This is a genomic window from Sphingobium jiangsuense (genome assembly GCF_014196495.1).
GTDB classification, from domain to species: domain Bacteria; phylum Pseudomonadota; class Alphaproteobacteria; order Sphingomonadales; family Sphingomonadaceae; genus Sphingobium; species Sphingobium jiangsuense.
Genome location: NZ_JACIDT010000009.1, coordinates 1 through 55,954 on the forward strand (window position 1 = coordinate 1; position 55,954 = coordinate 55,954).

A 55,954-nucleotide genomic window follows, 5' to 3' on the forward strand; every position below is an offset into this window, starting at 1 on the left:
AATCGATGGGATCTGAATACGGCGGCAATGGAGCCGGAAGCCTCACGGGAAAGGATACACAGAATGTGTTCTTGACAACCGTTTCCTCATACAAGTCGATCTTCCAGTTCACCCAGCCGGGCGCGTCCCAATGCCCGCCGAAATCGGGCAGCTCATAATCCGGCTCCAGCCCTTCGGGATCGTGCCACATCCAGATCGTGCCCGCGCGCTCGACCACCGGGAAGGTCTTGAGCTTCGCCGCCCTGGGGATGAAGTCGGAATAGGGGATATGGTCGCACTGCCCGTCCGGCCCGTAGCGCCAGCCGTGGAACGGGCAGCGGATCGATTCCCCCTGCACCTGCTCGCCGTCGCGCACGATATAGGAGGTGGTGTTCTTCGCCAGATGCGCGCCCATGTGCGGGCAATAGGCCTCCACCACATAGGCCTGCCCGCTTTCCCCGCGATACATCACCAGATCCTGGCCGAAATAGCGGATCGCCCTGGGGGTGGAGGTCGCCTCGCCGCTTTCGCCGATCATGAACCAGCCGCGCGGAAAATCAAACTCACCCAGACGATAATCCGAAGACCTAGCCATGTTCCATCCTCTCGTCATGCCCGGCAGCGCTGTCGCATCCTCTAGCATGGATGGACGGGCAGTGCCATAGGGGCAGCCATTAGCCGCATCATAAAACGCGCTTCATTTTACGCAAATAAATATGATTTTTGCAAGTTCCTTGTTTATTGCGTTTATAAATGGCAAAAAATTCCGCGCAAAGGGAAGAACGGGACAAGGAGGACAGGGTGCTGCTGAAGGACAAGGTGATACTCGTCAGCGGGGTCGGACCCGGCATGGGGCAGGCGCTCGCCCGAATCGCCGCGCGCGAAGGCGCCAGCGTGGTGCTGGGCGCGCGCAACGAGACCTTTCTGGCGCAGGTGCGGGACGAGATCGTCGGCGAAGGCGGCAAGGCGATCGCCTGCCCCTGCGACATATCGGATGCCGCCCAATGCGAGGCGATGGCGCACGCCGCCGCCGACGCCTTCGGGGGACGCATCCACGGGCTGGTGAACAGCGCCTATCATCATGGCGACTGGACGTTCGTGGAGAACAGCGACCCTGTGGATTTCGCGCGGGCGTTCGACGTCAACTGCCTCGGCGCACTGCGGCTGACGCAGGCCTGCATCCCCTATCTGCGCGACGGCGGCGCGGTGGTGAACATATCCACCATGGCGACGGTGCGGCCCTTCGGCACGCCGCACGGCATGGAAATGGGCTATGCGGTCGCCAAGGCCGGACTCAACACGCTGGGCAAATATATGGCGGCGGATCTGGGCCGTCACGGCATCCGCGTCAACACCTGCCGCATGGGGTGGATCCACGGCGCGCCGGTGGAGGGGCATATCCAGTCGCAGGTCGATGCCGGGCTCGACCGCGACGAGGTGGTGCGGGCGATCACCGCCGACATCCCGATCGGCATCATCCCGCCGGAGGACGACTGCGCCCGCGCCGTGCTGATGCTGCTGTCCGATTACAGCCGCGTGGTGAGCGGGGCGACGCTGGACATAAACGGCGGCCACTGGATGACCCCCTAGGGTGGGTCGAGGTTCCGCTCATGCGGGCCTGCGAAGCGCGCTCTTCTGCGCTTCGGTGCTCACGGACCTTAAGTCCGCTGCGCTCCGATGCTCGAAGAGCACGCCTCTCGGCTCCACCTGAACGAAACCTCGACCCACCCTACGCCTTTTTCAGACCCCCGGCGCGCCGGGCATGCCGGTGTAATAATGGCCGGTCAGCATGCCGCCATCGACCGCGATTTCCGCGCCGGCGAGGTAGGAGGCCTCGTCGCTCGCCAGGAACAGCGTGGCGCGCGCGACCTCTTCCGGGCCGCCCACGCGTTGCAGCGGAATGTTGCCGAAGCGCTCGTTCACCTTTTCACGCGCCGCGCCTTCATAATTGGTCATTACCGTATCCACGCCGCCGGGGTGGACCGAATTGACGCGGATGCCGCGATGCCCCAGTTCCAGCGCGGCGACGCGCGTCAGCCCGCGCACGCCCCATTTGCTGGAGGAATAGGCGGCGAGGCCGTTGGCGCCCTTCATCCCGTCGACGGACGAGATGTTGACGATCGACCCCTTGCCCCGCGCGATCATCCCCGGCGCCACCGCCTTGATGCCGAGGAACTCGCCGGTCAGGTTGACGTCCAGCACGCGCCGATATTCTTCAAGCGAGGTGTCGAGCAGCGTGCGGAACAGCAGGATGCCCGCATTGTTCACCAATATGTCGACCGGGCCGAGATCGGCCTCGACCGCGCCGACGACCGCCGCCCAATCCGCCTCGCTCGACACGTCGTGGCGATAGAAGCGCGCGGCCTCGCCCAGCTCCGCCGCCAGCGCCGCGCCCGCATCCTCCAGCAGGTCGGTGATCGCGACCTTCGCGCCTTCCGCCGCGAACAGGCGGCTGGTCGCCGCCCCCATGCCGCGCGCGCCGCCCGTGATGATCGCCACCTTGCCCTTCAGCCTGTCCATATAGTCTCTTCCCGATGAATTGAATGCAGATTTTTTCCGATATAAGTACGCATTTATAGCATATAAATTATCTTATTGCCTTTTATGCGTAGTTATATGAGATATGAGGCATAGGCAATCGAAAAGGGAAAGAGCGGATGCGTTTTGCGGGCAAATGCGCGGTCGTCACCGGCGCGGCTTCGGGCATCGGCCTCGCGGTCGCGCGACGGCTCGCCGCCGAGGGCGCGCTGCTGGTGCTGGGCGACCGCAACGAGGACGGCGTGCGCGAGGCCGCGCTGTGCGATCCCGAGGACATTGCCGCCGCCTTCGCCGTGGACGGCGGCCAGACCGCGGGCTGACCGCCCGCATCCCCAATCGCACCGGAGGAATTCGAAGATGACGACCGCGACCGCCCAGCCCCTGCTTCTCGACCGCGAAGCGCTGCTCCATCAGGCGCGCGAGCGGGCGGGCCTGGAGGATTTCGGCGACCTGTGGTTCCTCGAACCGATGGATCGCCTGCTGGAGGAGTCCAATCGCGAGGGGCGGCTGACCGCGGCGGGCCATGCCGCGCAGACGGATAGCATCGTCCGGGGCCTCGTCAACCGGCTGCGCATGGTCGAGGATATCAAACGCCATCCCGAAATCCTCGAAGAGAGGGTGGACGTCGCGGGCATTATCCTCGGCCTGCCGCGCACCGGCAGCACCATCTTCCAGCGCCTGCTCGCCAGCGCGCCGGGGATGACCGGTCTGCGCTGGTACGAGGCGCAGAATTTCGCGCCCTTTCCCGGCGAGCGGCGCGGCGACCCGGCGGAGCGGCGCGCTCACGCCCGGCGGACGATCGACGGCTGGCTGGCCCTCGCGCCCGAACTCGCGTCCATCCATCCGCTCGACCCCGACGCGCCGGATGAGGAGGTGATCGTGCTGGGGCAGATGTTCGTCAGCACCATGGTCGAGGCGATGAACTTCGTGCCGGGCTTCGCGCGCTGGCTCAACGATTATGACCAGAGCCGGGGGCATGAGGATCTCAAGACCATCCTGCGCTACCTGCAATGGCAGGATCCGTCGCGGCGGGGGCGGAAATGGATCCTCAAGAGCCCGTCCAACCTGCCCTATGCCGAGGTCGCGGCCAACGCCTTTCCCGACGCGCTGCTGATCATGACGCATCGCGACCCGGTGCAGACGGTGCCCTCTTACGTCTCGATGCAGGCCGCGCTCTACAAGCTGAGCGCGAGCGTGGACGACCGGGAGGTGGGCGGCTTCTGGTTCCCCCGGCTGGTCGACTGGATGCACAGGTTCGAGGCCGCGCGTGCGCGGATCGGCGAGGATCGCTTCATCGACATCGACTATCGCGAGGTCGGCCGAGCGCCGCTGGCGCAGGCGGAGCGGGTGCTGGCGCGCTTCGGCATTCCGGTCGATGGCGCGGTGGAGGAGGTGCTGAAGGAATTTCTCGCCGGCAACAAGCGCGAGCAGCGCCCGATGCACGACTATTCGCCGGAGCGCTTCGGCCTGAGCGAGGAAGCGATCCGCCGCGACTTCGCCACCTATCGCGCGCGTTATATCAGGGAATGAGGGGGACGCTTCAGGGACCCGTGTGGCGCCATCAATCCTCCCTCCCCTTCAGGGGAGGGGACCGAGGGGTGGGGTATATGCCGCTGGGCGCGAATGCCGATTTCCAGGGCGAGACCCCACCCCAACCCCTCCCCTGAAGGGGAGGGGCTTGATGTCGCATACTTCCCTCAGCCATTCCCGCCCGTCATCTCCCGCGCCGCGATATAGCCGAAGGTCATCGCCGGGCCGATCGTCACCCCAGCGCCGGGGTAGCTTTCCCCCATAGCCGAAGCCGCATTGTTGCCGACCGCATAGAGGCCGGGAAGCACGTTGCCTGCATCGTCCAGCACCTGCGCCCGCGCATTGGTGCGCAGGCCGCCATTGGTGCCGATATCGCCCGGATAGATCGGCATCGCGTAGAAAGGCCCCTCGGTCAGCGGGCGCAGGCAGGGGTTGGGGCCGTGGCGCGGGTCGCCGTACATCTTGTCATAGGCCGCCTCGCCGCGATGGAAATCCGGGTCCTCGCCCCGCACCGCATGATCGTTGAAGCGCGCCACCGTGGCGACGAGGCGGGCGGGATCGACGCCGATGCGCTCCGCCAGTTCGCCGATCGTGCGCCCTTTCCTCACTATGCCGCGCACCGCGCGCCGGTGCAGCGCGTCGGGGATCAACGGATAGAGCGGCCCCATCGGGAACTGGCGGCGATAGCGACGGTCGAAGATCATCCAGCTGGGGCTGGCGTCCCCCTCCGCCTGCTGGCGCCGGGCCATTTGCTGGCCGACGATATGGTAGGAGGCCGCCTCGTTCAAATAGCGCTCTCCCCCGCCGTTGACCATGATGCAGCCGGGCAGCGCGCGCTCGATCGTGCACAGCCGCCCGCGATCCTCGCCGGGCACGTGAAAGACCGGCGCGGCCCAGGCGGACTGCATGTTCATCACGCCCGCGCCGATCGCCTGCCCCGCCCGGATGCTGTCGCCGGTGTTGCTGGTGACGCCGCCCGAACAGGGCGCACTCGGATAGAGCGGCGCATGCGCGTCGCGCATCGCCTGATTCTTGTCGAAGCCCCCGGCGGCGAGCACCACGCCCTTGCGCGCGCCGATGCGGCAGGGGCGGCCGTCCTTTTCCACCACCGCGCCGACGACCCGGCCATCCTCCCGCACCAGTTCCCGCAGCGGCGCGTTCAGCCAGAGCGGCACCTGCGCCTCGTTGAGCGCCATGCGCAACCCGCCGGTCAGCGCATTGCCCAGCGTCAGCCTCCGGTCCTTGCGCGAGGTGAAGCGGAACGGCCAGTCGAACCAGTAGCGCGCCATGTTGACGGCCAGGCTCTTCATCCAGCCCTTCGAGCGGTAAAGCAACTGATAGGTTTCGGTGAAATGCCAGTTGAGATAGCCGAACAGGCTCGCCGCCGGGGACGGGAAGCGCTGGGTGCGGATGTCCGCGCCCAGCGGCCTGCCGTCGAGCGGCAGCGGCAGGTGGGTGCGGAAGCCCTGCGCCGACCCGCCGGGATTTTCCGCGTGATAATCGGGATAGGGAAAGGCCATGTAGCTGACCGGCGTGTTCGCCATCAGCCAGCGCAGCATCGGCGCGGCATTGTCGACATAGGCGCGGATATTCTCGTCCGGCACATTGTCCGCCGACAGCGCGCGCAAATAGGTGAAGGCGGCGTCCAGATCGTCCTCGAACCCGGCGGCTTTCGCCACGTCGCTGCCCGGTATCCATATGCCCGCGCCCGATGTGGCGGAGGTGCCTCCCCACAAGTCCGCCTTTTCCACGATCAGCACATCGGCCCGGTTGCGCGCGGCCACCAGCGCGGAAAGCATGCCGCCCGCGCCCGACCCCACCACGAGGATATCGACTTCCTTGTCCCACTTGTCGCCCATGCTGATCCGCCGCCTCGTATAAATTAACGCATATTGCGATATATATTGCGCTTAAGTCAACTTCTTGCGTAGCATATAATCAATTATTCTACGATTAATCGCAAAGGATGGGAAATGGCCGAGCTGAGGGGAAAGACCGCGCTGATCACCGGGGCCGGGCAAGGGGTCGGCAAGGGCATCGCGCTGGCGCTGGCGAGCGAGGGGGTGAATCTGGCGTTGGCGGGCCGCACGCTCGAAAAGGTCGAACGGACCGCGCAGCTGGCCGAAGGGCGCGGCGTGCGCGCGCTGGCGCTGGCCTGCAATGTCCGCGCCGCCGACGATCTGGAGGACGTTGCGGAAATCACCGCGCGGGAATTCGGCGGCATCGACATCCTCGTCAACAATGCGCAGGAGGTGCCGCTGGGCCTGCTCGATGAGGTGAGCGACGAGGCCTTCCTCGCCGGGTTCGAATCCGGGCCGCTCGCCACCTTCCGGCTGATGAAGCTGGTGCGTCCGCATATGGCGGCGCGCGGCGGCGGCACGATCGTCAACCTCGCTTCCTCGGCGGGGATACGCTGGGACATGGCGACCTATGGCTGTTACGGCGCGGTCAAGCAGGCGACGCGCGCGCTCACCCGCGCCGCCGCGTCGGAATGGGGGCGGGAGAATATCCGCGTGCTGGCCATCGCGCCACATGCGGAATCGCCGGGCCTCAAATGGTGGATCGAGAACAACCCGGAGGAGGCGGATGCCTTTTTCCGCACCATCCCGCTGGGCCGCATCGGGCGGCTGGAGGAGGATATCGGCCGCGCCGTCGTCGCGCTGTGCGGATCGGACCTGAGCTACCTGACCGGCGCGACGATCCCGCTCGACGGCGGGCAGGCGAATTTCGACTGAGGAGGAGCGGGCAATGGAAAAGCTGGTCTATGCGCTTTGGGCGCCGGAGGGCGAGAGCCGCGCCGATTTCGGCGTGCGCCTCGTCGCGCAGTTGCCGGCTGCATTGAAGGCGGCGGGCGCGCGCGGCATCCGCCTCAACGTCCGCGACGCGGCGGTGGATGCGGCGGCGGGTCTCGTCCAGCACTGGCAGGCTCCGCAACAGGATGCGGTCGCGCAATTCTGGCTGCCGTCCGCCAATGCGCATTTCCGCGGGCCGGTCGACGCGCTCTTTACCGATCTGGGCGGACGGTTCGCGGCATGGCTGGTCGCGGAATCGACGATCCTCCCCAATCGCGACCACCCGCCCCGGCGCGGCGAGCGCACATGGGGCTGGTCGCAGGCGAGCTTCCTCTCCTTCCGTCCGGACCTGCCTTGGGACGAAGCCGTCGCCCATTGGCACGGCCATCACACGAAAGTCGCGATCGAGACGCAGCGCAATTTCGAATATGTGCAGAATATCGTCGTGCGCGCGCTGACGCCGGACGCGCCGGATTATGACGCCTTCGTCGAGGAATGCTTCCCGGCCGGGGCGATGACCGACCCGCATGTCTTTTTCGACGCGGTGGGGGACGAGGCGAAGTTCGCCGCCAATCTGGGCCGGATGATGGAAAGCTGCACCGCCTTCCTCGACATGGGGCGGATCGACATCATCCCGACCAGCCAGTTCGATTTCGCCTGTCTCGGCTAGACCCGCGCCGCCGCCCGCCCGGTCAGATCGCCGTCGCCGCGCGCCATGGCCGCATCGATCTGGTGATGAAGCTCGCCCCGTCGGAGCACAGCCAGACCACCGCCTCGGCGATCTCCTCCGGCCTGCCCATGCGGCCCATCGGCGTCATATTCTCGATCACCGAGCGGATCTTCGGATCGGCGGCGAGCGGCGCGGTCATCGCGGTTTCGATCACGCCGGGGCAGATCGCGTTGACGCGGATGCCCGCCGTCGCCCAGCGCAGCGCGCCATGGCGGGTCAGGCCGATGACGCCGTGCTTGGACGCGGTATAGGCGGGCTGCGACGGATTGCCGACGATGCCGTTGATCGACGCGGTGTTGACGATCGCGCCGCCGCCCTGCTTCAGCATCACCTCGGCTTCCTCGCGCATGCACAGCATCACGCCGGTCAGGTTGATGCCGATCGCCCGATCCCAGTTCGCATCCTCATATTCGTCCGCGCCCAGGCTGTTGATGCCCGCATTGTTGAACGCATGATCGAGCCGCCCGAAATGCGCGACGGCGGCGGCGACCATCGCCTTGACCTGATCGCCATCGCTGACGTCGCAATGCTGGTAGACGGCCTTGCCACCCGCCCGCTCGATCAGCGCGACGGTTTCCGCGCCGCCCGCATCGTTGACGTCGCTGACCAGCACCGCCGCGCCGGAGCGGGCGAAGGCGATCGCCGCCGCGCGGCCGATGCCGCTGCCCGCTCCCGTCACCAGCGCGGCCTTGCCGTCCAGACCATAATGGATCATCGAAACTCCTTCCCTGTGATGCCCTGTGATGCGTGTGAAAGCGGTGGCGTCGGCCGTCATGCCGCCGGGGCGGCGGCGGGCATCTCGCCCCACAGGCCATAGCGCGCCGACCCGTCCTCGCCGATCTCCTCGCTCAGGATCGAGCCGATGCGGCTGACCGATTCGGCGATCCACCAGCGGCCGTCCTGCCGGCGATAGACATCCTCATATTCGACGACGAGCTGCGTCACCGTCCGGCTCGCGAGCAGGATGGTGCGGAAATTCAGCGTCCAGCGCCCATGCGCCTCATCCGGTCCGGTCAGCTCGATATCGGCATTGCCCGCATGATGCAGGTCGTAGACCCCGCCCTGACAGGCCATCTGGCGATAGACCGCGATGAAATCCTCGCGCCGGGTGAACAGCGGGAAATTCTGGTAATCGAGCCGGACGCCCTGCGGCAGCAGCGTGTCGCGCAGCTCGTCCACCCGCTTCAGGTCGCAGGCGCGCAGATAGCGCGCCTTGAGCTGGCGTATCGCGTTGATATCCTCCAGCGCCGCCACGCGCGCGGCGAGATCCTCCAGACTGATCGACATATTCCCTCTTCCCTCAACCGACCGCGCCGGCATTTTCCTTGACGATTTCGAGGAACAGCGGCCGTTCCCCGCCGCCATGCACCTCCAGCCGCGCGCCGCTGATATAGGCGGCGGCGGGCGAGGCGAGGAACGCCACCGCCTCGGCGACATCCTCGCCCCGCCCCATGCGGCGCAAGGGCAGCGAGGCGGCGATGCGCTGCTGCGCCTGCCCGGTGCCGTAGGTCATCTCCGCCGTCTCGGTCTCGATCAGGCCGACGATGATCGCGTTGACGCGCACCTGCGGCCCCCATTCCTGCGCGAGGCTGGTGGTCAGGCTGACGAGGCCCGCCTTGGCCGCGCCATAGACGGCGGTGCCCGGCGACGGGCGGACGGCCGAGACGCTGGCGATGTTGACGATGGAGCCGCCCACCGCGCGCAGATGCGGCAGCGCCGCCTGCGACACATGGAGCGGCGCGAGCAGGTTGAGGTGCAGGATGCGCTCCGAAAAGCGGGGGCTGGCGGTGGCGGCGTCGGCAGGCGGCGAGCCTCCGGCATTGTTCACCACCAGATCGATGCGGCCATGGCGCGCGGCGACGGCGGCGATCCAGCGCCCGACCGCCTCGGCATCGCGAATGTCGCACGCGTCGAAATCCGCCTCGCGTCCATCGGCGGCGATCGGGGCTTCGGGCGCGGAGCGGCCGCAGGTGGCGACGCGATAGCCCTGCCCCAGCAGATGCCGCACGATCGCCGCGCCGATGCCGCGCGTGCCGCCGGTGACGACCGCAACCCTGTCCCGCCCTTCAACCACTCTCGTCCCTCCGTTCCGCTATCGTCGCCCGCCACAGTCGGCATTGCAATCATCGTATCATATTTCTATTATAGATACGCATTTAAATCATATCATGCAAAAAAATATGCGCTTTGCGTTAATATATGGAGGAAGGGATGGCCTATACCCTGCAACAGCTCAGCGACATGGAGGATATCCGCGCGCTGAAGCATCGCTATTTCCGGGGCATCGACACGGCGGACATGGCGCTGCTGGCCACCCTCTTCACCGCCGATGTCGGCGTCGAATATCGCGGCGGCACCTATCGCGTGCGCCTGTCCGGCCGCGACGCGATGGTGGAGTTCCTCGCCAACAGCTTCCATTCCGGCGCGGTCGCGATGCATCACGGACATATGCCGGAAATCACCCTGACCGGCCCCGACGAGGCCGAGGGCATCTGGTATCTGGAGGACATCTTCATCAATCTGGAAGAGCGGTTCCGCACCGTCGGCACCGCCATCTACCGCGACCGCTACCGCCGCGAGGACGGCGTGTGGCGCATCGCCCGCACCGAATATGACCGGGTGATGGAGATCGTCTCGCCGATCGACCCCGACGCTCGCCTAACCGCCCATCTGCTCGGCCGGACAGGTCGCAAGCCGGAGGAGCGCAGCGACATCGGCCATCTGATCGAATGGGAAACCGCCTGAACGGCACCAGCATGCACAAGGGGAGGATATATGAGGAAAGCGCTTTTCGGCATCACCGCATTGGGGACGCTGTGCCTGCCCGCGATGGCGGCGGCCCGGCAGGACGACGGCCCGGCGGAGGCGGGCCTGCAATCCGCCGGCGATATCGTCGTCACCGCCCGGCGGCGGGAGGAGAAATTGCAGGACGTGCCGATCGCGGTCAGCGCCGTCGACGCCTCCGGCCTCGACAGCCGCGGCCTCGGCACTGTGACGCAGATCGGGCAGATCGCGCCCAATATCCAGTTCACGCCGGGGCAGGGCGGCAATAGCGGCGCGATCGCGCCCTTCATTCGCGGCGTGGGGGAGAATGACTTCATCATCACCTCCGACCCGGCGGTCGGCGTCTATATCGACGGCGTCTATGTCGCCCGCACCTTCGGCGCGATGACGGAATTGCTGGGCATCGATCGGGTGGAGGTGCTGCGCGGGCCGCAGGGCACGCTGTTCGGCAAGAACACGGCCGGCGGCGCGATCAACATCGTTTCCGCCGTGCCGGGGCAGCAGCGGAAGATCGAGGCGGACCTGCGCTACGGATCGTTCAACACGGTGCGCGCGCGCCTCTATGCCGAAACGCCGCTGTCGGGCGACTGGTCGCTGGGCGTGGCCGCGCTCGGCGAGTTCGGCGAAGGCTGGCAGAAGGTCCCGTCCGGCAAGAATCTGGGCAACCGCAATGTCGTCGGCGGCAAGGCGGCGCTGCACCATGACGGCGCTACGCTCGACGCGCTGCTCCAGATCGACGGCCTGCGCCGCCGCCAGCACGCCGCGCCGCACAGCATGATCGCCTTCACCCCGACCTTCCTGTCGGACCTCCAGTCGGCCTTCCTCGCGCCCTGCTGTGCCGTGCCGGACCATATCGACCGGACGGACGGCTCGCCCGCGCTCAACCGGGATGAAACCGACGCCTTCAACGCGGCGCTGACGCTGACCGCCGACCTCGGCGGCGCGACGCTGAAGTCGATCACCGCCTATCGCCATGTCGAGGCGCTGTTCGGCCGCGACGGCGACGCATCCGCCGCGATCGACTATGCGGGCGACGTTCATGACGAAAAGGCGCGGCAGATCAGCCAGGAGGTGCAACTGGCGCTCGACCTGGGCAATCGCGGCACGCTGCTGCTCGGCGCCTTCGTCTATCGCGAAAAGACGCGCGACGACACCCGGCTGGTGGTGGCGGACGGACTCTATCCGGCGCTGATCGCCGCCGGTTTCGACCCCGCGCTGGCGACCGCGCTCGACCTCAACATCGATTTCCGCAACCGCCAGCGCACCGACAATCTCGCGCTGTTCGCCAACGGCAATTACGAGCTGGCCGACGGCCTGTCGCTGGAGCTGGGCGCGCGCTACACCTGGGAGAAGAAGAAATTCAGCCAGTCGGCCATGCGCCTCTATTCGGGCCAGCCGCTGCTGGCGGGAACGCCCTATTACGAGCTGGAAAAGAGCTGGGACGCCTTCACTCCGCGCGCCTCGCTGTCCTACAAGATGCAGCCCGGCCTGATGGCCTATGCCTCCTTCTCGCGCGGCTTCCGCTCCGGCGGGTTCAACGGCCGCCCGACCTCGCTGGAGGAGGTCGGCTCCTACGACCCGGAATATCTGACCGCCTATGAAGCGGGGATCAAGGCGAGCTTCGGGCGGATCGCGACGGTCAACCTCGCGGTCTTCCGCAACAGCTACAAGGACCAGCAGATACTGGTGTCGACCGTCAGCCCGGACAGCGGGCTGCTGATCGTGCGCAACGAGAATGCGGGCCGTTCGCGCATTCAGGGCTTGGAGCTGGAGGGCATGGTCCGCGTGTCGCCCGGCTTCACGCTGAGCGGCGCGCTGGGTCTGCTCGATGCGAAATATCTGGACTATGTGTCGGTCATCAACGGTGTGCCCACCGACGTCAGCGACCGCAAGCCGAAGCAGGCGCCGGACATCACCGCCAATCTGGGCGCGGCCTACGAGACCCCGCTGGGCGATGCGCTGGACGGCCTGTTCCGCGTCGATATCGCCTATAAGAGCGAGGTCCATGTCGATACCGAGAACACCGCGCTGCTGCGCCAGCCCGATCATGCGATCGTCAATGCGAGCGCGGAGTTCCGGTTGACCGGCACCGGGCTGTCGCTGCGCGCGGGCGTGGACAACATCACCGACAAGCGCATCATCACGGCGGGCTACGACGCGAGCACCAGCTTCGGCTTTACCGAAGCCTATTATTCGCCGCCGCGCCGCTACAGCCTGACCCTCGCCTACCGGCACTGACCGATGGGCCGCAGGATGGGAAAGCGCGGGCCGCCGCGCGCGCCTTCCCCGCCTTTATTCCTTGCGCACGGGCCGGGCGCATGGCTCTATGGCGGGAAGATGGACGACCCGCACACTCCCGACGCGCCGCCGGCCGACGAAGCGGCCCTGCTGCCGTTGCTGGAGGCCCTTTATGGCGGGCTGACGCAGGACCCGCCGTGGGAAAGCTTCCTGCGCGCGCTGGCGGAGGCGACGGACGCGCCGTTCGCCTCGCTGCTGGTCGCGACCGGCAGCAGCGGCATCGCCTCGCATGTCACGCCCGGCGTCGATCCCGACCGCGCGGACGAATATGAGCAGCTGTCCGACGCCGACCCCTTCGTCGATCTGCCGGAAGGGCAGGTGGTGATCTTCAGCGATTTCGTGCGCCATGTGCCGCCGCGCTTCCGCGAATGGCTGGACAAGGCGCGCGCCGGGCAGATCATGGGCGTCGACCTGCACGCCCCCTCCGGCGCTTCGGTGCGGCTGCGGGTGACGCGGGACATGAGCTGGCCCGATTTCGGCGACAAGGAAATGGCGCTGACCGCCCGCCTCGTGCCCCATTTGCGGATCGCGCTGGACCTGCACGCCCGGCTCACCTCGACGCAGGCGGAGCGGCAGGTCTTTTCCACCGCAATGGAGGGGCTTGCGGTCGCCACCTTCATCCTGGCGCGCGACGGGCGCATCCTGCGGCGCAACGCGGTGGCCGATCGCATGCTGCACGAGGCGGGCGCGCTGCGGGAACGGAACGGGCGGCTGGAACCCGGCGTCGGCGCCGCGCCGATGCTCGACCGCCTGCTGCGCGCGCCGCCGCCGCCGGGCGAGGAGAAAAGGCTGGAAATCGCGGTGCCCGACGGCCCGCCCTTGCGCGGCGTGGCGCGCGCGCTGCCGCCCAACGCCTATGGCGACGGCGCGAGCCTGGCGCTGTTCCTCGCCGATCCGGCGCGCAGCGGCGGGCCGGACCCCGATTCGCTGCGCGACCGCTTCCAGCTTACCCCGGCCGAGGCCGCGCTCGCGATCCAGCTGGCGGAGGGGGCGGCGCTGGTCGATGCGGCGCGGGCGCTCGACATCGCGCACAACACCGCGCGGGCGCATCTGCGTGCGATCTTCGCCAAGACCGGCACCCACAGGCAGGTGCAGCTGGTCCATCTGCTGCGGACCAGCACCGGCGGCTTCACGGTCTGAACGCGCCTTCCCCAACGGGAAGCGGACGGGATCAATCCGGCGCGCCGCCGCGCGTGATCTTGGCGATGCCCGCCTCATATTTGAGGTTGTGCACCGATACCGAGGTTTCCACCCGCTGCACGCCGGGCAGCGGCCGGATGCGGTGGAGGATCAGGTCGTTCAATCGCTCCAGGCTGGTGAACAGCCCCATCGCCAGCAGGCTGTAGCGGCCGAGCAGCACCACGACGCAGGTGATTTCCGGCATGTCCGACAGCGCGCGCGCCAGATCCTCGACATGGGAGGGATCGGCGTCGATCCCCATCATGCAGAGGTTGGGCGAACCGGCCATGCGGAAATCGGTGACGACGGTGAACTGGATCAGCCCTTCATTCTGCAACCGCTTGATGCGGGTGCGGATCGTGCCCTCGGTCACCCCCAGCTCGGCGGCGATCGCGCGGTTGGAGATGCGGGCGTCGCGCGACAGCTTCTCGACGATGCCCCGGTCCAGCTTGTCCAGACGGGTCGGATGGGCGGATTCGGTCATAGCGGCACCACGTTGAATTCGAATTTCACGATATCGACGGCGATCCCCGGCGTGATGTGCGACACGCCCTCGACCTCCGCGATATGCTCGAACAGCAATTGCTGGACTTCGGAAAAGTCGTGCAGCGCGACGAGCAATTCTATGTCGTGGCCGCCGTTCATGATGTTGACGCTGAGCACCTGGCGCAGGCGGGCGAGATCGCGGCCGACCGCCTCTATGTCCCGCCCGTGCACCTGCACGCCCAGCGCGATGATGACGTTGTAGTTGTGCGCGGAAAAATCGGTGACGGCCACCACCCGCATCACGCGGGCGTCCTCCATCTTCTGGAGACGGGCGGAAACGGTCGCGGCGGTGACGGAAAGCCGCTCGGCGATTTCCTGGTTGGTGGCCCGCCCGTTGGTGCGCAGTATTTCGATGATGTTGGTGTCGAGACTGTCGAGCGACGGCGGCGTCATCGTCTGCCCGTTCCTGATCTGCATTATCGCCTGCCTTCCCTGTTGGACCCTGCCTCCATAACCCGCGCCCATGGGGAGTTCCAGAGGCCGCGCCGGCGCGATCGGGCCGGGCGGGAGCGGGTTTTCCTCGATCCTGACATCGCCCTCTATCGCATGCGATTACGAAAGCAACCGAAACCTCTTTTGCTGTTTTCCCGTAATGCGCAACAAAAATCGGGATTATCGACGTGAAATGCAAAGCGGCGCGGGACGGGACGACCCTTCCCGCCATGCCCTGCCCCGCCCGCTCAGGCCGCCTCGCCCGGATGCAGCGCCCGGCGCAGCGCGGCCACCGCGTCGCGCTTCATTCGCCGGACCGGCGGCGCGTCGGGCACCACGTCGAAGCCGTGATAGGCGCCGGGGTAGACATGCAGCTCGACCGGCACGCCCGTCTCGATCAGGCGGCGGGCATGGTCCAGATCCTCGATCACGAACAGGTCGAGCGCGCCCACGGCGATGAAGGCGGGCGGCAGGCCCGCCAGATCCCCGGCCCGCGCCGCCGCCTCATAGGGCGAGACATCGGCCGCACCCGGCTCGCGGCCGAGCAGCGAGCGCCAGCCGAAGGCGTTGCCCTGCGGCGTCCACACCAGCGCGCCGAGATGCGGGGCATGGGCGGCGGCGCAGGTGCGGTCGTCCAGCATCGGATAGATGAGGTTCTGGTGCGCGATCGCCGGGCCGCCCCGGTCGCGGGCGAGCAGCGCCAGCGCCGCGGCGAGGCCGCCGCCCGCGCTTTCGCCGCGGACGGCGATGCGGGCGGGGTCGATATCCAGCGCCGCCGCGCGGTCGCGCAGCCAGCACAGCGCGGCGTAGCAATCCTCGACCGCCCCAAGCCCCTGCGTTTCGGGCGCGAGGCGATAGTCGACCGAAACGACGACCGCGCCCGCCCTCGCCGCCAGTTCGATATTGGCCAGATGATTGGTGGCGACCGAGCCCAGCACGAAGCCGCCGCCATGGATGTGGAGGATCGCGGGCAGCGTGCCCGCCGCCGCCTCCGGCCGATAGACCCGGACCAGCAGCTCATGCCCGGCGGGCGCGGTGAAGCGCTCCTCCCGCCAGGCGACGCCATGGCCCTCCGGTTCGGGGATCATCGCCGACATCTGCGCCAGACCTTCGCGGATCGCCGGCAGGGCTTCCTCGGTCAGATCGAGGGCGGGCATGATATCCAGCCCCGGCAGCAGGGTGGGGTCCACCAGATCGCGCATTTTCAAAAACCTCTCTCGTTCGTCTTGTGCTTCGTTTCGTCAGCCCCGGAGGAAAGCGACCGCATGGCGGTTGAACTCGTCCGCCTTTTCCACCTGCACCCAATGGCCGGTGCCGTTGAAGGTGATGCAGCGCACATCGTCGCACGAGTCGAAGAAATAATCGATTCCCGACAGGGGCATGAACCGCTCGTTGCGGCCCCAGAACAGCAGGATCGGCATCTTCAGCTCGCCCAGGCGCGGGCGCAGATTGGGCGTGCGCATCCGCACGATCACATCCTTGGGCTGCGTCCGCGCGACGGCGAAGCGCTCCTTCACCAGCGCGTCTTTCACATGCACCGGATCATGGACAAGGTTGGTGATCAGGCGGCGCTGCTCCTCCTCGTTGAAATCGGGGCCGCCGAAGGAGCTGACCATGCCGGCGATGCCGGGCATTTTGAAATACTCCTCCCGCTCCTCGATGCAGCCGGGCGCCATCAGGATCAGCCGCTCGACGAATTCCGGATGGTCGAGCGCCATCTGGATCGCGATGCCGCCGCCCAGCGAATTGCCGACCAGCACCACCTTGTCGAGGCCATGGGCGACCAGCGCCTCGTGCAGCGTATCGGTGAACAGCTCCAGCGTATAGTCGATTCCCTCCGGCTTGGAGGAACCGCCATAGCCGATCAGGTCGGGCAGGACGACGCGGAAGCCGTTGTCGGCGAAATAGCCCGCATTCTGCCGGAAATTGGAAAGGCCCGACGCGCCGGGACCGCTGCCGTGGATGAACACGACGGCCGGGCCGCCGCCCGTTTCCGCGATCACGATCTCATGGCCGCCGGAAACGCGATAGCTGCTGTGCCTGATGTCCTTCGTCATGTCGGATCGCCTCTCGGATGAAGGTCAGATGAAGGTGAAGCCCGGCTGCGCGCCCTGCATCGTGCCGATCACGTCGCTGGTGCGGTTCGCCGGATCGTTGGCGACATGCGCGCGCGCGGCCTGGAGGTCTAGCCAGGGCTGGACGACCGGGCTGGACATGTAGATCGCCCGCCCGCCGAGCAGCTTCATCATCTCGTCGGCCAGCTCGGCGAGGCGCCGCACCACGCTGGCGGACTGATAGGCGAAGAGGCCGCGCCGGTCCATCGGCACCGGCTCGCCCCGCTCGGCATAGCCCATCATCTCGTCGAAGGTCGCGCGCTGCGTCATTTCCATCTCGTTGCATTCGGCGATCGCGCGGGCGATCGCGGCATGCAGGAACGGATCATGCTTCGCCGCCTTGCCGGTATTGGTCGATACGCGGCTTTCCATGATCCCGATCGCCGCGCCGATGGCGTTGCGCAGCCCGCCAAAGGCCGAGGTGGAAACAGAGCGCATGAAGATCTGCGCCCAGGGCAGGCGATAGAGCGGTCCGTCATTTTCGCGCTGGCCCGGATTGGTGCAGGAAAAGCCGTCGACGGAGCGGTGGGTGCGATGCTCCGGCACGAACACCCGCTCGACCACGATGTCGAAGCTGCCGGTGCCCTGAAGGCCGAACGTGTCCCACGTTCCCTCGATCACCTGATAGTCGGTGCGCGGCAGTAGGAAGGTGCGCATGTCCGGCGGGCCGCCGTCGGTGTCGAAATTGATCGCGCCCAGCAGCACCCAGCCGCAATGGCTGGAGCCGGAGGAAAAGCCCCAGCGGCCGGACAGGTAGAAGCCGCCGTCCGCCTTCTCCACCTTGCCGACGGGCTGGTAGGTGGAGGATATCAGCATGTCGGGCGTATCGCCCCACACCTCGCGCTGCGCCTCGTCGGGGAACAGCGCCAGCTCATAGGGGTGGCAGCCGAGCACGCCATAGATCCAGCCGGTCGACATGCAGCCTTCGGCCAGCGCCTTCTGCACCTCGAAGAACACGTTGGGGTGCATTTCATAGCCGCCCCAGCGCCGGGGCTGGAGGATGCGGAACAGGCCCGCCTCGCGAATCTCCGCGACGCTCTGCGCCGGGACGTCATGGGCCAGCGTGCAGGCGCGCGCGCGCTCCCGCAGCGCGGGGATCATGTCCCGCGCGCGCCGGATCAGGGTTTCCGCCGACGGCGCCCCTTCCCCCAATTCGCTCTCCGCCCGATTTGCTGCTGCGCCGGTCATCGCCTTCTCCACTTGAATCCCAATAGCGAGATTTGCTATATGCGTAGCTCATATAATCAGTTATTACGCAAACAGTCAACAAAAAGAGCTATTGCACATTCCACTCGATGCTTATAGGCGCTTTGTGAACGAATTGCCATTATACCGTTGATGATCGCGGCACGGCGCGCCAGATTTGCAAAAGAATCATCGGCATGATGGCTGGAAATGCGTAGCATATGTCCATGACGGCAGCGATAACGGACATTCGGCACCGAATGGAAAAGGGAAGAAAGGCGAGACAGCGCATATGGCAGTAAAATCGCTAGGCTATCTGGTTATCAGCGCGCGGAATCTGGACGCATGGCGCGATTTCGCCTGCAATTTCGCGGGGCTGATGGAGGCCGCTTCGGACCGCGACGATGTCGCGCTGTTCCGCATCGACGACCGCCCCTTCCGCCTCTGGGTCGAAAAGGCCGACCGGGATGCGCTGGTCGCGCCGGGTTGGGAATGCGCGGATCGCGACGATTTCGAATCGGCGCTGGCGAAACTCGCAGCCGCAGGGCGGCCGGTCGAGCGGGCGGACGTGATGGAGGCGCGCGCGCGCAAGGTCTATGAGTTGGCGCGCTCGTCCGACCCGGCGGGCAATCCGATGGAACTGTTCTATGGCCGCTTCGTCGATTATGCGCCCTTCGTCTCGCCCGCCGGGGTGAGCGGCTTCGTCACCGGCGACAATGGCGACATGGGCCTCGGCCATATCGTGCTGACCGCCCCCGATTTCGACGAGACGCACCGCTTCTACAAGGAGGTGCTGGGCTTCGGCGACACCGATCTCGGCCGCTTCTATCTGGCGGGCGGCGGGCCGGACGATGCGGGGGTGGGCTTCGCCTTCCTCCATTGCAATGGCCGCCACCACAGCCTCGCGCTCGGCCAGATGCCCGAAAATCCCAGCGGCGCGGTGCACATGATGCTGGAGGTGAAGGCGCTGGAGGATGTCGGCCGCGCCTATGACCGGGTGCTGAACAGCAAGGGCAAGGTGCATCTGTCGGCGACGCTCGGCCGCCATGTGAATGACAAGATGACGTCCTTCTATATGCGCACGCCCGGCGGGTTCGACCTCGAATATGGCTGGAACGGTCTGGTGATCGACCCTGCGACCTGGGTGCCGACCACCAGCCTGTCGGTGAGCGACTGGGGCCACAAATGGGCCCATGAAAGCGAGTGAGATGACGACGAAGACTCTGGACAAGCGAATGGCGGCGCGGGACGTGGTGGCGTCGCTGCACGACGGTATGACGATCGGGATCGGCGGCTGGGGTCCCCGGCGCAAGCCGATGGCGCTGGTGCGCGAGATACTGCGCTCCGACCTCAAGGACCTCACCATCGTCGCCTATGGCGGCGCCGATGTCGGCATGCTGTGCGCGGCGGGCAAGGTGCGGAAGCTGGTCTTCGCCTTCGTCTCGCTCGACGCCATCCCGCTGGAGCCGTGGTTCCGCAAGGCGCGGGAGAGCGGCCAGATCGAGGTGCTGGAACTGGACGAGGGCATGTTCCAATGGGGCCTGAAGGCCGCCGCCTTCGGCCTGCCCTTCCTGCCGACCCGCGTGGGCCTCGGCACCGATCTCGCCGAGCTGGGCGGCCTGCGGACCGTGCAGTCGCCCTATGAGGATGGCGAGACGCTGATCGCCATGCCCGCGCTGAAGCTCGACGCGGCGCTGATCCACGCCAATCGCAGCGACTGGCGCGGCAATGTCCACCTGTTCGGCCCGGACAGCTATTATGACGAATGGTTCGCGCGAGCGGCGGCGAAAACCTATGTCTCGTGCGAGGAGCTGGTCGACCGGATGGAGGACCATCATCCCGGCGACGCGCATTTCAACATCGTCGAGCGCTGCTTCGTCAGCGGCGTCGTCCACATGCCCTGCGGCGCGCATCCCAGTTCCATGCCGCCCGCCTATGGCTGGGACATGAAGGCGTTCAAGGCCTATGCCGATGCGGCGAAGGATCCGGGCGACTGGGCCACCGTCGCCGACCGCTTCGTGGGCGCGAGCGAGCAGGCCTATCTGGAAAGCATTGGCGGAAAGGAGGCGGTGGCGGCTCTTCCGCTGCCGATATTCTGATGACTGATATCACCCTGGCAGAACTCTGCATCTTCGCCTGTTCGGAGGCGTTCCGCGGCAATGGCGAGATCATCGCCACCGGCGTCGGCCCGGTGCCGCGCCTCGCCGCCGGCCTCGCCAAGCTGACCCACAGCCCGGAGCTGCTGATGACCGACGGCGAGGCCTATCTGGTCGAGCAGCCGGTGCCGATCGGCCCGCGCGGCTATGACGATCGCAAGGCGGCGGGCCACCTGCCCTTCTCGCGCTTCTTCGACAGCGCGGTGTGGACCGGCCGCCGCCATGCGATGGTGACGCCGACCCAGCTCGACCGCTTCGGCCAGATCAACCTCAGCTATCTGGGCGGCAGTCATGCGCAACCAAAGACGCAGATGCTGGGCGTGCGCGGCTTTCCGGGCAACACCATCTATCATCCGAACAGCTTCTTCTTCCCCGCCCACTCGCCGCGCGTGTTCGTGCCGGGCGAGGTCGATATGGTGTCGGGCGTCGGCTATAATCCGGCAAAGCGCGTGGCGGGCGGCAATTATTCGGGCGTCGACCTGCGGCGGATCGTCACCAATTTGTGCGTGATGGATTTCGGCGGCGAAAACGCTGACGGCAATCGGGCCATCCGCGTCGTCTCGCTGCACCCCGGCGTCAGCTTCGACGAGGTGCAGGCGGCGACCGGCTTCCCACTCGAACGGGGCGAGATCGTCGAAACGCCGCTGCCCGATGCGCAGGCGCTGGAGATCATCGCCGCGCTCGACCCGCACGGCATCCGCGCGGGCGTCATCAAGGACAACCCGCCCGCGAGGAGGCCGTGATGAGCGATCTGGACCGTCTGGCCGAGCCGAGGACCGCCGACATCGTATACGAAACCGACGAGCCGGTCCGCTATGAGGTGGACGGCGCGGTCGCCCATGTCGTCATGAACCGGCCGCAGTACAACAACGCGCAGAACAGCCAGATGACCTACGCGCTCGACGCCGCGTTCCGGCGCGCGGTCGATGACGATGCGGTCCGCGTGATCGTGCTGCGCGGGGAAGGCAGGCATTTCTCCGCCGGGCACGATATCGGCACGCCCGGCCGCGACGTGGCGAAAAGCTGGGACCGCGCGCACCTGCTGCCCGATCATGTGAACAAGCCGGCGGCGGAGTTCCTCTACACGCGCGAGCAGGAAGTCTATCTCGGCATGTGCCGCCGCTGGCGCGATATCCCCAAGCCCACCATCGCCGCCGTGCAGGGCGCGTGCATCGCGGGCGGGCTGATGCTGGCATGGGTGTGCGACCTGATCGTCGCGACCGACGACGCCTTCTTTCAGGATCCGGTGGGCCGCATGGGCATTCCCGGCGTCGAATATTTCGCCCACGGCTTCGAACTGCCGCCGCGCGTCGCCAAGGAATTCATCCTGCTGGGCGAGCGGATGAGCGCGCAGCGGGCCTATGGTTTCGGCATGGTCAACCGCCTCTCGACGCGCGACACGCTGCTGGCCGACGTCAGGATATGGGCCGATGAGCTGGCGAGCCGCCCGCGCCTCGGCAATTGGCTGACCAAGCAGGCGCTCAACCATGTCGAGGACCTGCGCGGCAAGCGCACGGCGATGGACGCGGTGTTCCACATGCACCATTTCGCCCATGCGCAAAGCGACCTGACCTCGCAGAATTCGCTGGGCGGCATGACCGCGAAGTCGATGGCGGCGGCCAACAAGCAACAGGCGGGCGAAGGCTGATGGGCGATCCGCTGCGCACCGTGCTGACCGAGCGGCTGGGCTGCCGCTGGCCGATCCTCCAGACCGCGATGGGCTGGGTGGCGGAGCCGGGCCTCGTCATCGGCAGCTCCAATGCCGGCGCCTTCGGTTTCCTCGGCGCGGCGGTGATGACGCCGGACGAGGCGCGCGGGAAGATATTGGAGGTGCGGCGCGGCACCGACCGGCCCTTCGGTGTGAATTTCCACATGTTCCAGCCGGGCGCGGAGCAGATCGTCGAGCTGATTCTCGCCAATCGCGATCAGGTGCGCGCGGTCAGCTTCGGCCGTGGCCCCAATGCGAAGATGATCGCGCGCTTCCGGGATGCGGGCATCCTCTGCATCCCCACGGTCGGCGCGGTCAAGCATGCGCAGAAGATGGTCGAGCTGGGCGTCGACATGGTGACGGTGCAGGGCGGCGAAGGCGGCGGGCATACGGGCTCCGTCCCGACGACCGTGCTGCTGCCGCAGGTGCTCGACGCGGTGCCGGTGCCGGTGATCGCCAGCGGCGGCTTTGCCGACGGACGCGGCCTCGCCGCCGCGCTCGCCTATGGCGCGGCCGGCATCGCGATGGGCACGCGCTTCCTGCTGACGCGCGAAAGCCCGGTCGCGGAGCAGGCGAAGGCCGAATATCTGAAGGCCGGCACCGACCGCATCATCGTCACGACGAAACTGGACGGCATCCCGCAGCGCGTGGTGCGCGGTAGGCTGATGGAGCGGATCGAGAAATCCGGCAGGCTCTCCCTGTGGCTGCGCGCGATCGAGGCGAGCCGGGCGATGAAGAAGCAGAGCGGCGCAAGCTGGCTCGACCTCATCCGGTCGGCGCGCGGCATGACCGCCCATGGGGCGATGCCGCTCAAGCAGGCGATGATGGCCGCGACCATGCCGATGCTGATCCAGAAGGCGGTGGTCGAGGGCGACGTCGATCATGGCGTGCTGGCGACCGGCATGGTCGGCGGGCGCATCGGCGACGTGCCGACATGCAAGGAACTGGTCGACCGCATCGTCGCGGAGGCGCGGGGGCGGCTGGCGGCGCTGGCCGCGCAAGGCTGCGAAACTGCGGCCTGAGGAGGGAAGATATGCCGATTACGTGCACCATCAGCGACAGGATCGCGGAGATCCTCTTCGACGTGCCGCCGGTCAACGCCTTCGACAGCGCGACCTGGAACAGCCTGCCCGCGATCATCGCGGAGGCGGGGCGCAACCCGGAGGTCAATTGCATCCTGATCCGCGCGGCGGAGAGCGCGCGCGGCTTCTGCGGCGGCGTCGACATCAAGGAGATGCAGGCCCACCCGGAGCGCATCACGCTTTTGAACCGGGGCAATTACCTCACCTTCAAGGCGATCCGCGACGCCGAGGTGCCGGTGGTGACCGCGGTGCACAAGTTCGTGATCGGCGGCGGCATCGGCATTTGCGGCGCGTCCGACACGATCATCGCGGCGGACGACGCCTATTTCTCGCTGCCGGAGGTCGATCGCGGCGCGATGGGCGGCGCGAGCCACATGTCGCGCATGCTGCCGCTGCACAAGGTGCGGGCGGCCTTCTTCACCGGCGGCACCATCCCGGCGCAGGAAGCCTATCGCCTCGGCGCGGTCGAGAAGGTGGTGCCGCGCGCCGATCTGGCGGCCGAGGCGCGGGCCTTCTGCGCGGTGATCGCGTCCAAGTCGCGCAAGGCGCTGGTCATCGCCAAGGAAGCGCTGAACGGCCTCGAAGCGCGCGACGTCGATCGCGGCTATCGCTGGGAACAGGGCTTCACGCTCGAAATGTACATGCATGAGGACAGCCAGAAGGCGCGCGACGCCTTCGTGCAGACCGGCAAAGCGGCGGAATATTGATGGACCTCTCCTACACCCCCGAACAACAGGCGTTCCGCGCCGAGGTGCGCGACTGGCTGGCGCGCCATGTGCCCGCGGAGCCGCTCGAACATTTCGACGCGACCCGCGCCGGTTTCGAGGCGCATCGCCAGTGGGAAAATACGCTGAAGTCCGGCGACTGGGGCATGGTGACATGGCCGGTCGAATATGGCGGGCGCGGCCTCGACCTGATCCAGTGGCTGATCTTCGAGGAGGAATATTATCGCGCCGGGGCGCCGGGGCGCGTCAACCAGAACGGCATCTTCCTGCTCGGCCCGACGCTGATCGAATTCGGCACGCACGAGCAGAAGCAGCGGTTCCTGCCGCCGATGGCGAGCGGCGAGGAAATCTGGGCGCAGGCATGGTCCGAACCGCAGGCCGGCAGCGACCTTGCGGGCGTGCGCGCGACGGCCACGCGCGACGGCGACGACTATATCCTCAACGGCCACAAGATCTGGTCGTCCCGCGCGGTGTTCGCCGACTGGGCCTTCGGCCTGTTCCGCGCGCCGGGTTCGGAACGGCACAAGGGGATGAGCCTCATCTTCTTCCCGCTCGACGCGCCGGGCGTGACGGTCAACCCGATCCGCAAGATCAACGGCCATGTCGGCTTCGCCGAAATTTTCCTCGAAAATGTGCGCGTGCCCGCGTTCAACCGGCTCGGCGACGAGGGGCAGGGCTGGCATATCTGCATGGCGACGGCGGGCTTCGAGCGCGGGCTGATGCTGCGTTCCCCCGCGCGCTATCAGGTCGCCGCGGCGAAGCTCGCCGCGCTGTGGCAGGAACGCAAGGCGGACGCCGACCCAATGCTGGAGGCCGAGGTGATCCGCGCGCATATGAACGCGGAGGCCTATGCGCTCTCCATCTACCAGACCGCCTCGCGCCTGATGGCGGGCGCGAAGATCGGGCCGGAGGCGAGCACCAACAAGATCTTCTGGTCGGAACTCGACATCCACCTGCACCGCACCGCGCTCTCGATCCTGGGGCCGGAGGCCGAGTTGCTGCCGCCGCCCGGCGCGCAGGACTGGCTGGACGATTATATCTTCGCGCTGGCAGGACCGATCTATGCCGGGTCGAACGAGATCCAGCGCAACATCATCGCCGAGCGCATGCTCGGCCTGCCGCGCTGAAGGGAGGAGGAAAGATGGACTTCACCCTGAACGACGAACAGATGATGTTCGCGGAGACGGCGCGGACGCTGTTCGCCGACAGCTGCTCGCCCGATCATTGGCACCGGATGATGGAGGCCGACGCCGCATGGGACGAGGCGCGCTGGGCCGCGATCGTGGACACCGGCCTTACCGCGATGCTGCTGCCCGAAAGCGCGGGCGGCCTCGGCCTCTGCGAAGTCGATTTCGCGCTGATCGCGCGGGAGGCGGGCTATGCCGCGCTGCCCGAACCGCTGGTCGAAAGCGCAGGCGTGGCCGCGCCGCTGCTCGCCGCGCTGGCGCCCGATCATCCGGCGCTGGGCGATCCGATGGCGACCATCGCCATCGCCCATCCGCTCAATCCGGTGGTGCCGCACGCCGACCGCGCGGCGGCGATCCTGCTGGAGAAGGACGGCGAGGCGTTCGTCGCGACGCCCGACCGGGTGACGCTGACCCCCGCGCCCGGCATCGACCCCTTCCGCCGCCTGTTCCGCGTGGACTGGGACGCCGCCGATGCGACGGCGCTCGGCAGCAAAAGCAATGGGGCCGACTGGGCCCTCGCGCTCGACCGCGCCGCGCTGTTCAGCGCGGCGATGGGGCTGGGCCTCGCGCAGCGGGCGGTCGATCTGGCGGTCGATTATGCGAAGGAGCGGCAGCAGTTCGGCAAGCCGATCGGCAGCTATCAGGCGGTCAAGCATCATCTCGCCACCGCGCAGGTGGCGATCGAGTTCGCTCGGCCGGTGGTGATGGCCGCCGCCGCCGATATCGGGCGGCAGGACGTCCACAGCCGCGCCCGCGTCAGCCATGCGAAGATCGTCGCGCTGGAGGCCGCCGACAATGCCGCCCGCGCCTCGATCCAGGTGCATGGCGCGATGGGCTATAGCTGGGAGGTCGACGTCCACCTGTTCCTGAAGCGCGCGCTGGCGCTGTCCCAGAACTGGGGCACGCCCGCCTTCCATCGCGCCCGCATCGCCGAACGCCTGTTCACGCAGGCCGCCGGCCCGGATCAACTTTTCGCCAGAGACCAGAAAGAGCGCGAGACCGAAAATGCCTGAAGCCTATATCATCGACGCCGTCCGCAGCCCCGTCGGCCGCAAGAAGGGCAGCCTCGCCCATGTGCATCCCGCCGATCTCGGCGCGCATCCGATCCGCGAGCTGGTGCGGCGCACCGGCATCGACTCGGCGCTGGTCGATGATGTGGTCTGGGGCTGCTGCGACACCATCGGGCCGCAGGCAGGCGATATCGGCCGCACCGCCTGGCTGGCGGCCGGGCTGCCGGAGGAGGTGCCCGGCGTCACCATCGACCGGCAATGCGGTTCCAGCCAGCAGGCGGTGCATTTCGCCGCGCAGGGGGTGATGAGCGGCACGCAGGATCTCGTCGTCGCGGGCGGCAGCCAGGCGATGAACGCGATTCCCATCTCCGCCGCGATGGTCGCGGGCCAGCCTTACGGTTTCGACAGCCCGTTCCTCGGCGCGAAGGGCTGGGACGCGCGCTATGGCGGCGAGGAGGTGAACCAGATCCGCTCCGCCGAGATGATCGCGGAGAAATGGGGCATCGGCCGCGCGGAAATGGAGGCCTTCGCCCTCGCCTCCCACCAGCGCGCGCAGGCGGCCTGGGATGCGGGCTGGTTCGACCGCGAGGTCGCCCCGCTCGAAGGGCTGGAACGCGACGAGACGATCCGCCCGACGACCACGCTGGAGGGCCTCGCTGCGCTCAACCCCGTGCGCGAGGGCGGCGCCATCACCGCAGGGGTCGCGAGCCAGAATTGCGACGCTTCGGCCGCGCTGCTGATCGCCGGCGAACGCGCGGTGAAGGAGCATGGCCTCACCCCCCGCGCCCGCATCCACCATCTCTCGGTCCGCGCCGCCAACCCGGTGTGGATGCTGACCGGCCCCATTCCCGCGACGCACCATGCGCTGAAGAAGGCGGGCATGAGCATCGGCGACATCGACCTGTTCGAATGCAACGAAGCCTTCGCCAGCGTCACCATGGCGTGGATGAAGGAGCTGGATATCCCGCATGAGAAGGTGAACGTGCAGGGCGGCGCGATCGCGCTCGGCCACCCGATCGGCGCGACCGGCGCGCGGCTGATGACGACGCTGCTCGGCGCGCTGGAGCGCACCGGCGGGCGCTATGGCCTGCAAACCATGTGCGAGGGCGGCGGGCAGGCCAACGTCACCATCATCGAGCGGCTGTAACGGAAGGAAGCGCCGCCATGCCTTGCTACGCCCATCAGGGGATCGTCCCCGTGGTCGACCCGGCCAGCTACGTCCATCCGCTGGCGTCGCTGATCGGCGACGTGATCGTCGGCCCCGGCTGCTTCATCGCGCCGGGCGCCTCGCTGCGCGGCGATTTCGGGCGGATCGTGGTGGAGGGCGACAGCAGCATACAGGACAATGCAACCGTGCACGCGAACCAGCTGCGCGACACGGTGATCCGGCGCGGCGCGACCATCGCGCACGGGGCGATCGTCCATGGCTGCGAGATCGGCGAGAATGCGCTGGTCGGCATGAACGCGGTGGTGCTCGACATGGCGGAGGTAGGCGCGGAATGCCTCGTCGCCGCGCTGGCGCTGGTGAAGGCGGGGACGAAGCTGCCGCCACGCAGCCTCGCCGCCGGCAATCCGGCCGCGGTCGTGCGCCGCTTCGAGCCGGAACAGGTGACGTGGAGGAATGACGGCGAAGGCGAATATCAGAAGCTGGCGCGCGCGGCGCTGACCGGCCTCGTCGAAACCGCTCCCCTGCCCGCGCCAGAGCCGGACCGGAAGCGCGTCGCCTCTCAGGCGATCGCGCTGCGCCTCACCGGCGCGGTCGCGGCGGAGCGGGAACGCCGGGCCGCGCAAGGAAAAGGGGCAAGCGCCGATGACTGACGCCGCGATCGCCATCCCCAACCTGCTCTATCTCTATGCCGAGCTGATCGACGCGGCGGATTTCGCCGCCGCCGCCCGGCTGTTCCGCCATGGCGGGATCGTGGCGGGCGACCAGCGGATCGAGGGCAAGGACGCCATCGCCGCGATGTGGCGCGGCTGGATGCGCGTCCATGCGGACGGCACGCTGCGCACCCGGCACCTGATCACCAACCCGATCATCCAGCTGGCCGACGATGGCGAAAGCGCCGCCTGCCGCTCGCAATGGACGGTGTTGCAGGCGGCCGAGGGCTTCCCGCTGCAAGCGGTGGCGACCGGGCGCTATCATGATCGGTTCCGGCGGATCGACGGCATCTGGTGCTTTGTCGAACGCGATTATGCGCAGGTCGACCTGACGGGCGACCTCAGCGCGCATCTCCTCAAAACCTTGAAGGACGCATGACTATGGGAATTTGCGAAGGACGCGTGGCGATCGTCACCGGGGCGGGCAACGGACTGGGCCGGGCCTATGCGTTGGGGCTGGCGGCGGAGGGCGCGAAGCTGGTCGTCAACGATCTGGGCGTCGGCACCCATGGCGAGGCAGGGCTGACCAAGGGCGCGGCCGAGCAGGTGGTCGAGGAAATCCGCGCGATGGGCGGAGAGGCGGTCGCCAACACCGACGACGTGGCGGACTGGGACGCGGGCAAGCGCATGGTGGAGGCCGCGCTCGACAGCTTCGGGCGGCTCGACGCGGTGGTCAACAATGCCGGGTTCGTGCGCGACCGCATGTTCTTCACCTGTAGCCCGGAGGAATGGGACGCGGTGATCCGCGTGCATCTGCGCGGCCATTTCTGCACCAGCCGCCACGCCGCCGAACATTGGCGCGCGCAGGCCAAGGCCGGAAACCCGGTCGATGCGCGCATCATCAACACCACCAGCGGCGCGGGGCTTCAGGGATCGGTCGGCCAGTCGGCCTATTCGGCGGCCAAGGGCGGCATTGCCGCGCTGACGCTGGTGCAGGCGGCGGAGCTGGCGCGCATCGGCGTCACCGCCAACGCGCTCGCCCCCAATGCGCGCACGCGGATGACCGACACCGGCCATTTCGACATGGAGGCGAAGGACGGCGTGTTCGATGTGTTCGCGCCGGAGAATATGGCCCCGCTGGTCGCCTATCTGGTATCGGAACAGTCGAAGGGCGTCACCGGACAGGTGTTCGAGCTGAAGGGCGGCACCCTCTTCCTGTCGCAGGGCTGGACCGACAGCCCCGCCCATGACAAGGGCGCGCGCTTCGAGGCGGGCGAGCTGGATCCGATCGTCCGCCGCCTGCTCGAAACCCGCGAGCCCGCCAAGCCGGTCTACGGAGCGGCCTGATGGACTTCGCGCTCAGCGACGACCAGCGCGCGATACAGGAGGCCGCGCGCGGCTTCCTGACCGACGCCGCCGGACCCGACGCGATCCGCGCGGCGGTGGAAGGCGGCAGCGGCTTCGACGAAGGGCTGTGGCAGACCCTCACCGGCGAGCTCGGCTTTGCCGGGCTGATGGTGCCGGAACGCCATGGCGGGCTGGGGCTGGGCGCGGTGGAAATGGCGCTGGTGCTGGAGGAGACGGGGCGCTGCCTCGCGCCGGTGCCGTTCTTCGAAACAGCGGTTCTGGCGGTGCAGGCGGTGCTCGCGGCGGCGGACGAGGGGCAGCAAGCGACACTCCTCCCCCGTCTGGCGTCCGGCGCCCGCGCCAGCTTTGCCGGAACGGCCGACCGCCCGACCCTCTCGGGCGGTCGGCTGCAAGGGACAGCCGGGTTCGCGACCTTCGCCCATGTGGCGGAACTGCTGATCGTCGCCACCGCCGATAACAGCCTCGTCGTGCTGGAGGCGGACGCGCCGGGCCTCGCCATCGAGCCGCTGCCCAGCCTCGACCGCACCCGGCGCTTCGCCCGGCTGCATTTCGACTGCGCGGTGACGCCAGCACAGATATTGGGCGAACCGGGCGGCGCGGGTACGGCGATAGAGCGCACGCTGCTGGTCGGCGCGGGCCTGCTCGCCGCCGAGCAGACCGGCGGCGCGCAGTACAGCCTCGACGCGACGGTCGACTATGCGAAGCAGCGCGTGCAGTTCGGCCGGGCGATCGGCTCGTTCCAGGCCTATAAGCATATGCTCGCCGACATGATGCTGCTGGTCGAGGCCTCCCGCTCCGCCGCCTGCTATGCCGCCGCCGCCATTGACGAGGACGGGGGCGATGAGGATGGCGGCGAACTGGCCGAGGCATGTCATGTCGCGCGCTCCTATGCGTCCGACGCCTATCGCCGGGTCGCGGGCGACGCGATCCAGCTGCATGGCGGCATCGGCTTCACCTGGGAGCATCACGCCCATCTCTATTTCAAGCGCGCGCAGGCCGCCGCGAGCTGGCTCGGCTCGGTCGAGCAGCATCGCGAGGCGCTCGCCCGGATCATCATGAAGCCCATCACCACGAAGGACTCCGCATGACCACCCCCACCTCCCCCGTTCCCCCCTATCCGACGCCGCGCGGCCTGCTGGCGGGCAAGTCGGTCGTCGTCACCGCCGCCGCCGGGACCGGCATCGGCTTTGCCGTCGCGAAGCGCGCCGCCGAGGAAGGCGCGCGGCTGCTGATCAGCGATTTTCACGAACGCCGCCTCGGCGAAGCCGCCGACCGGATCGCCGCGGAGGCGGGCGTGGAACGGCCAGCGACGTTTGTTTGCGACGTGACGAGCGAAGAGGCAGTGCAGGGCCTGCGCGACGCGTCGCTGGCCGCCTTCGGCACGGTGGACGTGCTTGTCAACAATGCGGGGCTGGGCGGAGAGGCCGATATCGTCGACATGACCGACGAGCAATGGGGCCGCGTGCTCGACGTCACGCTGACCAGCCTGTTCCGCATGACCCGCGCCTTCCTGCCCGGCATGTATGCGGCCGGATCGGGGGTGATGGTGAACAACGCCTCGGTGCTCGGCTGGCGCGCGCAGAAGGGGCAGGCCCATTATGCCGCCGCCAAGGCGGGCGTCATGGCCTTCACCCGCTGCGCCGCGATCGAGGCGGCCGAGCATGGCGTGCGCATCAACGCGGTCGCGCCCAGCCTCGCCATGCATCCGTTCCTCGCCAAGGTGACGACGCAGGAGGCGCTGGACCTGCTGGTCGAGCGGGAAGCGTTCAGGCGCCCCGCCGAGGTGTGGGAAGTCGCCAATGTGATGATCTTCCTCGCCAGCGAGCTGTCCTCCTACCTCACCGGCGAGGTCGTCTCCTGCTCCAGCCAGAGGGCCTGACGTCATGCCTGTGCTCTTCGAAACCCCCCGCGACCTCCTCGGCAAGGAAGGCACGCGCCTCGACGCGAGCGACTGGCTGGCGATCGACCAGGCGCGGATAAACGCCTTCGCCGACGTGACCGGCGACCATCAGTGGATCCATGTCGATCCGGTCCGCGCCAAGGACGGCCCGTTCGGCGCGACCGTCGCCCACGGCTATCTGACGCTGAGCCTCGTCAACCTGTTCCTGCCGCAGATGATCGAGGTCCGCCGCTTTTCGGCCGGCGTCAATGTCGGCATGGACAAGACCCGTTTCCTCGCCCCCGTGCTCGTCGGCTCGCGCATTCGCGGCACCGGAGAGATCGTGAAGGTGGAGGAGGTGAAGGGCGGCGCGATCCAGTCCACCGTCCGCGTCACGATAGAGATCGAGGGCAGCGAGAAACCCGCCTGCATCATCGACACCATCAGCCGCTATTACCCGGAGTAAGCCCATGCCAGACCCACAAAAAATGGAAGCCGCCGTCCACGCCTATGTCGCCGCGTTCGAGGCGGGCAGCGCCGATCAGGTGATGGCGCTCTACGCACGGGACGCCACCTGCGAGGACCCGGTCGGCAGCCCGGTGCACAGCGGGCATGAGGCGATCCGCGCCTTCTACGTCGAATCGATGAAGACCGGCGCGAAGCTGAAACTGGAAGGCCCGGTACGCATCGTCGGCGACCTCGCGCTGTTCCCCTTCTCGGTCCATCTGGACTATGGCGGCCCCAAGCGCATCGACGTGATCGACAGCTTCCGCTTCAACGACGCGAACGAGGTGGTCGAAATGCGCGCCTTCTGGGGACCCGCCAACATGCACGGTTTCGAAGGGAGCGCCGCCGATGCGTGAAGCCGCCATCCTCTCCACCGCCCGCACCGGCGTCGGCAAGGCCTATCGCGGCGCGTTCAACGACACCGAGGCGCCGGTGATGTCGTGCCATGTGGTGAACGCCGCGATAGAGCGCGCCGGGATCGACCCGGCCCGCGTCGACGACGTCTATCTCGGCGTCGCCAACCAGTGGAACACGCAGAGCTATAATCTGGGCCGCCTGACCGTGCACGGATCGGTGCTGCCCGACACCACCGGCGGCTTTGCGATGGACCGCAAATGCTCGTCCGGCCTCAACGCGATCGCCTTCGCCGCGCGCTCGATCATGTGCGACGAGATCGACGTCGCGGTGGCGGGCGGCGCGGAGAATGTGTCGCTGACCATCGACAAGCATTATCCCGCCTTCCGCAACCGCTCCGAATTCATCAAGGCGCACGATCCCTATGCCTATATGGCGATGATCGAAACGGCGGAGATCGTCGCCGACCGCTACGGCATCAGCCGCGAGGATCAGGACCGTTTCGCCGCGCAGAGCCAGCAGCGCGCCGCCGCCGCGCAGGCAGCGGGCCGGTTCGACGCGGAAATCGTGCCGATCACCGTCACCAGGGCGCTGTTCGACCGGGAAGGCAAGGAAACCGGCAAGGAAGAGGTGACGCTGGCCGCCGACGAGGGCATCCGCGCGGGCACGACCTATGAAAAGCTCTCCGAACTGAAGCCGGTGTTCCAGAACGGGCAGGTCGTCAAGGAAGGCCGCCACGTGACGGCGGGCAATGCCAGCCAGCTTTCGGACGGCGCGTCGGCGCAGGTGGTGATGGACCTCGCCACCGCGCAGAAGGAAGGGCTGCCGATCCTCGGCGTCTATCGCGGCTTTCAGGTCGCGGGCTGCGGCGCGGACGAAATGGGCATCGGCCCGGTCTTCGCCATCCCCAAGCTGCTCGCCCGCGCCGGGCTGACGCTCGACGATATCGGCCTCTTCGAGATCAACGAAGCCTTCGCCAGCCAGGCCGTCTATTGCCAGCGCAAGCTCGGCATCGATCCGGAAAAGCTGAACGTCAACGGCGGCGGCATCGCCATCGGCCACCCGTTCGGCATGACCGGGTCGCGCCTCGTCGGCCATGCGCTGATCGAGGGCAAGCGCCGGGGCGTGCGCTATGTCGTCGTCTCCATGTGCGTCGCGGGCGGCATGGGCGCGGCCGGTCTGTTCGAGGTCGCCTGATGCAGCTTTCCTTCGCGCCTGAACTCAAGGCCTTTCGCGAGGAAGCCGCCGACTGGCTGAACGACCGGCTGTCCGGCCCGTTCAGGGCGATCCGGGGCCAGACCAGCCAGGTCGACAATGTCGAGGAACGCCGCGCCTGGGAAGCCGCGCTGGGCGAGGCGCGGTGGAGCGTCGTCGGCTGGCCGGAGCAATGGGGCGGCCGCGACGCCTCGATCGCGCAGCAGGTGATCTTCGCCGAGGAATATGCCCGCGCCAAGGCCCCGCCGCGCGTCGGCCATCTCGGCGTCGAACTGCTCGGCCCGACGCTGCTGGCGCTGGGGAGCGAGGACCAGAAGGCCCGCTTCCTGCCCGATATCGCCCATGGCCGGGCGATCTGGTGCCAGGGCTATTCGGAGCCGGGCGCCGGATCCGACCTCGCCAATGTCAAGACGAAGGCGCGGCGCGAGGGCGACCGCTACATCATCGACGGGCAGAAGATCTGGACCTCGATGGGGATGATCGCCGACTGGTGCTTCGTCATCGCCCGCACCGAGCCGGGCAGCGCGGGCAACAAGGGCCTCTCCTTCCTGATGGTGCCGATGGACCAGCCCGGCGTGACGCCCCGCCCGATCCGCCAGATGACCGGCGAGGCGGAGTTCGCCGAGGTGTTCTTCGACGGCGCGGAAGCGCTCGCCATCGACCGCATCGGCGCGGAGGGCGACGGCTGGAAGGTGGCGATGGCGCTGCTCGGCTTCGAGCGCGGCGTCTCCACCCTCGCCCAGCAGATGCATTTCCGCAACGAGCTGGACGCGATCATCGCCGCCGCCCGCGCCAACGGCAAGGCCGACGACCCGATCGTCCGCCAGAAGATCGCGCAGGCGCATGCGGGGCTGAAGATCATGCGCTATAACGGCCTGCGCATGCTGTCCGACGGCGACGAGGGCGCCAGCCTTTCGGGAGCGGCCTACACCTACAAGCTCTACTGGTCCCAATGGCACAAGGCGCTGGGCGAGTTGGCGATGGAGGTGCTGGGGCAGCAGGGCGAGATCGGCATCGACGAGGAACGCTTCGACAGCCTGACCGCCATGTTCCTGATGAGCCGGTCCGACACCATCTATGCGGGCACCGACCAGATCCAGCGCAACATCATTTCCGAGCGGGGGCTGGGCCTGCCAAGGGAGCCGCGCGGGCTATGACGGAAGCACCGGAAATCGAGGCGATGGGCGTCTGGCCGGATACCATCCCGCACGCGGCGCAGGCGGCGGCGCGACGCTGGCCCGATGAAACCGGCCTGATCGAGGGCGACCGGCGCTGGACCTTCGCGCAAATCTGGGACGATGCGCGTGCGTCGGCCTCGGCCTTCCTCGCGTCGGGCATCGGCCGGGGCGATCGCGTCGCCATCTGGGCGCCCAACAGCCGCGAATGGATATTGGCGGCGCTGGGCGCGCAGAGCGTGGGCGCGGCGATCGTCCCGCTCAACACCCGGTTCAAGGGGCAGGAAGCCGCCGACATAGTGCGCCGATCGCGGGCGAAGATCGTCTTTGCGCCGCGCACCTTCCTCGACACCGACTATCGCGCGCTGATCGCGGGCGAGGACCTGCCCGATCTGGCGGAGTTCCTGTTCCTCGACAGCGACTGGGACAGCTTCGTCGCGCGCGGCCGGGGCAAGGACGACCCGGCGGTGGAAGCGGCGCTGGCGCGGCTTTCCGGCGAGGATATCTGCGATATCATCTTCACCTCCGGCACCACCGGGCGGCCCAAGGGCGTGTTGACCGCGCACGCCCAAGCGGTGCAGATCTTCGGCGACTGGGCGGTGCGCGTCGATCTGCGCGAGGGCGACCGCTATCTGATCGTCAACCCCTTCTTCCACACCTTCGGCTACAAGGCGGGCTGGGCGGTGTGCTTCACGCGCGGCGCGACCATCGTGCCGATGGCGATGTTCGACGTCGCCGAAACCGTGCGGCAGATCGAGGTCAACCGCATCAGCTTCCTGCCGGGGCCGCCGACCATCTACCAGTCGCTGTTGCAGGAGCTGGCGGGCGACAAGCCGCGCGACTTCTCCTCGCTGCGCGTCGCGGTGACGGGCGCGGCGCCGGTCGCCCCGACGCTGGTCGAGCGGATGCGCAGGGAGCTGGGCATGTCCAACATCGTCAACGGCTACGGCATGACCGAATGCGGCGCAATCAGCATGACGCGGCAGGGCGACGACGCGGAAACCGTCGCGCACAGCTGCGGCTATCCGCTGCCCGGCATCGAGGCGCGCTGCGTCGACGAGCAGGGCAACGACCTGCCCCCCGGCGAAACGGGCGAGATCTGGATACGCGGCCCGGCGGTGATGAAGGGCTATCTCGACGATCCGCAGGCGACGGCCGAGGCGATCGACGCCGAGGGCTGGCTCCACACCGGCGATGTCGGCACCATCGACGCGCGCGGCTATCTGGCGCTGACCGACCGCAAGAAGGACATGTATATCTCCGGCGGCTTCAACTGCTATCCCGCCGAGATCGAGAAGCTGCTGGCCGCCCATCCGGCGATCGAGATGGCCGGGGTGATCGGCATCGCCGACGAGCGGCTGGGCGAGGTGGGCAAGGCGTTCGTCGTGCTGCGCCCCGGCATGCAGGCGGAGGAAGCCGATATCATCCGCTGGGCGCGGGCCAACATGGCCAATTACAAGGTGCCCCGCCGCGTCGCCATCCTGCCCGCGCTTCCGCGTAACGCAGCGGGCAAAATTCTACGCACTGCGCTGCGCGAGCTTGAGGAGAAAACGGCCTGATCCGGCCGCACGGCGCTGGTGGGCGATGAGACAATCGCGAATCATATTCCGTCACATACTCCGCAAATAAACATGATATTGGACTTTTTACCCCTTTTTTTCGTACCCATTCCCTGTTACCTAGTCCAAATGGATTATGACGCGCACGCAAGACTGTCCTAGAGTTTCGGCAACAACGGAAACGCGGGGAGAGACGATGAATTCCTCCATCATCCACGAAACGCGCAGCGCCGGGCGGGCGGCGGCGCGATGAGCGGCGGGCAGTTCGACGGCAAGGTGGCGCTGGTCACCGGCGGCGGGTCGGGCATCGGCCGCGCCGCGTGCCAGCGCCTCGCGATGGAAGGCGCGCGGGTCGTCGTCGCCGATATCGACGCGGCGGGCGCGGAACGCACCGCCGGGCTGGTCGCCCAGGCAGGCGGCGAAGCGGTCGCGGTCAGGGCCGACATCGCGCGGGAGGACGACAACCGGGCGATGTTCGATCTGGCCGAGCAGCGCTTCGGCGGGCTCGACGCCGCCTTTCTCAACGCCGGTATTTTGCAGCCCTATGGGCCGCTGGAAACGGTGACGACAGAGATGTTCGACCGGCTGATCGCGGTCAACCTGCGCGGCACCTTTCTCGGCGTGCAGCAGGCGCGCGCACGGCTGCGCCCCGGCGGGGCCTGCGTCGTCACCGCCTCGGCGGCGGGGATCATCGGCTTTGCCGAGGCGGCGGCCTATGCGGTGTCCAAGCACGGGCTGGTCGGGCTGGTCCGCTCCGCCGCGGCGGCCTTCGCGGCGCGGGGCGCGCGGATCAACGCGATCTGTCCCGGCATGGTGCTGACCGCCATGACCGGCAATGCCGGGATCGAGACGATCGACGACCCCGACCGGCTGGACGACCCCGCCTATCGCGGGGCGCTGACCGCGCAACAGATCGCGGAGGTCGCGCTGTTCCTGCTCAGCCGCCGCGCGGCCGGGCTCAACGGACAGGTGCAGGCGGTCGACGCAGCCCTGCTTTCCGCCTTCCCGCCGATCGACGGGCTGGGCTGAGACCGGGGCGCGACAGGGCGGCAGGCAGTCTCCCCGGCTGCCGCCGCACGGCAAAGGGGATCGGGGAAGAAAGGCGGCGGGCGCCCCACCGGGCCGGCCGTCCGCCGATGGAAGACCAGAATAAGGAAAGGATCTGGGAGTGAGCATGAAACTACGCTATTTTCTGCTGGGCGGCGCCGCCCTCATCTTCGCCGCGCGGCCCGCGCTGGCGCAGACGGCCGATGCGGAGGAAGGCAGCCAGGGCATCGCCGATATCGTCGTGACGGCGCAGAAGCGCGCGGAAAACCTGCAATCCACGCCGATCGCCGTGACCGCGCTCAACGCGGAGATGATCCGCGACAAGGGGATTTCGTCGGCCGCCGACCTCACTGCCGTCGCGCCGAGCCTGTCGGTCACCACCTCGCCCGCCTCCTCCACCAACATGCAGCTGTTCATTCGCGGCATCGGCGATATCGACCCGATCCTGACCGCGGACAGCCCGGTCGGCCTCTATGTCGACGGCATCATCCTGGGCCGCGCGGCGGGCAGCGCGTTCGACATTCTCGATCTGGAGCGGATCGAAGTGCTGCGCGGGCCGCAGGGCACGCTCTACGGCCGCAACACCATCGGCGGCGCGGTCAACCTCATCACCGCCAAACCCGCCGAGGACTTCCACGCCACTCTGGACGGCTCGGCCGGGAACTACGGCTATTACAATCTCAAGGCCTCGGTCGATACCGGCAACATCGCCAATACCGGCCTGAAGGCGCGGATGACCTATCTGCACCGGCAGCGCAACGGCTATGTCGACGATGTGAACGCGCCCAGCCACCGCGACCCCGGCGCCTATGTGCTCGACGCCTTCCGGGGCGCGGTCAGCTTCGAAAGCGGCATCTTCAAGCTGGATTACGGCTTCGACCTGTCGCGGCGGGAAAGCTACGCCCCCGCCTTCCAGCTGACGGTCATCCGCCCCGATGTGCTGGAATATCTGCAGGCGTCCCCGGCGCTGGGCGGCAACGCGCCGGTCTATTCGCCCGAAAGGCTGGCTTCCATCGCCCTCAATCAAGGCAAGATGACCGACCGCGTGACCGGCCACACCGTCACGGCGGAGCTTGATCTGGGCGCGGCGACGCTGCGCTCGCTCACCGGTTTCCGGCGCTGGTCCAACCGCAACGCGCAGGACGATCTGGACGGCAATAGCGGCCTCGTCGGTTTCACCGTCAGCCCGGAAGTGCTGGCCCCGCCCTACACCTTCAACCCGCTGGGCGTGAACGAGCTCGACCTGTTCAGCACGCAGAACCGCCGTCGGCAGAACCAGTTCTCGCAGGAAGTCAACCTGCTCGGCAATATCGGCGACCGGTTCGAATATGTTCTGGGCGGCTATTATTTCAGGGAACATTCGAAGGAATATAATCCGCAGAATTTCCTGCTGATCCTGCCCTCGCCCGTGCCGATCCCGCTGACGCCCGACGTGACGGTGAACAGCTTCGGCGTGCAGCTTTCCTCGCTGACCGATTACGACCATTACAACAAATCGGCCGCCGCCTTCGCACAGGGCACGTTCGAGCTGACCGACACGCTGAGCGTGACCGGCGGCGTCCGCTACACCCACGACAAGAAGCATCTGGTCCAGCGCGCACCCTTCGTCCGCGACCTGCGGGCGAGCTATGAGAAGGTCAATTACGCGTTCAGCGTCGACTGGCAGGCCACGCCCTCGATGCTGCTCTATGCGCGCACCGCATCGGGTTACAAGGCGGGCGGCTTCAATGCCCGGTCGGTCAATTCCGGCTTCAACCCGGAATCGCTGACCTCCTATGAGGCGGGGATCAAGTCCGACTGGCTCGATCGCAGGCTGCGGGTCAACCTGACCGGTTTCTACGCCACCCATTCGGACCTGCAATTGCAACAGCTTCAGGCGGGCAGCGGCGGCGCGTCCAGCGTCACCGTCAACGCGGGCAAGGCGCGCTATTGGGGCATAGAGGCGGAACTGACGGCCAAGCCGGTCGAGCCGCTGACGCTCGGCGCCAATCTCGGCTACACCAACCGCAAGTACAAGCAGTTCCTGATCCTCGACCCCGTCACCGATCAATATGTGGACGTGAAGGACAGCGCCCGCTTCATGATCGGCGCGACGACGACGATCAGCGCCTATGCGCAGCTCGATATCGCGGATCTGGAGATCGGCCGCCTGTCGATCCGGGGCGATTACGACTATCGCACCAAGATCTACTATCATCCGACGACGGTGGGCACGCCCTATAACGACCAGATCGCCGGCGCGCCGAGGTCGCTGGTCAACGGCAGGATTTCCCTGACCGACATCGACCTCAACGGCGCGAAGGCGGAGCTGGCCCTGTGGGGCAAGAACATCTTCGACAAGAAATACCGCCTGTTCGGCATCGACTTCGGCAGTCTCGGCTTCGCCGGGAACACCTATGGCGAGCCGGCGACCTACGGCGTCGATTTCCGCATCAAGCTTTGAAGCAGCAGGCCGCGCCCACGCCGGGGCGCGGTCCATCCCTTTGCGGACGGGGCGCGCCTTGCGCGGCGGGGGCGGTCAGCGCGCTTCCTGCCCCACCGCCGCCCGCGCCAGAACGTGCATCATCGCGCGGAACCGCTCCAGCTCGTCGGGGTCGGCGGGGTCATAGGCGCGGGTCTGCCCCATCTGCCCGGCGTTGCAGACATAGAAGAGCGCGCCCGCCGCTATGCCGTTCAATATGTGCATCGCGGAAACGGGGCGGAACTGCCCGGTGGAAACGCCTTCGGCGACGACCGCCTCGATATCGCGCAGCGCGGTTTCGGAAAAGCGCACCGGATTGTCGCCGCGCGGCCCCAGATCGGCGACCAGCCGCTGGATGATCCGCGCCGCCGTCGGCCGCTGGACGAGGAAGTCGAGCCAGGCGTCGAGCAGCGCCAGCAGGCGTTCGAGCGGATCGCCCGCCCCGGCCATGCGCTCCAGCACGAACTGGTGCATGGCGGCGAAGATGTCGGCCTCCACCTGATCGTATAATTGCTGCTTGGCCGCGAAATAATAGACGATCGACGGGCGGCGTATGCCCACCAGTTGCGCCACGTCCTCCAGCCGCGCGGCCGCATAGCCGAGATCGGCGAAGATCCGCTCCGCCGCATCCAGAATAGCCTGACGGGTCGCGTCCCCGCGCGGCTGCCGCGACACCTGCCTGTTCCCGCTCAAAACCCCACGCTCCTTCCTCCGGCATCCCGGCCAGCCCCCCTTTTCCACCGGGGCCGCGAAAATGCAAATTCCCTGATTGCGTTTCTACCTACACGAAGGTAGATTATCTAACAAGAAGTAGAAAATATGGGACGCAGATTCGGCATTGAAAGCCGATTATAGGGGAGGAATGCATGATGAATCACATTTTTGCCTACGCAATTACTGGAATCCTGATGACCGGCACCGCGATGCCGGTTCTGGCCCAGACCGCCGCCAATGAAGGCATAGCGGACATCGTCGTCACCGCGCAGAAGCGGGCGGAGTCGCTTCAGGACACGCCGATCTCCATCGCCGCGTTCAGCGCGCAGGATCTGGAGACCAAGGGGATAAGCGGCCTCACCGACCTGCGCGCCAATGTGCCCGCGCTGCAACTGACGCCCTTTCCCAACAATGCGGCGACGACGCAGATCTTCATGCGCGGCGTCGGCCTGTCCGACGACCAGATCACCCAGGACGGCGGCGTCGCCGTCTATATGGACGGCGTCTATGTCGCGCGCAGCCAGGGGCTGGCGATGGAGGTCGCGGACCTGGAACGCATCGAGGTGCTGCGCGGGCCGCAGGGCACGCTCTACGGCCGCAACGCCACCGGCGGCGCGATCAACTTCATCACCCGCAAGCCCGACACCGGCGCCTTCGGCTTCAAGGGACAGGCGACGTTCGGCAATTACGCCAACCGCCGCTTCAAGGGCGCGGTGAACATCCCGCTGGGCGACACCTTCGCCGCGCGCCTCTCCTATGTGAACCAGCAGCAGCACGGCTTCATCCGCAACGCCGGAACGGGCGTCAGCCGCTGGGGCGACAAGGACCGGCAGGCGATGCGCGCTGATGTGCTGTGGCAGCCCTCGGCCGATTTCAGCCTGCGCTACAGCTATGACCGCACCGATATCGGCGATACGCCCGCCTATGTCGCGCTGTCGCCGCTCTTCCCCGGCAAGGCGGAGCGGCCCCGCGCGGGCAGCGCCTTCGTGCGCGACCTGCTGCGCAACGACATAGTGTCGCAGGGCCATGGCCTGATCGCGGAATGGAACGCGTCGGACGCGCTGACCGTCCGTTCCATCACCGGCTATCGCAAGCTCGACAATTTCCAGAACCAGGATTATCTCGCCGGCGCGAACGGTCCCGATCCGTTGCAAAAGAACAGCAGCCGGGCGAAGCAGGACCAGTGGAGCCAGGAGCTGCAACTGGTCGGCGACCTGCTGGACGGCGGGCTGAAATATGTCGCGGGCTTCTATTATTTCAAGGAAGACGGCAGCAACGTCAGCAACAGCTACAGCCCGCCGACGCTGACGCGCACCTTCAACACCGCGACGATCGGCAACCGGTCCTATGCGCTGTTCGGGCAGGCCACCTTCACGCCCGACTGGCTGGATCGACGCCTGCACCTGACCGTCGGCCTGCGGCAGAGCTGGGACAAGCGCGAGGCGACGCTGTCGCGGCAGACGCAGGTGAACGGCGGCCCGATCACCGACGTGCCGGGCGGCATCGGCGACGGCAGCCGCAAGTTCAAGGATTTCAGCCCCAGCTTCGTGCTCGCCTTCGACGCAGCGCCGGGCATCAACCTCTACGCCAAGGCGGTCAAGGGCTACAAGAGCGGCGGCTACAACATCCGCGCCAGTTCCATCCCCCGCTTCAACCAGGGCTTCGGCCCGGAAACGCTCTGGTCCTACGAGGCCGGGCTGAAGAGCCAGTGGCTCGACAACCGGCTGCGCTTCAACGCGGCGGCGTTCCTTTCCAAATATGACGACATCCAGGTGAATGTGCAGTCGGACCCGAACAACATCCGCATCACCGACGTGCTCAATGCGGGCAAGGCCACGGTGAAGGGCGTGGAGATGGACCTGACGCTGGCGCCGGTGCGCGAACTGCGCCTGACCGCCAATTACAGCTATCTGAAGCCGCGCTATGACGAGATACGCGACGTCAACGGCACCGATATTTCCGCCAATTACCGCTTCACCAACGCGCCCGCGCACACGCTGGCGCTCGACCTGACCTACGACCTGCCGCCCATGCCGGTCGGCACGCTGACCGCCAATATCAATTATACGGCGCAGAGCGACAAATATACCAACTCCACGGTCAGCAGCGGCCGCTATATCATCGCCGACTATGGCCTGCTCAACGCGCGGCTGACGCTGGCCGACATTCCGGGCGTGAAGGGCGTGCGGCTGTCGCTGTGGGGGCGCAACCTGACCGACAAGGAATATTATCTGATGCAGTTCAACATAGGCCGCCCCGGCGCCATCTTCGGCGAGCCGCGCACCTATGGCGTCGACCTAAACGTCGAATTCTGAAAGGGGAGCGTCCGATGAAAAGCGCATTCACCCTGTTCGCCGCCACCGCCGCCCTCGCCCTTTCGGGGGCGGCGGCCACGGCCGGGGATTACCGCCCCGGCGGCGGCACCGGGCCCGTCGCGCGTACGCAAGTCCCGTTCGACAAGGCCGGTTTCAACAAGGACAGGCGGCCCTTCCACTTCGTCGTCATCGGCGACCGCACCGGCCAGCACCGGCCCGGCGTGTTCGAACGGGCGCTGATGCAGGTGGACGGGCTGCGCCCCGATTTCGTCATCAACATCGGCGACCTGATCGAGGGCAACAGCGAGGACCGCGCCCGGCTCGACGCGGAATGGAAGGAAGTGACCACCGCGACGGAAAAGCTGAGCGTTCCCTTCTTCTACGTGCCCGGCAATCACGACCTGACCAATACCGTGCAACTGGAGGAGTGGCGCAAGCGGCTGGGCGCGGACTATTACAGATTCACCTATCGCGACGTGCTGTTCCTCGTGCTCAACACCGAGGACCCGCCGCAGCCGCTGATCGCGCGCAAGAAGCTGCTGGACGAATATGGCCCGCAGGCGATGGGCGCGGTGCTGCGGGCGTTGCAGGGCGACCCCGCCGCCGCCGAGGCGCTGTTCGCCCGCGATCCCCGGCTGGGCGAGCTGGCCGCGAAGCTGCGCGCGTCGGAACAGGTGGCGATCAGCGCCGATCAGGTGCGGATGGTGCGCGAGGCGCTGCGCCGCAACGCCCGCGCCCGCTGGACCTTCGTGTTGATGCACCGCCCCGCGTGGAAGGTGGACTCGCCCGCCTTCCGGGAGATCGAGGCGATGCTGAAGGGCCGCGACTATACGGTGCTCGCCGGCCATTTCCACAAATATGAATATCGCCAGCGCAACGGGCAGGACTATATCCAGCTCGGCGTGACCGGCGGCATGCCCGGCGGCGCGCCGGACGATCCGGCAGTGGTCGACCATGTGATGTGGGTCGCCATGCCCGATGGCCCGCCGCGCATCACCAACATCCGCCTCGACGGCTTCTTCCCCCGGCAGGGGCCGGCCTCCACGGCAGCGGCGGGCGACCGCTGAGCCCACTCTTCCGCTCGACAGAAAGGATTTCGCATGAGTTTGAACCCAGCCCTCGGCGCGCCCGCCTCGCCGGTCATCGTCACCGGCGGCGCATCGGGCATCGGCCTCGCCTCGGCGCGGGCGCTCGCCACCGTGGGCCGCCCCGTCGCCCTGTGGGACATTGACGCGGCGAAGGCGCAGGCCGGGGCCGAGGCCATCGCCGCCGAGCATGGCGTCGCCGCGATCGGCGTCGGCGCGGACCTGCGCGAGGTGGCGGCGATCGCCCCCGCGCTGGAGGCGACGCGCGCGGCGATCGGCGCGCCGGGCGGGCTGGTCCATGCGGCGGGCGTGGTCGACACCGCCTCGCTCGACGGGCTGACGGTCGAAAGCTGGGACGCGGGCATGGCGATCCACCTGCGTTCCTTCGCCTTCATCACCCAGGCGATTCACGCCGATCTGGCCGCGCAAAAGGGATCGGCGATCGTCGCCATCGCCTCGATCAACGCGACGCTGGGCAATGCGATGAACCCGATCTACACGGCGGCCAAGGGCGGCATGCTTTCGCTGGTGCGATCGCTGGCGGACCGGCTGGCGCGCGACGGCATCCGCATCAATTCGGTGTCGCCCGGCCAGATCCGCACACCGATGACCGCGCCCGCCATCGCCGCCCTGCCCGAAGGATTCTTCGAAAAGCGCATCCTGCTGGACCGCATCGGCGAGCCCGATGAGATCGGCCGTGTCGTACGCTTTCTTCTTTCCGACGAGGCGAGCTATATCACCGCCAGCGAGATCGTCGTCGACGGCGGCAATATCTCGTCGCAACGAGGCTGAGGAGAGAAACGCCATGCCGCATAGCCGCCCGCCCCTGCGCCGCCTGAGCCTCGCCGGCACCCTTGCGCTCGCCCTGCCGCTGCTGGGCGGTTGCGCGGCCACGCAAGCGCCGCTTCCTGCCGCGCTTTCGGTCGCCCGGCAACAGGCGGCCATTCCCTTCACCGCCGCCACGGCGAACCGGATCGCCGGGAGCGACGACTATCGGCTGGACTGGGCGGCAGACCATGCCGGGACGGTGCGCGTCTATGCCGGAACCAGCCCCGATGGCGTCACGACCGGCACGCCGGTGGCGCTGGGACCGGCCAGCGGCTCGGCCGTGGTGACAGGGCTGGAGCCCGGCAGGCGCTGGTATTTCACGCTGGTGCCGGACAATGGCGCGCCGCTGGTCATCGCCGACCGCGCGCTGCACCTGCCGACCGCGCCCAATCTGCGCGACATCGGCGGCTATCGCACCACGGACGGGCGCTGGGTGAAGATGGGGCTGATCTACCGCTCCGACCAGCTCGACCGGCTGAGCGACGCCGACCTTGCCGCGATGGGCGCGCTCGGCCTGTCGGCGGTGGCCGACCTGCGCACCGCGACGGAGCGCGCGCGAGGGGCCGACCGCCTGCCGCGGGGCGCGGCGCCGCTGGTGCTGGATGTGGTGGCGGACAGCGAAGGCTCGCTGGGCGGCGACATGCGCAAGGCGGACGCGGCGATCGCGGCCGGGAAGGGCGTGGAGATGCTGATCGAGGCGAACCGGGAATTCGTCTCGCTGCCCAGCGCGCGCTCCGCCTATGCCGCGCTGCTGCGCCGTCTCGAACAGGCGCCGCCGACCGCGACGCTTTATCATTGCACGGCGGGCAAGGACCGCACCGGCTGGGCCACCGCCGTCATCCTCACCCTGCTGGGCGTGCCGCGCGAGACGGTGATGGCCGACTATCTGCTGAGCAACGCCTATCTGCGCGCGAAGAACGAGGCGACGCAGGCGGCGCTGGCCAAGGCCGGAACGCCGATACCGCCCGCCTATCTGGAGCAGGTGCTGACCGTCCGCCCCGACTATCTGCAGAGCGCGTTCGACGAGGTGGAGCGCCGCCACGGCTCCTTCGACGCCTATCTGCGCGACGGGCTGGGGCTGACGGAGGCCGATATCGCGGCGCTGCGGCGCCTGTATCTTGCGGGGGAAGCGGTGGATTAGGGACTTGGCCTGCGGGGCTTGAAAAACACGGGGAGGCCCGAACGGGTGAGAGAGCTCCGCTTACCCACCCGATCCCCGAAAGTCACAGCTTCACCACCCGGCATCGCGGCACCGGATGCTCGTCCGCGTCGATCCAGCGCCAGAGCGCGGTGCCCTCGCGGTGGCCGGACAGGTCGATCCAGTTGCCATAGCCGGGGTCGCTGTCCGCGCAGACGACGATCACGCCGCCATCCGCCTTATAGCGCGCCTGCGCGCCGTTCACCCACACCTTGCGGTGGACATGGTCGAGCGATTCCATCCACCAGTTGTCGAGCTGGAAATTCCAGAAGCGGCAGCGCGGCGGCTTCGCCTCGATCACCAGCGCCTCGCCGGGGGCGAGCCTGTAATAGAGATGGCCGTACCAGATATTGGGGTCGCCGCCCGCGCGCCAGAAAATCTCCTGGTCGCCGTCATGGATGCGGTTGGGCTGGGTCATGAACCGTTCCGACCAGTCGGCGAAGGTGCTGGCGGTGCCGCGCACCCATTGGGCCGCACCCAGCAGTTGCGCCTCGATCCTCTCCGGCGTCAGCAGGCCGGGCAACGCAGGCCCCTCGCTGATCCGCTCGACCTGCACGCTCGCGGGCGTCTCCCGGCTCTTGTCGTTGAAGGTCTGGCGGATGATGAGCAAGGTCGTGTCGTCCGCCATCGGCAGCCAGTTGCCAGGCTTTTCGGTCTTGCTGGCGATGATCTCGAAGCTGCCGTCCGGCTCCATCGCCATGTCGGCGAATTCGATCTCCCCGGTCGAGGCCATGGTGCCGTCGATCGCATAGCGGTTCGCCTTCGACCCGATCGAGAAATAGGGCACGGTGCCGCGATGGCCGCGAATGCGATAGTCGCGGTCGCCGCGCACGACGATCTGCTGGTAGAGATTGTCGGGATTGTCCGCGCCGATCTTGATCGCGTCGTCGCACAGCAGGAACAGCCGGGGGAAGTCCGGGTCGCTCGAATCGACCAGCATGTTGAGCGCGGTGCGGGTGAGGCGCGAGAGATAGCGCAGCCCCTCCGCCTGATCGAGCGCGGTGCCGGGCGCTTGCGGGCGGGACAATATCTCCCCCGCATCGGCCAGCCGCGCGCAGAAATCGCGCCAGCTCCGCTCCAGCCTTATGTCGCCTTCGGGCCGCCTCTCTTCGCTCATTTCCGTCCTCCCGCGCGCCGCCATCGGTGTGCATATTACGCAATATGGCATTGTTATGCGATTTTTATCGTATATAAGCGTTATATTACAACAATAATGTTACGCACAATCAAAGAACGCCCTATCGAGGAACGAGAGGTCCCATGTCCGCCGCCCCCCTTGTCCGCCGGGACACCGGCCCGCACGCCGCCTCCTTGCTCACGCCCGGACGGATCGGCAGCCTGGCCCTGCCCAACCGCATCATCGTCACCGCGATGGGCGTCAGCCTGGCGGAGGAGGACGGCACCGTCGGCCGGCGGCTGATCGACTATCATGTCACGCAGGCGAAGGGCGGCGCGGGCCTCATCATCATGGGCGTCACCGGCGTCGCCTGGCCGGTGGGCGCGGTCCAGCCCAAGCAGTCGGCGATATCCGACGACCGCTTCCTGCCCGGCCTTGCGCGGCTGGTCGAGGAAGTGCACGCGGCGGGCGGGCGCATCGCCGCGCAGTTGCACCATGGCGGCCTCGTCGCGACCTACAGCGCGCAGCACGGCCATCCTCTCTGGGCGCCCTGCTACCCCCCGCCCTTTGCGGGCGACTTCCCCGATTATTTCCTGCCGGAGGAAATGGCGGCGTTCGCGGGCGCGATGCCGACGATCAGGCTGCTGGACGAAGCCGACATCGCCCTTGTCGTGCGCCAGTTCGCCGACGCCGCGCGGCGGGCGCAACAAGCCGGATTCGACGGGGTGGAGATCCATGCCGGACACGGCTATCTCCTCTCCTCCTTCCTCTCCCCCGCCACCAACAGCCGCGCGGACGGCTATGGCGGCGACCTTGCGGGCCGGGCGCGGCTGCTGCTGGAGGCGGTGCGCGCGGCGCGCGCGGCAGTCGGCGCGGATTTCCCCCTCTGGGTGAAGATCGACGCGCGCGAGATCGGCCGCACCGGCGGCATCACCCTCGACCTCGCCATCCAGCTCGCCCGGCTGCTGGAGGCCGAGGGCGTCGATGCGATCACGGTGTCGGCCTATCACGATGTCGGCCAGGGCAAGCTGCATTCCGCCTCCAACATCCCGCATGAGCCGGGCGCGCATCTCGACCACGCCGCCGCCATCCGCAAGGCGCTGTCCATCCCGGTCATCGCATCGGGCCGGGTGGAGATAGAGCGCGGCGAGCAGGGGCTGGCGAAGGGCCAGTTCGATTTCCTCGCCATGGGCCGCAAGCTGCTGGCCGATCCCGACCTGCCGCTGAAGCTGAAGCAGGGCCGGGCCGAGGATATCCGCCCCTGCATCTATTGCTACACCTGCGTCAGCACCGCCTATCTGCGCGAGCAGGTGCGCTGCGCGGTGCGCCCGGAAACCGGCTATGAGGATCGCGACTGGACGCCCGCGAAGGTGCCCGGCCATGTCGTCATCGTCGGCGGCGGCCCGGCGGGGATGGAGGCGGCGCGCAGGCTCGATCTGGCGGGCGCGCGGGTGACGCTGATCGAGCGGTCGGACCGGCTCGGCGGCACGCTGCGCTTCGCGGGCCTCGCCTATGAGCCCAATGAGCGGCTGCTCGACTGGCTGCGCCGCCGGATCGCCCGGTCGAAGGTCGATGTGCGCCTGCGCACCGACGCCACGGCGGAGACGATCGCCGCGCTGAAGCCCGACAGGGTGATCGTCGCGACCGGCGCGGTGCGCGACATGCCGCCCATCCCCGGCCATGAGCAGGATCATGTCCTTTCCGGCGACGATCTGCGCGCGATGATGCTGGGCGAGGACGCGCCGGAGCTGCGCCGCAAGACCAGCTGGCCGACCCGGCTCGCCACCCGGCTGGGCGCGGCGACGGGGGCGACCGCCAATCTGGAACTGGTGCGCAGGGCGACGCGGTTGTGGATGCCGCTCGGCAAGCGCATCGTCATCCTCGGCGGCGAGTTGGTCGGCGTGGAGCTGGCCGAATATCTCGCCGAGCGCGGGCGAGAGGTCGCGATCGTCGGCGAGGCGCCGAAATTCGGCGGCGGGCTGCTGCTGGTGCGCCGCATGCGCCTGCTCGCCGAGCTGCGCGAGCATGGCGTCGCGATGTTCCCCGGCGCCAGCGCGATCCGCATCGGCAAGGAGGCGGTGACCTTCACCGATGCGGACGGCACGGCGCGCAGCCTGCCTGCCGACAGCGTGATCGTCGCGATGGGCGCGCATGGCGATTCCACGCTCGCCGACGCGCTGCGCGCCGCGGGCCATGACGTGACGGAAATCGGCGATGGCACCGGCGTCGGCTATATCGAGGGGGCGATGCGCGGCGCGGCCGAGGCGGTCGCCGCCATGGGCCGCTAGAGTGATTTCGAAGCAGGTGGAATCACCTGCTGACTCGGACCCGTCAGAGCGACGAAGTCAAATCACGGAAAACAAGGATTATCCGGACTCTGTCCGGTTCAATCTGAACCGGACAGAGTCTAACGGATCATGAAGATGGGAGGAAAGGCATGAACGAGGATTTCCCGGCCGGCGCGGCGATCGTCTTCGGCGGCAGCGGCGGCATCGGCAAGGGCGTCGCGCTCGAATTCGCGAAGGCGGGCACCGATGTCGCCCTCTGCTATCGCAGCAAGGAGGATGTCGCGCAGGCCACCGCCGAGGCGATCCGGGCCGAAGGCGTGCGGGCGAGCATCCACCGCATCGACGTGCGCGAGCGCGCGGCGATGGACGCGCTGGCCGCCGCGGCGGCCGCCGAGCATGGCCGCATCCACAGCGTCATCTGGGCGGCGGGCCCGCTGGTGCCGCAAATCCCGATCGCCGACTGGACCGACGACCAGTTCCGCCAGGCGGTGGAGGTGGAAGCCTTCGGTTTCCGCAACGCCGCCAGCGCCTTCATCCCCCATATGCGGATAAAGGGCGGCGGCTCCTTCGTTCATCTGGGGTCCGCCGGGCATGACTGGTGGCCGAAGATGGACGGGCTGTCGGTCGCGCCCAAGGCGATCAACGAAGCGCTGATCAAGGGCATCGCCAAGGAGGAAGGGAGCCGCGAGATCCGCGCCAATTCGGTGCTGATCGGCGTGATCGACGCAGGGATGTTCCACGAATTGTCGGCGCAGGGCGTGTTCGACGCCAAATGGGTGGAGGAAACGCAGAAGCTGCTCTGCCTCAAGCGCTGGGGCGCAGCGGAGGATATCGGCCGCGCGGCGGTGTTCTTCGCCTCCCGCCGCGCCAATTATGTGACGGGGCAGACCATTTCGGTGTCCGGCGGGTTCGGGGTGTAAAGGGAGCCGAAAGGCCGATATAATGACGGTTTCGGGTGGCGAGCAGCCTCTCCGCCCTTGTCGTCACCCCAGCGCAGGTTGGGGTCGCAGGCCATGCCGCGCGCCGCCTCGTGAGATGCCAGCCTTCGCTGGCATGACGGGATAGGAATGGCAAGGATTAGCCGCAAGCCGCATCTGGCAACAGCCTGTTGCAGGATGCGGATCGAGGAGACGGCGCTGGAAAACCGTGCGCCGTCCCTTTTTGTCAGCGCTATTCCGCCAGCGCTTCCCGCCGCGCGATCCGGTAATCGGCCATCACCGGCTTGGCCATCGCGTCGGCGAAGGCTTCGTAGCTCCACGGCCAGCTGGCCGGAACGCCGGTCGCGTCCAGATACCAGCTCTGGCAGCCGGAGCCGAAGATGGTCGTCTTGGCCGCGGCGATGCGGCGTTCCTCATAATCGGCATGGGCCTGCGCGCTGGGCTCGATCGTCCGCGCCTCGCCCGTGCGCAGCGGCTCCAGCAACTGCTCGATATAGCCCCATTGCCGCTCGGCGATGTCGATCAGCGAGAAATTGCCGACCGGGCCGGTCGGGCCGTTCAGCATGAAGAAATTGGGGAAGTCCGGGATGCCGATCGCATAATAGGCGGTCGGGCGCTGCGCCCACACATCGTCGAGCGACACGCCGCCCCGGCCCAGCACCTGCGTCGGCCGGATGAAGCGGTCCGCGTGGAAGCCGGTCGCGAAGACGATCGTGTCCAGCTCGATCAGCCGCCCGTCCTTCAGCCGCACGCCCTCCGGCTCGATCCGCGCGATGCCCTCGCGCTCCACCGACACATTGAGGTGCTGGACCGCGTCATAATAGCTCCATGAATAGATCAGCCGCTTGCACGCGGCGCGATAATCCGGGCGCAGCTTTTCGCGCAATTCGGGATCGCGCACGCTGTTTTCCAGATTGTCGAGGCACAGCTGCTCGATGATCGCGATTTCCGGCCCGTTCACGTCGGTGATCGCGCGGGTGAAGCGGAAGATATTCTCCCAATATTCCTTGTCGTAGCGGATCGCGTCGATCAGCGCCGGGTCGTTGCGGAACGCCTCGCGTTCCTCCTCGCTATATTCGAAATAGGGCACCGGCATGATCCATTGCGGCGAGCGCTGGAAATGCACCAGATGCGCCGCGCGGTCCTTCAGCGCGGTGATGATCTGCACGCCGGTCGAGCCGTTGCCGATCACGCCCACGCGCGCGCCGTCGAGCGGGGCGTCGTCGTCCCAGCGGGCGCTGTGGAACGCCTTGCCCGCGAAGCTTTCCCTCCCCTCGATATCGGGCAGGCGCGGGTGATGCAGCACGCCCGACGCGGCGATGACGATCTCCGCCTCCACCGTTTCCCCGGTCGACAGGCCGAGGCGCCAGAGCGACCTTTCCTCGTCCCACACGGTCGAGACGACCTCGCAGCCGAAGCGGATGTGCGGCAGCACGCCGTATTTCTCCGCGACCTGCTCGAAATAGCTCTTTATCTCGCCGCCGGTCGCATAATAGGCGTGCCATTCGGCATAGGGCGCGAAGCTGTAGGTATAGGCATGGGCGGGCACGTCGCAGGTGAGGCCGGGATAGCGGTTTTCCCGCCATGTCCCGCCCAGCTGGTCGGCCTTTTCGAAGATGGTATAGTCTTCTCCCTGCTGGCCGAGGCGCACGCCGGCGAGAATGCCGGCCATGCCCGCGCCGATGACGGCATAGCGAAGGCGGGGACGCGTATGATCCATGGGGGCTGCTCTCCTGAAATATGATGTCATCCGTTACATGGCGGGGCGGACGCAGGCGTGCATCGTTCAAATGGACTAGGAATGGATGAGGGGATGTCCCCGCACCGCCATCCGGGCTATCAGGGGCGCTTCGCCCCGGTGCCGCCGGGGTACGCAGCAAGAGACACGACATGCCTGACATTCAGGAACATCGCTTCCCCGACGCCCCTGCCGCCGCGACAGCGCTCGCCGCCTCGATCGCCGACCGGCTCGCCGCCGCGATCGGGCAGCGCGGCACAGCCACGCTCGTCCTGTCCGGCGGCCGCTCGCCCGCCGCCGTGTTCGAGGCGCTGCGGGAAAGGGCGCTGCCGTGGGACAAGGTGATCGTCGCGCAGGTCGATGAGCGCTGGGTTCCGGCCGACCATGCCGACAGCAACAACCGGCTGATCCGCGAGCATCTGTTGCAGGGACCGGCAAGCGCGGCGCGCTTCGTGCCGATGAAGAACGATGCGGCCACCGCGCGCGAGGGCCAGCCCGCCTGCGAGGCGGCGATGCGCGCGCTGCCCCTGCCCTTCGACGCGGTGCTGCTGGGCATGGGGGAGGACGGCCACACCGCCTCGCTCTTCCCCGAAGCGCGGGAGTTGCAGGAGGGGCTGACCACGCAGGCGCTGACGCTCGCGGTCACGCCGCCCGCGGCGCCGCATGAGCGCATGTCGCTCAGCGTCGCGGGCCTACTGCACAGCCGGGCGCTGATCCTCCAGATCGGCGGCGCGGCGAAGGAGGCGGTCTATCGCGAGGCGCTGGGCACGGGGCCGGTCGAGGCCATGCCGATCCGCGCCGTGCTGCGGCAGGACAAGGTGCCGGTCGAGGTGTGGATCAGCGAATGAAGGCGGCGGGTCATTCCCGCCCGTCCCCCATCGCGATGATGCGCTGCGCCTGCACCAGATGCGGGCGGTCGATCATCTTGCCGTCGAGCTTCAGCGCGCCGACGCCCGGATGGGCGGCGAAAGCGTCGATTACGGCGCGGGCGTGGGCCACCTCGGCCTGCGTGGGGGTGAAGCCCCGGTTGATGACCGCCACCTGCGCGGGGTGAATCGCCATCATGCCGGTGAAGCCGTCGCGGCGCGCGCGGGCGACATAGGCGGCGAGCGCCTGCGCATCGTCGATGCGCGGGAACACCGTCTCGATCGCCGCCACCCCCGCCGCATGGGCGGCGAAGAGGGTGAGGCTGCGCACCATCTCATAGGGCGGCGTGTAGCGGCCGTCCTCCTCGCGCGAGGTGGCGGCGCCGATGGCGGCGGGCAGATCCTCCGCGCCCCAGGTGAGGCCAGCGAGATGCGGGCCGACCGCGCCATAGCTGCCGAGCTGGAAGATGGCGGCCGGGGTCTCGGTCGCAATAGGCAGGATCGCCGGAACGGGCGCAGCGCCGAGCCTGCCGATCAGCGCTTCGACGCTCGCCGCGCCTTCCGCCTTGGGCAGGACGAGGCCGTCCGGTCGGCCCGGCAGCACGGCGGCGAGGTCGGCGTCGGTCAGCCCGCTGTCGAGAGGATTGACGCGCACGAAGGTGGCGACAGGGCGCTCCCCCGCCAGCCATTGGGCGATGGCCGCGCGGCCCGCATCCTTCCTTTCCGGCGCGACGCCATCCTCCAGGTCGAGGATCAGCGCATCGGCGCCGCTCGCCGCCGCCTTGGCGAAGCGCTCCGGCCGGTCGGCGGGGACGAAGAGGAGCGAGCGCAGCTTCATGCCCCGGCTTCCTGACCGCTGCCCTTGATCAGCGCCATGCGCAGGCACTGGCAGACCACCTCGTCGCGCTGGTTGAGAAGACGGTGCGTGAAGGTGACGATGCCCGCGCCGGGGCGCGACGTGCTGGGCTTCAGCTCCGTCACCTCGGTTTCGGCGCGCAGCGTGTCGCCGATGAACACCGGCTTGGGCATCACCAGTCTGTCGTAGCCGAGATTGGCGACCAGCGTGCCCAGCGTCGTGTCGCCCACCGACAGGCCGACCATCAGCGCGAAGGTGAAGGTGCCGTTGACGAGGATCTGCCCGAACTCGCTCGCCCTCGCCGCCTCGGCATCGATGTGCAGCGGCTGCGGATTGTGGGTCATCGTCGAGAAGAGGAGATTGTCGGTCTCCGTCACCGTCCGGCGGATTTCATGGACCAGCCTTTCGCCGACCGTCCATTGATCGAAATATTTCCCGGCCAATCCAACCTCCCCTTTTTATGCCGCGCGCCAGCAGTTCTATTCCGCTTTCTCGATCTTCACCAGCAGCGCGCCCTCGCTCACCTGCGCGCCTTCGCTGGCGTTGAGCTCCGCGATGGTGCCGTCGAACGGCGCGACGAGGCTGTGCTCCATCTTCATCGCTTCGAGCGTCAGCAGCTTCTGCCCCTTGATCACCTTCTCTCCCGCCGCAACGGCGACGGCGATGATGCGGCCGGGCATCGGCGAAAGGATCGCGCCATCGGAGGCATCCGCCCCGCCCGCGCCCCCGGCGCGCCACCGGGTCAGGCGCCAGACCTGCCCGCCCTCGGCGACCAGCACCTCCTCCGCGCCTTCGCCGCCTTCGCGCGGATCATAGGCGATCGTCACCTCTTCGCCATCGAGCAGGAAGCTGCCCGTCATCCGCACCGGCGCGTTGAGGCGGAATCCGGCAAGGCCGCCACCCCGCGACAGCGCGGCGGCGGCATCGGCCAGCGCCTCCTCGCCGGGCCGCGCGGGCGGCATCAGCGCATCGCCCTCGCGCCCGATCAGCCCGGTATCGAGCCGCGCGGCGACGAAATCGGGATGCTCCAGCGCCTTCACCAGAAAGCCCGCATTGGTCTTGAGCGGCCAGATCGCGCTATCGTCCAGCGCCCCGGCCAGCGCGGAGCGCGCGGCGTCGCGGGTCGGGCCATGGGCGATGAGCTTGGCGATCATCGGATCGTAGAAGGGCGAGATTTCCGCGCCCTGCTGCACGCCGGTGTCGATGCGGCAGCCCCCTCCCGGCTCGAACGTGTCGAGCGTGCCGATCGAGGGCAGGAAGCCGCGCGCCGGGTCCTCCGCATAAAGCCGCGCTTCCATCGCCCAGCCGGTGATCGACAGCTCCTCCTGCCGTTTCGGCAGCGGCTCCCCGCTGGCGACGCGCAGCTGCCACTCGACCAGATCCTGCCCGGTGATCTCCTCGGTCACCGGATGCTCGACCTGCAACCGGGTGTTCATCTCCATGAACCAGATGCGGTCCGCGCGCAGCCCTTCCGAGCCGTCGGCGATGAACTCGATCGTCCCCGCGCCGACATAATCGACCGCCTTCGCCGCATCGACCGCCGCCCGGCAGACCGCCGCGCGCGTCCGCGCATCCATGCCGGGCGCGGGCGCCTCCTCGATCACCTTCTGGTGCCGCCGCTGGAGCGAGCAGTCGCGCTCGAACAGATGGACGACATTGCCGTGCCGGTCGCCGAATATCTGCACCTCGATATGGCGGGGCGAGAGGATATATTTCTCGATCAGCACATGCGCGTTGCCGAAGCTCGCGCTCGCCTCGCGCTGGCAGGAAGCGAGCGCATCGGCGAAGTCCCCGGCCTTCTCGACCAGCCGCATGCCCTTGCCACCGCCGCCCGCGACCGCCTTGATGAGGACGGGATAACCGATCTTCGCCGCTTCCTGAGCGAGGAAGGCAGGGTCTTGATTCTCGCCCATATAGCCGGGCGTTACCGGCACGCCCGCGTCGGACATCAACTGCTTGGCCGCGTCCTTCAGGCCCATGGCGGTGATGCTCGCCGGGTCCGGCCCGACCCAGACCAGCCCGGCGTCGATCACCCCTCTCGCAAACTCGGCATTTTCGGAGAGGAAGCCATAGCCGGGGTGGATCGCCTCCGCGCCGGTCGCCTTCGCGGCGGCGATGATCTTTTCCCCGACCAGATAGGAGTCGCGCGCGGGCGACGGCCCGATATGCACCGCCTCGTCGGCCGAGCGGACGTGCAGCGCATCGGCGTCGGCATCCGAATAGACCGCGACCGTGCGGATGCCCAGCCGCCGCGCGGTGCGGATGATCCGGCAGGCGATCTCGCCGCGATTGGCGATGAGCAGGGATTGGATCATATGCTATTCCTCCCCCGATCCGTCATGCTGAACTTGTTTCAGCATCCATTTGGCGGCACGCTCGGCGCCGACATGGAAAAGCAGCCCTGCGTCTATATCCTCAGCAGCAAGCCTTATGGGACGCTCTATATCGGTGTGACGTCCGACCTGATTTCCCGCCTGCATCAGCATCGGAGCAACGGCCTTCGCGGCTTCACCGCGCGCCATGCGGTGCATCTTCTGGTCCGGTTCGAGATGTTCGGCGACATGGAACGGGCGATCCTGCGGGAAAAGCAGCTGAAGCGCTGGCATCGTCAGTGGAAGATCAACCTGATCGAGAGCGACAACCCGCATTGGGC

Annotated in this window: 53 protein-coding genes and 1 pseudogene (1 of these 54 cut by a window edge); 37 read left to right on the top strand and 17 right to left on the bottom strand. The window is 67.7% G+C overall.

The window, feature by feature from the left end:
- Window positions 1-574, bottom strand: a 574-nt coding sequence (locus GGR43_RS13015; RefSeq protein ID WP_188072417.1) for a Rieske (2Fe-2S) protein, incomplete at its 3' end; no start/stop codon positions are given.
- 158 nt (window positions 575-732) lie between these two features.
- On the opposite strand from GGR43_RS13015, the gene GGR43_RS13020 reads away from it, so the two are divergent.
- Window positions 733-1,569 carry an SDR family oxidoreductase gene (locus tag GGR43_RS13020; RefSeq protein WP_223177446.1) on the top strand — a complete coding sequence of 279 codons (837 nt, stop codon included), beginning with the start codon at window positions 733-735 and terminating at the stop codon, window positions 1,567-1,569.
- 150 nt (window positions 1,570-1,719) lie between these two features.
- On the opposite strand, the gene GGR43_RS13025 is transcribed toward GGR43_RS13020, so the two are convergent.
- Entirely contained in the window at window positions 1,720-2,499 is a 780-nt protein-coding gene (locus tag GGR43_RS13025; RefSeq protein WP_188072418.1) for an SDR family NAD(P)-dependent oxidoreductase, read from the bottom strand.
- Window positions 2,500-2,636: 137 nt separating this feature from the next.
- On the opposite strand from GGR43_RS13025, the pseudogene GGR43_RS23560 reads away from it, so the two are divergent.
- Window positions 2,637-2,792: pseudogene (locus GGR43_RS23560) on the top strand (SDR family NAD(P)-dependent oxidoreductase); the annotation flags it as partial.
- 82 nt (window positions 2,793-2,874) lie between these two features.
- Window positions 2,875-4,047 carry a sulfotransferase family protein gene (locus GGR43_RS13035; protein ID WP_188072420.1) on the top strand — a complete coding sequence of 391 codons (1,173 nt, stop codon included), beginning with the start codon at window positions 2,875-2,877 and terminating at the stop codon, window positions 4,045-4,047.
- A gap of 167 nt (window positions 4,048-4,214) precedes the next feature.
- Here the strand turns inward: GGR43_RS13035 and GGR43_RS13040 are convergent, their stop codons facing one another.
- Window positions 4,215-5,906, bottom strand: coding sequence for an FAD-binding protein (locus GGR43_RS13040; RefSeq protein WP_188072421.1), 1,692 nt, complete (start codon window positions 5,904-5,906; stop codon window positions 4,215-4,217).
- Window positions 5,907-6,020: 114 nt separating this feature from the next.
- Between GGR43_RS13040 and GGR43_RS13045 the strand changes: the two genes are divergently transcribed.
- Together GGR43_RS13045 and GGR43_RS13050 are read left to right on the top strand one after the other, a co-directional pair.
- Entirely contained in the window at window positions 6,021-6,782 is a 762-nt protein-coding gene (locus GGR43_RS13045; RefSeq protein ID WP_188072422.1) for an SDR family NAD(P)-dependent oxidoreductase, read from the top strand.
- Window positions 6,783-6,795: 13 nt separating this feature from the next.
- Entirely contained in the window at window positions 6,796-7,509 is a 714-nt protein-coding gene (locus tag GGR43_RS13050) for an EthD domain-containing protein (RefSeq protein WP_188072423.1), read from the top strand.
- 22 nt (window positions 7,510-7,531) lie between these two features.
- On the opposite strand, the gene GGR43_RS13055 is transcribed toward GGR43_RS13050, so the two are convergent.
- From GGR43_RS13055 to GGR43_RS13065, 3 genes are read right to left on the bottom strand one after another with little or no spacing between them, the layout of a single operon-like run.
- Window positions 7,532-8,284 (bottom strand): SDR family oxidoreductase, encoded by a 753-nt coding sequence (locus GGR43_RS13055; RefSeq protein WP_188072424.1) that lies wholly within the window; start codon window positions 8,282-8,284, stop codon window positions 7,532-7,534.
- A gap of 56 nt (window positions 8,285-8,340) precedes the next feature.
- Window positions 8,341-8,856, bottom strand: coding sequence for a nuclear transport factor 2 family protein (locus tag GGR43_RS13060; protein ID WP_188072425.1), 516 nt, complete (start codon window positions 8,854-8,856; stop codon window positions 8,341-8,343).
- A gap of 13 nt (window positions 8,857-8,869) precedes the next feature.
- Window positions 8,870-9,643 carry an SDR family oxidoreductase gene (locus GGR43_RS13065; protein WP_188072426.1) on the bottom strand — a complete coding sequence of 258 codons (774 nt, stop codon included), beginning with the start codon at window positions 9,641-9,643 and terminating at the stop codon, window positions 8,870-8,872.
- Window positions 9,644-9,780: 137 nt separating this feature from the next.
- Between GGR43_RS13065 and GGR43_RS13070 the strand changes: the two genes are divergently transcribed.
- The 3 genes from GGR43_RS13070 (at window position 9,781) to GGR43_RS13080 (ending at window position 13,791) form a co-directional block, all read left to right on the top strand.
- Window positions 9,781-10,314: a nuclear transport factor 2 family protein gene (locus GGR43_RS13070; protein WP_188072596.1), complete on the top strand. Its 534-nt coding sequence runs from the start codon at window positions 9,781-9,783 to the stop codon at window positions 10,312-10,314.
- Between the two features lie 30 nt (window positions 10,315-10,344).
- Complete coding sequence (locus tag GGR43_RS13075) at window positions 10,345-12,591, top strand: TonB-dependent receptor (RefSeq protein ID WP_188072427.1); 2,247 nt, start codon at window positions 10,345-10,347, stop codon at window positions 12,589-12,591.
- Between the two features lie 99 nt (window positions 12,592-12,690).
- Entirely contained in the window at window positions 12,691-13,791 is a 1,101-nt protein-coding gene (locus GGR43_RS13080; RefSeq protein WP_188072428.1) for a helix-turn-helix transcriptional regulator, read from the top strand.
- Window positions 13,792-13,822: 31 nt separating this feature from the next.
- On the opposite strand, the gene GGR43_RS13085 is transcribed toward GGR43_RS13080, so the two are convergent.
- The 5 genes from GGR43_RS13085 to GGR43_RS13105 all read right to left on the bottom strand — a co-directional run bounded on the left by GGR43_RS13085 (window position 13,823) and on the right by GGR43_RS13105 (window position 18,110).
- Window positions 13,823-14,314 carry an Lrp/AsnC family transcriptional regulator gene (locus GGR43_RS13085; protein ID WP_188072429.1) on the bottom strand — a complete coding sequence of 164 codons (492 nt, stop codon included), beginning with the start codon at window positions 14,312-14,314 and terminating at the stop codon, window positions 13,823-13,825.
- Window positions 14,311-14,793 carry an Lrp/AsnC family transcriptional regulator gene (locus GGR43_RS13090; RefSeq protein ID WP_188072430.1) on the bottom strand — a complete coding sequence of 161 codons (483 nt, stop codon included), beginning with the start codon at window positions 14,791-14,793 and terminating at the stop codon, window positions 14,311-14,313. Before GGR43_RS13090 ends, GGR43_RS13085 begins: the two co-directional genes overlap by 4 nt.
- 263 nt (window positions 14,794-15,056) lie before the next feature.
- Entirely contained in the window at window positions 15,057-16,010 is a 954-nt protein-coding gene (locus tag GGR43_RS13095) for an alpha/beta hydrolase (RefSeq protein ID WP_188072431.1), read from the bottom strand.
- A 39-nt stretch (window positions 16,011-16,049) separates the two neighbouring features.
- A complete protein-coding gene (locus tag GGR43_RS13100) occupies window positions 16,050-16,865 on the bottom strand; it encodes an alpha/beta fold hydrolase (protein ID WP_188072432.1) in 816 nt (271 codons plus the stop codon).
- A gap of 24 nt (window positions 16,866-16,889) precedes the next feature.
- Entirely contained in the window at window positions 16,890-18,110 is a 1,221-nt protein-coding gene (locus GGR43_RS13105) for an acyl-CoA dehydrogenase family protein (protein WP_188072433.1), read from the bottom strand.
- Between the two features lie 289 nt (window positions 18,111-18,399).
- Here GGR43_RS13105 and GGR43_RS13110 point away from each other — a divergent pair, with 289 nt between their 5' ends.
- From GGR43_RS13110 to GGR43_RS13210, 21 genes are all read left to right on the top strand, one after another.
- On the top strand, window positions 18,400-19,314 hold the full coding sequence (locus GGR43_RS13110; RefSeq protein WP_188072434.1) for a VOC family protein: 915 nt from the start codon (window positions 18,400-18,402) through the stop codon (window positions 19,312-19,314).
- A 1-nt stretch (window position 19,315) separates the two neighbouring features.
- Complete coding sequence (locus GGR43_RS13115) at window positions 19,316-20,206, top strand: CoA transferase subunit A (RefSeq protein ID WP_188072435.1); 891 nt, start codon at window positions 19,316-19,318, stop codon at window positions 20,204-20,206.
- Window positions 20,206-21,006, top strand: a complete 801-nt coding sequence (locus GGR43_RS13120) for a CoA-transferase subunit beta (RefSeq protein ID WP_188072436.1) — start codon at window positions 20,206-20,208, stop codon at window positions 21,004-21,006. The genes GGR43_RS13115 and GGR43_RS13120 overlap by 1 nt, the downstream gene beginning before the upstream one ends.
- Complete coding sequence (locus GGR43_RS13125; protein WP_188072437.1) at window positions 21,006-21,911, top strand: enoyl-CoA hydratase; 906 nt, start codon at window positions 21,006-21,008, stop codon at window positions 21,909-21,911. The genes GGR43_RS13120 and GGR43_RS13125 overlap by 1 nt, the downstream gene beginning before the upstream one ends.
- Entirely contained in the window at window positions 21,911-22,993 is a 1,083-nt protein-coding gene (locus GGR43_RS13130; protein WP_188072438.1) for an NAD(P)H-dependent flavin oxidoreductase, read from the top strand. Before GGR43_RS13125 ends, GGR43_RS13130 begins: the two co-directional genes overlap by 1 nt.
- An 11-nt stretch (window positions 22,994-23,004) precedes the next feature.
- Window positions 23,005-23,760, top strand: a complete 756-nt coding sequence (locus tag GGR43_RS13135) for an enoyl-CoA hydratase family protein (protein ID WP_188072439.1) — start codon at window positions 23,005-23,007, stop codon at window positions 23,758-23,760.
- Window positions 23,760-24,905 (top strand): acyl-CoA dehydrogenase, encoded by a 1,146-nt coding sequence (locus GGR43_RS13140; protein WP_188072597.1) that lies wholly within the window; start codon window positions 23,760-23,762, stop codon window positions 24,903-24,905. Before GGR43_RS13135 ends, GGR43_RS13140 begins: the two co-directional genes overlap by 1 nt.
- Window positions 24,906-24,919: 14 nt before the next feature.
- The gene (locus GGR43_RS13145) at window positions 24,920-25,978 is read left to right on the top strand and encodes an acyl-CoA dehydrogenase family protein (protein ID WP_188072440.1); all 1,059 of its coding nucleotides are present in this window, start codon (window positions 24,920-24,922) and stop codon (window positions 25,976-25,978) included.
- Complete coding sequence (locus GGR43_RS13150; RefSeq protein ID WP_188072441.1) at window positions 25,971-27,122, top strand: acetyl-CoA C-acetyltransferase; 1,152 nt, start codon at window positions 25,971-25,973, stop codon at window positions 27,120-27,122. The genes GGR43_RS13145 and GGR43_RS13150 overlap by 8 nt, the downstream gene beginning before the upstream one ends.
- 17 nt (window positions 27,123-27,139) lie before the next feature.
- Window positions 27,140-27,793: a gamma carbonic anhydrase family protein gene (locus tag GGR43_RS13155; protein ID WP_188072442.1), complete on the top strand. Its 654-nt coding sequence runs from the start codon at window positions 27,140-27,142 to the stop codon at window positions 27,791-27,793.
- Entirely contained in the window at window positions 27,786-28,232 is a 447-nt protein-coding gene (locus GGR43_RS13160; RefSeq protein ID WP_188072443.1) for a nuclear transport factor 2 family protein, read from the top strand. Before GGR43_RS13155 ends, GGR43_RS13160 begins: the two co-directional genes overlap by 8 nt.
- The gene (locus GGR43_RS13165) at window positions 28,229-29,140 is read left to right on the top strand and encodes an SDR family oxidoreductase (protein WP_246343730.1); all 912 of its coding nucleotides are present in this window, start codon (window positions 28,229-28,231) and stop codon (window positions 29,138-29,140) included. Before GGR43_RS13160 ends, GGR43_RS13165 begins: the two co-directional genes overlap by 4 nt.
- Window positions 29,140-30,249, top strand: coding sequence for an acyl-CoA dehydrogenase family protein (locus GGR43_RS13170; RefSeq protein WP_188072444.1), 1,110 nt, complete (start codon window positions 29,140-29,142; stop codon window positions 30,247-30,249). The genes GGR43_RS13165 and GGR43_RS13170 overlap by 1 nt, the downstream gene beginning before the upstream one ends.
- Window positions 30,246-31,040 carry an SDR family oxidoreductase gene (locus GGR43_RS13175; RefSeq protein ID WP_188072445.1) on the top strand — a complete coding sequence of 265 codons (795 nt, stop codon included), beginning with the start codon at window positions 30,246-30,248 and terminating at the stop codon, window positions 31,038-31,040. Before GGR43_RS13170 ends, GGR43_RS13175 begins: the two co-directional genes overlap by 4 nt.
- Before the next feature lie 4 nt (window positions 31,041-31,044).
- Window positions 31,045-31,506 (top strand): MaoC family dehydratase, encoded by a 462-nt coding sequence (locus GGR43_RS13180; RefSeq protein WP_188072446.1) that lies wholly within the window; start codon window positions 31,045-31,047, stop codon window positions 31,504-31,506.
- 4 nt (window positions 31,507-31,510) lie between these two features.
- The gene (locus GGR43_RS13185; protein WP_188072447.1) at window positions 31,511-31,903 is read left to right on the top strand and encodes a nuclear transport factor 2 family protein; all 393 of its coding nucleotides are present in this window, start codon (window positions 31,511-31,513) and stop codon (window positions 31,901-31,903) included.
- Complete coding sequence (locus GGR43_RS13190; RefSeq protein WP_188072448.1) at window positions 31,896-33,098, top strand: acetyl-CoA C-acyltransferase; 1,203 nt, start codon at window positions 31,896-31,898, stop codon at window positions 33,096-33,098. Before GGR43_RS13185 ends, GGR43_RS13190 begins: the two co-directional genes overlap by 8 nt.
- The gene (locus GGR43_RS13195; RefSeq protein ID WP_188072449.1) at window positions 33,098-34,273 is read left to right on the top strand and encodes an acyl-CoA dehydrogenase family protein; all 1,176 of its coding nucleotides are present in this window, start codon (window positions 33,098-33,100) and stop codon (window positions 34,271-34,273) included. The genes GGR43_RS13190 and GGR43_RS13195 overlap by 1 nt, the downstream gene beginning before the upstream one ends.
- Complete coding sequence (locus tag GGR43_RS13200) at window positions 34,270-35,850, top strand: FadD3 family acyl-CoA ligase (RefSeq protein WP_246343731.1); 1,581 nt, start codon at window positions 34,270-34,272, stop codon at window positions 35,848-35,850. The genes GGR43_RS13195 and GGR43_RS13200 overlap by 4 nt, the downstream gene beginning before the upstream one ends.
- Before the next feature lie 249 nt (window positions 35,851-36,099).
- The gene (locus GGR43_RS13205) at window positions 36,100-36,879 is read left to right on the top strand and encodes an SDR family NAD(P)-dependent oxidoreductase (RefSeq protein ID WP_188072450.1); all 780 of its coding nucleotides are present in this window, start codon (window positions 36,100-36,102) and stop codon (window positions 36,877-36,879) included.
- 145 nt (window positions 36,880-37,024) lie between these two features.
- A complete protein-coding gene (locus tag GGR43_RS13210) occupies window positions 37,025-39,340 on the top strand; it encodes a TonB-dependent receptor (protein WP_188072451.1) in 2,316 nt (771 codons plus the stop codon).
- Between the two features lie 75 nt (window positions 39,341-39,415).
- Here the strand turns inward: GGR43_RS13210 and GGR43_RS13215 are convergent, their stop codons facing one another.
- A complete protein-coding gene (locus GGR43_RS13215) occupies window positions 39,416-40,051 on the bottom strand; it encodes a TetR/AcrR family transcriptional regulator (RefSeq protein ID WP_188072452.1) in 636 nt (211 codons plus the stop codon).
- Between the two features lie 173 nt (window positions 40,052-40,224).
- Here GGR43_RS13215 and GGR43_RS13220 point away from each other — a divergent pair, with 173 nt between their 5' ends.
- From GGR43_RS13220 to GGR43_RS13235, 4 genes are read left to right on the top strand one after another with little or no spacing between them, the layout of a single operon-like run.
- Window positions 40,225-42,387: a TonB-dependent receptor gene (locus GGR43_RS13220; RefSeq protein ID WP_246343732.1), complete on the top strand. Its 2,163-nt coding sequence runs from the start codon at window positions 40,225-40,227 to the stop codon at window positions 42,385-42,387.
- A gap of 14 nt (window positions 42,388-42,401) precedes the next feature.
- Window positions 42,402-43,454 (top strand): metallophosphoesterase family protein, encoded by a 1,053-nt coding sequence (locus tag GGR43_RS13225; protein WP_188072453.1) that lies wholly within the window; start codon window positions 42,402-42,404, stop codon window positions 43,452-43,454.
- Window positions 43,455-43,487: 33 nt separating this feature from the next.
- Entirely contained in the window at window positions 43,488-44,264 is a 777-nt protein-coding gene (locus GGR43_RS13230; RefSeq protein ID WP_188072454.1) for an SDR family NAD(P)-dependent oxidoreductase, read from the top strand.
- Between the two features lie 13 nt (window positions 44,265-44,277).
- Window positions 44,278-45,441: a tyrosine-protein phosphatase gene (locus GGR43_RS13235; RefSeq protein WP_188072455.1), complete on the top strand. Its 1,164-nt coding sequence runs from the start codon at window positions 44,278-44,280 to the stop codon at window positions 45,439-45,441.
- 82 nt (window positions 45,442-45,523) lie between these two features.
- Here GGR43_RS13235 and GGR43_RS13240 read toward each other — a convergent pair whose 3' ends face one another.
- Window positions 45,524-46,615, bottom strand: coding sequence for a DUF1214 domain-containing protein (locus tag GGR43_RS13240; protein ID WP_188072456.1), 1,092 nt, complete (start codon window positions 46,613-46,615; stop codon window positions 45,524-45,526).
- Between the two features lie 143 nt (window positions 46,616-46,758).
- Here GGR43_RS13240 and GGR43_RS13245 point away from each other — a divergent pair, with 143 nt between their 5' ends.
- Entirely contained in the window at window positions 46,759-48,903 is a 2,145-nt protein-coding gene (locus GGR43_RS13245; RefSeq protein ID WP_188072457.1) for an oxidoreductase, read from the top strand.
- 149 nt (window positions 48,904-49,052) lie between these two features.
- Window positions 49,053-49,823 carry an SDR family NAD(P)-dependent oxidoreductase gene (locus GGR43_RS13250; protein WP_188072458.1) on the top strand — a complete coding sequence of 257 codons (771 nt, stop codon included), beginning with the start codon at window positions 49,053-49,055 and terminating at the stop codon, window positions 49,821-49,823.
- Window positions 49,824-50,073: 250 nt separating this feature from the next.
- Here the strand turns inward: GGR43_RS13250 and GGR43_RS13255 are convergent, their stop codons facing one another.
- A complete protein-coding gene (locus tag GGR43_RS13255) occupies window positions 50,074-51,561 on the bottom strand; it encodes a flavin-containing monooxygenase (protein ID WP_188072460.1) in 1,488 nt (495 codons plus the stop codon).
- A 170-nt stretch (window positions 51,562-51,731) separates the two neighbouring features.
- Between GGR43_RS13255 and pgl the strand changes: the two genes are divergently transcribed.
- A complete protein-coding gene (gene pgl / locus GGR43_RS13260) occupies window positions 51,732-52,427 on the top strand; it encodes a 6-phosphogluconolactonase (protein WP_188072461.1) in 696 nt (231 codons plus the stop codon).
- Window positions 52,428-52,437: 10 nt separating this feature from the next.
- Here the strand turns inward: pgl and GGR43_RS13265 are convergent, their stop codons facing one another.
- The 3 genes from GGR43_RS13265 to GGR43_RS13275 are packed head-to-tail and all read right to left on the bottom strand — an operon-like array spanning window position 52,438 to window position 55,616.
- Window positions 52,438-53,283 carry an HpcH/HpaI aldolase/citrate lyase family protein gene (locus GGR43_RS13265; protein WP_188072462.1) on the bottom strand — a complete coding sequence of 282 codons (846 nt, stop codon included), beginning with the start codon at window positions 53,281-53,283 and terminating at the stop codon, window positions 52,438-52,440.
- The gene (locus GGR43_RS13270) at window positions 53,280-53,744 is read right to left on the bottom strand and encodes a MaoC family dehydratase (protein ID WP_188072463.1); all 465 of its coding nucleotides are present in this window, start codon (window positions 53,742-53,744) and stop codon (window positions 53,280-53,282) included. The genes GGR43_RS13265 and GGR43_RS13270 overlap by 4 nt, the downstream gene beginning before the upstream one ends.
- Before the next feature lie 36 nt (window positions 53,745-53,780).
- Window positions 53,781-55,616 (bottom strand): acetyl/propionyl/methylcrotonyl-CoA carboxylase subunit alpha, encoded by a 1,836-nt coding sequence (locus GGR43_RS13275; RefSeq protein ID WP_188072464.1) that lies wholly within the window; start codon window positions 55,614-55,616, stop codon window positions 53,781-53,783.
- A 24-nt stretch (window positions 55,617-55,640) separates the two neighbouring features.
- On the opposite strand from GGR43_RS13275, the gene GGR43_RS13280 reads away from it, so the two are divergent.
- On the top strand, window positions 55,641-55,954 hold the 5' portion of the coding sequence (locus GGR43_RS13280) for a GIY-YIG nuclease family protein (RefSeq protein WP_246343733.1). 52 nt of this gene lie beyond the right edge of the window; the window shows 314 of its 366 coding nt (coding positions 1-314); its start codon is at window positions 55,641-55,643; its stop codon lies beyond the right edge, outside the window.

Coding starts and splice junctions, on each gene's coding strand:
- GGR43_RS13020 (WP_223177446.1), top strand. CDS start 733: ATGGCAAAAAATTCCGCGCAAAGGGAAGAACGGGACAAGGAGGACAGG.
- GGR43_RS13025 (WP_188072418.1), bottom strand. CDS start 2,499: ATGGACAGGCTGAAGGGCAAGGTGGCGATCATCACGGGCGGCGCGCGC.
- GGR43_RS13035 (WP_188072420.1), top strand. CDS start 2,875: ATGACGACCGCGACCGCCCAGCCCCTGCTTCTCGACCGCGAAGCGCTG.
- GGR43_RS13040 (WP_188072421.1), bottom strand. CDS start 5,906: ATGGGCGACAAGTGGGACAAGGAAGTCGATATCCTCGTGGTGGGGTCG.
- GGR43_RS13045 (WP_188072422.1), top strand. CDS start 6,021: ATGGCCGAGCTGAGGGGAAAGACCGCGCTGATCACCGGGGCCGGGCAA.
- GGR43_RS13050 (WP_188072423.1), top strand. CDS start 6,796: ATGGAAAAGCTGGTCTATGCGCTTTGGGCGCCGGAGGGCGAGAGCCGC.
- GGR43_RS13055 (WP_188072424.1), bottom strand. CDS start 8,284: ATGATCCATTATGGTCTGGACGGCAAGGCCGCGCTGGTGACGGGAGCG.
- GGR43_RS13060 (WP_188072425.1), bottom strand. CDS start 8,856: ATGTCGATCAGTCTGGAGGATCTCGCCGCGCGCGTGGCGGCGCTGGAG.
- GGR43_RS13070 (WP_188072596.1), top strand. CDS start 9,781: ATGGCCTATACCCTGCAACAGCTCAGCGACATGGAGGATATCCGCGCG.
- GGR43_RS13075 (WP_188072427.1), top strand. CDS start 10,345: ATGAGGAAAGCGCTTTTCGGCATCACCGCATTGGGGACGCTGTGCCTG.
- GGR43_RS13080 (WP_188072428.1), top strand. CDS start 12,691: ATGGACGACCCGCACACTCCCGACGCGCCGCCGGCCGACGAAGCGGCC.
- GGR43_RS13085 (WP_188072429.1), bottom strand. CDS start 14,314: ATGACCGAATCCGCCCATCCGACCCGTCTGGACAAGCTGGACCGGGGC.
- GGR43_RS13090 (WP_188072430.1), bottom strand. CDS start 14,793: ATGCAGATCAGGAACGGGCAGACGATGACGCCGCCGTCGCTCGACAGT.
- GGR43_RS13095 (WP_188072431.1), bottom strand. CDS start 16,010: ATGCGCGATCTGGTGGACCCCACCCTGCTGCCGGGGCTGGATATCATG.
- GGR43_RS13100 (WP_188072432.1), bottom strand. CDS start 16,865: ATGACGAAGGACATCAGGCACAGCAGCTATCGCGTTTCCGGCGGCCAT.
- GGR43_RS13105 (WP_188072433.1), bottom strand. CDS start 18,110: ATGACCGGCGCAGCAGCAAATCGGGCGGAGAGCGAATTGGGGGAAGGG.
- GGR43_RS13110 (WP_188072434.1), top strand. CDS start 18,400: ATGGCAGTAAAATCGCTAGGCTATCTGGTTATCAGCGCGCGGAATCTG.
- GGR43_RS13115 (WP_188072435.1), top strand. CDS start 19,316: ATGACGACGAAGACTCTGGACAAGCGAATGGCGGCGCGGGACGTGGTG.
- GGR43_RS13120 (WP_188072436.1), top strand. CDS start 20,206: ATGACTGATATCACCCTGGCAGAACTCTGCATCTTCGCCTGTTCGGAG.
- GGR43_RS13125 (WP_188072437.1), top strand. CDS start 21,006: ATGAGCGATCTGGACCGTCTGGCCGAGCCGAGGACCGCCGACATCGTA.
- GGR43_RS13130 (WP_188072438.1), top strand. CDS start 21,911: ATGGGCGATCCGCTGCGCACCGTGCTGACCGAGCGGCTGGGCTGCCGC.
- GGR43_RS13135 (WP_188072439.1), top strand. CDS start 23,005: ATGCCGATTACGTGCACCATCAGCGACAGGATCGCGGAGATCCTCTTC.
- GGR43_RS13140 (WP_188072597.1), top strand. CDS start 23,760: ATGGACCTCTCCTACACCCCCGAACAACAGGCGTTCCGCGCCGAGGTG.
- GGR43_RS13145 (WP_188072440.1), top strand. CDS start 24,920: ATGGACTTCACCCTGAACGACGAACAGATGATGTTCGCGGAGACGGCG.
- GGR43_RS13150 (WP_188072441.1), top strand. CDS start 25,971: ATGCCTGAAGCCTATATCATCGACGCCGTCCGCAGCCCCGTCGGCCGC.
- GGR43_RS13155 (WP_188072442.1), top strand. CDS start 27,140: ATGCCTTGCTACGCCCATCAGGGGATCGTCCCCGTGGTCGACCCGGCC.
- GGR43_RS13160 (WP_188072443.1), top strand. CDS start 27,786: ATGACTGACGCCGCGATCGCCATCCCCAACCTGCTCTATCTCTATGCC.
- GGR43_RS13165 (WP_246343730.1), top strand. CDS start 28,229: ATGACTATGGGAATTTGCGAAGGACGCGTGGCGATCGTCACCGGGGCG.
- GGR43_RS13170 (WP_188072444.1), top strand. CDS start 29,140: ATGGACTTCGCGCTCAGCGACGACCAGCGCGCGATACAGGAGGCCGCG.
- GGR43_RS13175 (WP_188072445.1), top strand. CDS start 30,246: ATGACCACCCCCACCTCCCCCGTTCCCCCCTATCCGACGCCGCGCGGC.
- GGR43_RS13180 (WP_188072446.1), top strand. CDS start 31,045: ATGCCTGTGCTCTTCGAAACCCCCCGCGACCTCCTCGGCAAGGAAGGC.
- GGR43_RS13185 (WP_188072447.1), top strand. CDS start 31,511: ATGCCAGACCCACAAAAAATGGAAGCCGCCGTCCACGCCTATGTCGCC.
- GGR43_RS13190 (WP_188072448.1), top strand. CDS start 31,896: ATGCGTGAAGCCGCCATCCTCTCCACCGCCCGCACCGGCGTCGGCAAG.
- GGR43_RS13195 (WP_188072449.1), top strand. CDS start 33,098: ATGCAGCTTTCCTTCGCGCCTGAACTCAAGGCCTTTCGCGAGGAAGCC.
- GGR43_RS13200 (WP_246343731.1), top strand. CDS start 34,270: ATGACGGAAGCACCGGAAATCGAGGCGATGGGCGTCTGGCCGGATACC.
- GGR43_RS13205 (WP_188072450.1), top strand. CDS start 36,100: ATGAGCGGCGGGCAGTTCGACGGCAAGGTGGCGCTGGTCACCGGCGGC.
- GGR43_RS13210 (WP_188072451.1), top strand. CDS start 37,025: ATGAAACTACGCTATTTTCTGCTGGGCGGCGCCGCCCTCATCTTCGCC.
- GGR43_RS13220 (WP_246343732.1), top strand. CDS start 40,225: ATGATGAATCACATTTTTGCCTACGCAATTACTGGAATCCTGATGACC.
- GGR43_RS13225 (WP_188072453.1), top strand. CDS start 42,402: ATGAAAAGCGCATTCACCCTGTTCGCCGCCACCGCCGCCCTCGCCCTT.
- GGR43_RS13230 (WP_188072454.1), top strand. CDS start 43,488: ATGAGTTTGAACCCAGCCCTCGGCGCGCCCGCCTCGCCGGTCATCGTC.
- GGR43_RS13235 (WP_188072455.1), top strand. CDS start 44,278: ATGCCGCATAGCCGCCCGCCCCTGCGCCGCCTGAGCCTCGCCGGCACC.
- GGR43_RS13240 (WP_188072456.1), bottom strand. CDS start 46,615: ATGAGCGAAGAGAGGCGGCCCGAAGGCGACATAAGGCTGGAGCGGAGC.
- GGR43_RS13245 (WP_188072457.1), top strand. CDS start 46,759: ATGTCCGCCGCCCCCCTTGTCCGCCGGGACACCGGCCCGCACGCCGCC.
- GGR43_RS13250 (WP_188072458.1), top strand. CDS start 49,053: ATGAACGAGGATTTCCCGGCCGGCGCGGCGATCGTCTTCGGCGGCAGC.
- GGR43_RS13255 (WP_188072460.1), bottom strand. CDS start 51,561: ATGGATCATACGCGTCCCCGCCTTCGCTATGCCGTCATCGGCGCGGGC.
- pgl (WP_188072461.1), top strand. CDS start 51,732: ATGCCTGACATTCAGGAACATCGCTTCCCCGACGCCCCTGCCGCCGCG.
- GGR43_RS13265 (WP_188072462.1), bottom strand. CDS start 53,283: ATGAAGCTGCGCTCGCTCCTCTTCGTCCCCGCCGACCGGCCGGAGCGC.
- GGR43_RS13275 (WP_188072464.1), bottom strand. CDS start 55,616: ATGATCCAATCCCTGCTCATCGCCAATCGCGGCGAGATCGCCTGCCGG.